The 57,671-nt window shown below is 33.7% G+C and carries 53 protein-coding genes and 2 other annotated features (1 of these 55 running past the window's edge); of the genes, 41 read left to right on the forward strand and 12 right to left on the reverse strand.

Features of this window, described 5'->3' with window-relative positions; translation table 11 throughout:
• Positions 1-293: 293 nt before the first annotated feature.
• Positions 294-617 carry a hypothetical protein gene (locus tag EP747_RS19830; protein ID WP_129691805.1) on the reverse strand — a complete coding sequence of 108 codons (324 nt, stop codon included), beginning with the start codon at positions 615-617 and terminating at the stop codon, positions 294-296.
• A 372-nt stretch (positions 618-989) separates the two neighbouring features.
• Here EP747_RS19830 and EP747_RS19835 point away from each other — a divergent pair, with 372 nt between their 5' ends.
• The 3 genes from EP747_RS19835 to EP747_RS19845 all read left to right on the forward strand — a co-directional run bounded on the left by EP747_RS19835 (position 990) and on the right by EP747_RS19845 (position 3,510).
• Complete coding sequence (locus tag EP747_RS19835; RefSeq protein ID WP_129691806.1) at positions 990-1,763, forward strand: SDR family oxidoreductase; 774 nt, start codon at positions 990-992, stop codon at positions 1,761-1,763.
• A 195-nt stretch (positions 1,764-1,958) separates the two neighbouring features.
• Entirely contained in the window at positions 1,959-3,092 is a 1,134-nt protein-coding gene (gene ald, locus EP747_RS19840) for an alanine dehydrogenase (RefSeq protein WP_129691807.1), read from the forward strand.
• Positions 3,093-3,282: 190 nt separating this feature from the next.
• Positions 3,283-3,510: a hypothetical protein gene (locus tag EP747_RS19845; protein WP_235832951.1), complete on the forward strand. Its 228-nt coding sequence runs from the start codon at positions 3,283-3,285 to the stop codon at positions 3,508-3,510.
• Positions 3,511-3,567: 57 nt separating this feature from the next.
• On the opposite strand, the gene EP747_RS19850 is transcribed toward EP747_RS19845, so the two are convergent.
• Positions 3,568-4,092 (reverse strand): GNAT family N-acetyltransferase, encoded by a 525-nt coding sequence (locus EP747_RS19850; protein ID WP_129691808.1) that lies wholly within the window; start codon positions 4,090-4,092, stop codon positions 3,568-3,570.
• Position 4,093: 1 nt separating this feature from the next.
• Positions 4,094-5,188 (reverse strand): M24 family metallopeptidase, encoded by a 1,095-nt coding sequence (locus tag EP747_RS19855; protein ID WP_098426562.1) that lies wholly within the window; start codon positions 5,186-5,188, stop codon positions 4,094-4,096.
• A gap of 189 nt (positions 5,189-5,377) precedes the next feature.
• Between EP747_RS19855 and EP747_RS19860 the strand changes: the two genes are divergently transcribed.
• Together EP747_RS19860 and EP747_RS19865 are read left to right on the forward strand one after the other, a co-directional pair.
• Positions 5,378-6,064 (forward strand): metal-dependent hydrolase, encoded by a 687-nt coding sequence (locus EP747_RS19860; protein WP_129691809.1) that lies wholly within the window; start codon positions 5,378-5,380, stop codon positions 6,062-6,064.
• A gap of 130 nt (positions 6,065-6,194) precedes the next feature.
• On the forward strand, positions 6,195-7,511 hold the full coding sequence (locus EP747_RS19865; RefSeq protein ID WP_129691810.1) for a DRTGG domain-containing protein: 1,317 nt from the start codon (positions 6,195-6,197) through the stop codon (positions 7,509-7,511).
• Between the two features lie 105 nt (positions 7,512-7,616).
• Here the strand turns inward: EP747_RS19865 and EP747_RS19870 are convergent, their stop codons facing one another.
• Positions 7,617-8,630, reverse strand: coding sequence for a hypothetical protein (locus tag EP747_RS19870; protein ID WP_129691811.1), 1,014 nt, complete (start codon positions 8,628-8,630; stop codon positions 7,617-7,619).
• A gap of 33 nt (positions 8,631-8,663) precedes the next feature.
• A complete protein-coding gene (locus EP747_RS19875; protein ID WP_129691812.1) occupies positions 8,664-8,954 on the reverse strand; it encodes a YtpI family protein in 291 nt (96 codons plus the stop codon).
• 93 nt (positions 8,955-9,047) lie between these two features.
• Here EP747_RS19875 and EP747_RS19880 point away from each other — a divergent pair, with 93 nt between their 5' ends.
• Positions 9,048-9,986: a DHH family phosphoesterase gene (locus tag EP747_RS19880; RefSeq protein WP_129691844.1), complete on the forward strand. Its 939-nt coding sequence runs from the start codon at positions 9,048-9,050 to the stop codon at positions 9,984-9,986.
• Between the two features lie 48 nt (positions 9,987-10,034).
• Here the strand turns inward: EP747_RS19880 and ytrI are convergent, their stop codons facing one another.
• The gene (ytrI, locus tag EP747_RS19885) at positions 10,035-10,538 is read right to left on the reverse strand and encodes a sporulation membrane protein YtrI (protein ID WP_129691813.1); all 504 of its coding nucleotides are present in this window, start codon (positions 10,536-10,538) and stop codon (positions 10,035-10,037) included.
• On the reverse strand, positions 10,538-10,834 hold the full coding sequence (locus EP747_RS19890) for a YtrH family sporulation protein (RefSeq protein WP_091023738.1): 297 nt from the start codon (positions 10,832-10,834) through the stop codon (positions 10,538-10,540). Before EP747_RS19890 ends, ytrI begins: the two co-directional genes overlap by 1 nt.
• Before the next feature lie 212 nt (positions 10,835-11,046).
• Between EP747_RS19890 and dnaE the strand changes: the two genes are divergently transcribed.
• The 7 genes from dnaE to EP747_RS19925 all read left to right on the forward strand — a co-directional run bounded on the left by dnaE (position 11,047) and on the right by EP747_RS19925 (position 21,418).
• A complete protein-coding gene (dnaE, locus tag EP747_RS19895) occupies positions 11,047-14,391 on the forward strand; it encodes a DNA polymerase III subunit alpha (RefSeq protein ID WP_129691814.1) in 3,345 nt (1,114 codons plus the stop codon).
• Positions 14,392-14,524: 133 nt separating this feature from the next.
• Positions 14,525-15,757: an NAD(P)-dependent malic enzyme gene (locus EP747_RS19900; protein WP_129691815.1), complete on the forward strand. Its 1,233-nt coding sequence runs from the start codon at positions 14,525-14,527 to the stop codon at positions 15,755-15,757.
• Between the two features lie 370 nt (positions 15,758-16,127).
• Positions 16,128-16,928, forward strand: a complete 801-nt coding sequence (gene accD, locus EP747_RS19905; protein ID WP_129691845.1) for an acetyl-CoA carboxylase, carboxyltransferase subunit beta — start codon at positions 16,128-16,130, stop codon at positions 16,926-16,928.
• On the forward strand, positions 16,928-17,884 hold the full coding sequence (accA, locus tag EP747_RS19910) for an acetyl-CoA carboxylase carboxyl transferase subunit alpha (RefSeq protein ID WP_419179331.1): 957 nt from the start codon (positions 16,928-16,930) through the stop codon (positions 17,882-17,884). Before accD ends, accA begins: the two co-directional genes overlap by 1 nt.
• Positions 17,885-18,128: 244 nt before the next feature.
• Complete coding sequence (gene pfkA / locus EP747_RS19915) at positions 18,129-19,088, forward strand: 6-phosphofructokinase (RefSeq protein ID WP_129691817.1); 960 nt, start codon at positions 18,129-18,131, stop codon at positions 19,086-19,088.
• A 79-nt stretch (positions 19,089-19,167) separates the two neighbouring features.
• Positions 19,168-20,922 carry a pyruvate kinase gene (gene pyk, locus EP747_RS19920; protein ID WP_129691818.1) on the forward strand — a complete coding sequence of 585 codons (1,755 nt, stop codon included), beginning with the start codon at positions 19,168-19,170 and terminating at the stop codon, positions 20,920-20,922.
• Between the two features lie 100 nt (positions 20,923-21,022).
• Entirely contained in the window at positions 21,023-21,418 is a 396-nt protein-coding gene (locus EP747_RS19925; RefSeq protein ID WP_129691819.1) for an FxsA family protein, read from the forward strand.
• Positions 21,419-21,519: 101 nt separating this feature from the next.
• On the opposite strand, the gene ytvI is transcribed toward EP747_RS19925, so the two are convergent.
• Positions 21,520-22,632 (reverse strand): sporulation integral membrane protein YtvI, encoded by a 1,113-nt coding sequence (ytvI, locus tag EP747_RS19930; RefSeq protein WP_129691820.1) that lies wholly within the window; start codon positions 22,630-22,632, stop codon positions 21,520-21,522.
• 123 nt (positions 22,633-22,755) lie between these two features.
• On the opposite strand from ytvI, the gene EP747_RS19935 reads away from it, so the two are divergent.
• From EP747_RS19935 to mdh, 4 genes are all read left to right on the forward strand, one after another.
• Complete coding sequence (locus tag EP747_RS19935) at positions 22,756-23,214, forward strand: DUF441 domain-containing protein (protein WP_129691821.1); 459 nt, start codon at positions 22,756-22,758, stop codon at positions 23,212-23,214.
• A gap of 175 nt (positions 23,215-23,389) precedes the next feature.
• Entirely contained in the window at positions 23,390-24,508 is a 1,119-nt protein-coding gene (citZ, locus tag EP747_RS19940) for a citrate synthase (RefSeq protein WP_129691822.1), read from the forward strand.
• A gap of 134 nt (positions 24,509-24,642) precedes the next feature.
• Positions 24,643-25,923 (forward strand): NADP-dependent isocitrate dehydrogenase, encoded by a 1,281-nt coding sequence (gene icd, locus EP747_RS19945; RefSeq protein WP_129691823.1) that lies wholly within the window; start codon positions 24,643-24,645, stop codon positions 25,921-25,923.
• Positions 25,924-25,959: 36 nt separating this feature from the next.
• Complete coding sequence (gene mdh / locus EP747_RS19950) at positions 25,960-26,898, forward strand: malate dehydrogenase (protein ID WP_088013431.1); 939 nt, start codon at positions 25,960-25,962, stop codon at positions 26,896-26,898.
• A gap of 60 nt (positions 26,899-26,958) precedes the next feature.
• On the opposite strand, the gene EP747_RS19955 is transcribed toward mdh, so the two are convergent.
• A complete protein-coding gene (locus EP747_RS19955) occupies positions 26,959-27,423 on the reverse strand; it encodes a phage tail protein (protein ID WP_114346828.1) in 465 nt (154 codons plus the stop codon).
• A gap of 357 nt (positions 27,424-27,780) precedes the next feature.
• Between EP747_RS19955 and EP747_RS19960 the strand changes: the two genes are divergently transcribed.
• From EP747_RS19960 to rplT, 17 genes are all read left to right on the forward strand, one after another.
• Positions 27,781-28,251 carry a MaoC/PaaZ C-terminal domain-containing protein gene (locus EP747_RS19960; protein WP_129691824.1) on the forward strand — a complete coding sequence of 157 codons (471 nt, stop codon included), beginning with the start codon at positions 27,781-27,783 and terminating at the stop codon, positions 28,249-28,251.
• A 186-nt stretch (positions 28,252-28,437) separates the two neighbouring features.
• Positions 28,438-29,154 carry a response regulator transcription factor gene (locus tag EP747_RS19965; RefSeq protein ID WP_129691825.1) on the forward strand — a complete coding sequence of 239 codons (717 nt, stop codon included), beginning with the start codon at positions 28,438-28,440 and terminating at the stop codon, positions 29,152-29,154.
• Entirely contained in the window at positions 29,147-30,913 is a 1,767-nt protein-coding gene (gene pnpS, locus EP747_RS19970) for a two-component system histidine kinase PnpS (protein ID WP_129691826.1), read from the forward strand. Before EP747_RS19965 ends, pnpS begins: the two co-directional genes overlap by 8 nt.
• Positions 30,914-31,261: 348 nt before the next feature.
• A complete protein-coding gene (locus tag EP747_RS19975; protein WP_129691827.1) occupies positions 31,262-31,474 on the forward strand; it encodes a DUF4177 domain-containing protein in 213 nt (70 codons plus the stop codon).
• Between the two features lie 244 nt (positions 31,475-31,718).
• A complete protein-coding gene (gene polA, locus EP747_RS19980) occupies positions 31,719-34,343 on the forward strand; it encodes a DNA polymerase I (RefSeq protein ID WP_129691828.1) in 2,625 nt (874 codons plus the stop codon).
• Positions 34,344-34,362: 19 nt separating this feature from the next.
• The gene (gene mutM / locus EP747_RS19985) at positions 34,363-35,196 is read left to right on the forward strand and encodes a DNA-formamidopyrimidine glycosylase (protein WP_129691829.1); all 834 of its coding nucleotides are present in this window, start codon (positions 34,363-34,365) and stop codon (positions 35,194-35,196) included.
• A 19-nt stretch (positions 35,197-35,215) separates the two neighbouring features.
• Positions 35,216-35,899, forward strand: coding sequence for a sporulation membrane protein YtaF (gene ytaF, locus EP747_RS19990; protein ID WP_268895677.1), 684 nt, complete (start codon positions 35,216-35,218; stop codon positions 35,897-35,899).
• A 76-nt stretch (positions 35,900-35,975) separates the two neighbouring features.
• Complete coding sequence (coaE, locus tag EP747_RS19995) at positions 35,976-36,569, forward strand: dephospho-CoA kinase (protein ID WP_129691831.1); 594 nt, start codon at positions 35,976-35,978, stop codon at positions 36,567-36,569.
• Positions 36,570-36,664: 95 nt separating this feature from the next.
• On the forward strand, positions 36,665-37,684 hold the full coding sequence (locus EP747_RS20000; RefSeq protein WP_129691832.1) for a glyceraldehyde-3-phosphate dehydrogenase: 1,020 nt from the start codon (positions 36,665-36,667) through the stop codon (positions 37,682-37,684).
• 573 nt (positions 37,685-38,257) lie between these two features.
• Positions 38,258-38,644, forward strand: a complete 387-nt coding sequence (gene speD, locus EP747_RS20005; RefSeq protein ID WP_088013420.1) for an adenosylmethionine decarboxylase — start codon at positions 38,258-38,260, stop codon at positions 38,642-38,644.
• A gap of 336 nt (positions 38,645-38,980) precedes the next feature.
• Positions 38,981-39,451, forward strand: a complete 471-nt coding sequence (gene nrdR / locus EP747_RS20010) for a transcriptional regulator NrdR (RefSeq protein WP_025568424.1) — start codon at positions 38,981-38,983, stop codon at positions 39,449-39,451.
• A 38-nt stretch (positions 39,452-39,489) separates the two neighbouring features.
• Positions 39,490-40,920 (forward strand): replication initiation and membrane attachment family protein, encoded by a 1,431-nt coding sequence (locus EP747_RS20015; protein ID WP_129691833.1) that lies wholly within the window; start codon positions 39,490-39,492, stop codon positions 40,918-40,920.
• 14 nt (positions 40,921-40,934) lie between these two features.
• On the forward strand, positions 40,935-41,870 hold the full coding sequence (gene dnaI / locus EP747_RS20020; RefSeq protein WP_129691834.1) for a primosomal protein DnaI: 936 nt from the start codon (positions 40,935-40,937) through the stop codon (positions 41,868-41,870).
• 114 nt (positions 41,871-41,984) lie between these two features.
• Positions 41,985-42,818 carry a sporulation protein YtxC gene (ytxC, locus tag EP747_RS20025; RefSeq protein ID WP_129691835.1) on the forward strand — a complete coding sequence of 278 codons (834 nt, stop codon included), beginning with the start codon at positions 41,985-41,987 and terminating at the stop codon, positions 42,816-42,818.
• Positions 42,819-42,950: 132 nt separating this feature from the next.
• Positions 42,951-43,077 (forward strand) — a sequence feature (ribosomal protein L20 leader region).
• A gap of 74 nt (positions 43,078-43,151) precedes the next feature.
• Complete coding sequence (gene infC / locus EP747_RS20030; RefSeq protein ID WP_069034593.1) at positions 43,152-43,655, forward strand: translation initiation factor IF-3; 504 nt, start codon at positions 43,152-43,154, stop codon at positions 43,653-43,655.
• A 23-nt stretch (positions 43,656-43,678) separates the two neighbouring features.
• Positions 43,679-43,879: a 50S ribosomal protein L35 gene (gene rpmI, locus EP747_RS20035; protein ID WP_025568429.1), complete on the forward strand. Its 201-nt coding sequence runs from the start codon at positions 43,679-43,681 to the stop codon at positions 43,877-43,879.
• Positions 43,880-43,921: 42 nt separating this feature from the next.
• Entirely contained in the window at positions 43,922-44,278 is a 357-nt protein-coding gene (gene rplT / locus EP747_RS20040) for a 50S ribosomal protein L20 (protein WP_025568430.1), read from the forward strand.
• Positions 44,279-44,328: 50 nt separating this feature from the next.
• On the opposite strand, the gene EP747_RS20045 is transcribed toward rplT, so the two are convergent.
• Positions 44,329-45,150 (reverse strand): MBL fold metallo-hydrolase, encoded by an 822-nt coding sequence (locus EP747_RS20045; protein WP_129691836.1) that lies wholly within the window; start codon positions 45,148-45,150, stop codon positions 44,329-44,331.
• Between the two features lie 126 nt (positions 45,151-45,276).
• Positions 45,277-46,347: a nitric oxide synthase oxygenase gene (locus tag EP747_RS20050; protein WP_129691837.1), complete on the reverse strand. Its 1,071-nt coding sequence runs from the start codon at positions 46,345-46,347 to the stop codon at positions 45,277-45,279.
• 202 nt (positions 46,348-46,549) lie between these two features.
• Between EP747_RS20050 and EP747_RS20055 the strand changes: the two genes are divergently transcribed.
• The 3 genes from EP747_RS20055 to EP747_RS25270 all read left to right on the forward strand — a co-directional run bounded on the left by EP747_RS20055 (position 46,550) and on the right by EP747_RS25270 (position 51,111).
• On the forward strand, positions 46,550-47,641 hold the full coding sequence (locus EP747_RS20055) for a M42 family metallopeptidase (RefSeq protein WP_419179332.1): 1,092 nt from the start codon (positions 46,550-46,552) through the stop codon (positions 47,639-47,641).
• 523 nt (positions 47,642-48,164) lie between these two features.
• Entirely contained in the window at positions 48,165-49,367 is a 1,203-nt protein-coding gene (locus tag EP747_RS20060) for a quaternary amine ABC transporter ATP-binding protein (RefSeq protein ID WP_129691839.1), read from the forward strand.
• A gap of 4 nt (positions 49,368-49,371) precedes the next feature.
• Positions 49,372-51,111 (forward strand): glycine betaine ABC transporter substrate-binding protein, encoded by a 1,740-nt coding sequence (locus tag EP747_RS25270; protein ID WP_129691840.1) that lies wholly within the window; start codon positions 49,372-49,374, stop codon positions 51,109-51,111.
• A gap of 70 nt (positions 51,112-51,181) precedes the next feature.
• Here the strand turns inward: EP747_RS25270 and sspI are convergent, their stop codons facing one another.
• The gene (gene sspI, locus EP747_RS20070) at positions 51,182-51,391 is read right to left on the reverse strand and encodes a small acid-soluble spore protein SspI (protein WP_025568436.1); all 210 of its coding nucleotides are present in this window, start codon (positions 51,389-51,391) and stop codon (positions 51,182-51,184) included.
• A 102-nt stretch (positions 51,392-51,493) separates the two neighbouring features.
• Between sspI and EP747_RS20075 the strand changes: the two genes are divergently transcribed.
• The 4 genes from EP747_RS20075 to EP747_RS20090 form a co-directional block, all read left to right on the forward strand.
• Positions 51,494-52,243, forward strand: a complete 750-nt coding sequence (locus EP747_RS20075; RefSeq protein ID WP_129691841.1) for a TrmH family RNA methyltransferase — start codon at positions 51,494-51,496, stop codon at positions 52,241-52,243.
• 136 nt (positions 52,244-52,379) lie between these two features.
• Positions 52,380-52,626 (forward strand) — a binding site (T-box leader).
• A 56-nt stretch (positions 52,627-52,682) separates the two neighbouring features.
• Positions 52,683-53,717 (forward strand): phenylalanine--tRNA ligase subunit alpha, encoded by a 1,035-nt coding sequence (pheS, locus tag EP747_RS20080; protein WP_129691842.1) that lies wholly within the window; start codon positions 52,683-52,685, stop codon positions 53,715-53,717.
• 18 nt (positions 53,718-53,735) lie between these two features.
• Positions 53,736-56,150: a phenylalanine--tRNA ligase subunit beta gene (gene pheT, locus EP747_RS20085; protein ID WP_129691843.1), complete on the forward strand. Its 2,415-nt coding sequence runs from the start codon at positions 53,736-53,738 to the stop codon at positions 56,148-56,150.
• Positions 56,151-56,437: 287 nt separating this feature from the next.
• Positions 56,438-57,671, forward strand: the 5' portion of a protein-coding gene (locus tag EP747_RS20090; RefSeq protein ID WP_213083854.1) for an exosporium glycoprotein BclB-related protein. 320 nt of this gene lie beyond the right edge of the window; only the first 1,234 of its 1,554 coding nucleotides appear in the window; the start codon lies at positions 56,438-56,440; its stop codon lies off the right edge, out of view.

A 57,671-nucleotide genomic window follows, 5' to 3' on the forward strand; every position in this document is an offset into this window, starting at 1 on the left:
GTAAAGGATAATTCATTATTTCAATTGACTAGTCTATTGTTTTTAAGATTATTATTTTTTTATAAAGAAACTTGATTGGAACGAAAGGGTGCTCGACTCCTATGGGAGAAGCGGGAAGGCTGAGACCCCACAGGCGGCGCCGAGGAGGCTCAGGTCTCGCCCCATGGAAAGCGAGCACCCTGTAGTGGAAATCAATATGACACAACTTACTTATCAATGAACAATCCAACAATTTAATTGACAAATTCTTTTTTGAACAGCATGAAAAAGCTAACAAATTTATTGTTAGCTTTTTAAGCATGTATTTTTGTATCATTGGACATTTGTTGGTTACTTCTAAACCAGATCCAAAGATCGTTAATAATTGATGCTAATTCTGCAATTTCAGAATTTAATTTACAGCTCAAAGCAAAATCTGATTCATGATTTAATTGTTCTTGTTTATGATTAATCGAAAACTCTAAACGCTTAATTTGATCAGGTATTTCACCACGAATATATTCCCATTCAGTAATAATCATTAGTTGTTGATCGCGAGAGTAATCTTCCCAATCCAGCTTTAGGCTAGGTAGAAAAATACCTAATCGTTCATCGTATGAAAAATAATCTTGTAACATTTTTTTACTCCCCCTCATGACTATATTATACATTGAAAAAATATGTGAAACATATTGATTTTTAAATTTCTAGATTTCTGAAATAAAAATTGTTTGTAAATAGCCTAAAATCTAAAAATAAAAATTATTAAAATAAAAGGAAAATAATTCATAATAATAGAAAACATAGTTATCTTTTAATAAAATAATCTTACTAAATTAAAGATATATGTATAAGATAATGACATAATTTTTAAAGGCTTGGCTATATGCTTAAATAACCTATTAAAAAAGTTAATGAAAATAGAGTTTATAAATACATACAATTGATTGATTTATCTAGATGATTTTCACAAATATATATAATTATTTAGACTTGAAAGGAAGAGTTTTATGAGGCATGCTGTCATTACGGCAGGATCGAAGGGGTTAGGGAAGAAAGTAACTGAATCATTTTTAAATGAAGGTTATTCAGTAACTGTTACGTACTTTTCTGATGAACAAGCTGTCAAAGAGCGAAAAGAAGAATGGAAGGATTATTTGGACCGTGTTCTTTTTGTAAAAGGTGATATTTGCGATAAACAATTTATTAATGAGATTGTCTCAAAAACGATGGAGAAATTCGGTAGGGTTGATTGTCTTATTAATAATGCTGGTCCGTATTTATTTAACCGTAAAAAACTGGCTGACTACACTGATGAAGAGTGGGAATACTTGTTGTATGGAAATTTGCACAGCGTATTTTATCTTTTAAAGCAAATTATTCCAATTATGAGAAAGCAGAAATATGGACGTATAATAAATTATGGATTTCAAGGTGCCAATGCAGCTTCGGGATGGATTTATCGTTCTGCATTCAGTGCAGCTAAAGTAGGTCTAGTTTCATTAACTAAAACAATAGCCTATGAGGAAGCTGAAAACGGTATAACCTCTAATATGATTTGTCCAGGAGATATTTTTGGTGATATGAAAGAAGCAAATCAAACTGAAGCAAGTAAGGATGGAAAAGGTCTTGCACCAGTTGGAAGATCTGGTACTGGAGAAGATATAGCAAGGATGGTGCAATTTTTGTGTAAGGAAGAGTCTGACTTCATAACAGGTGATATATTTGAAGTCACTGGTGGCTTGGATGTCATTAATAAATACAGACATATTTCATTATCATGAGAATTCATGGGACAATTCCATTTTTAAAGCATAATTTATAGTAAAAAAGATTCTGAATTAATATTTATTAAACGAAATTAAGCGTTTTCATTTTCTGCACTATATGTTTTGTGTTAATATAAAAATGTATTATTTTTTAATAAATAGAGCTCATCCTAAGAGGCACGAATTAAATATATTTCAGGGGGAAATAACATGCGTATTGGGGTACCAAAAGAAATAAAAAACAACGAAAATCGTGTAGCAATGACACCAGCTGGAGTAATGAACTTAGTTGGACATGGACATTCAGTTTACATTGAAACAAATGCTGGACTTGGTTCAGGATTTACTAATGAAGAATACGTAAATGCTGGCGCAACAATTGTTGAAACAGCTGAAGAGGCTTGGAATAATGAAATGGTTATGAAAGTTAAAGAACCAATTCCAAGCGAATATGGATATTTCCGTGAAGGATTAATTTTATTCACATACTTACATTTAGCTCCAGAGCCTGAATTAACTAAGGCTTTAATTGATAATAAAGTAATAGGAATTGCTTACGAAACTGTACAAGTTGGTAATACATTACCGTTATTAACTCCAATGAGTGAAGTAGCAGGACGTATGTCAGCTCAAATCGGTGCTCAATTCCTTGAGAAAAATAAAGGCGGAAAAGGTATTTTATTAGGTGGAGTACCAGGAGTACGTCGTGGAAAAGTTACAATCATTGGTGGAGGTGTAGCAGGAACAAATGCTGCTAAAGTAGCTGTTGGTCTTGGTGCTCATGTAACGATGATTGACTTAAATCCAGATCGTTTACGTCAATTAGATGATATTTTCGGTCATCAAATTACGACTTTAATGTCAAACCCTTACAATATTGCTGAAGCGGTTAAAGAATCTGATCTTGTAATCGGTGCAGTATTAATTCCAGGTGCAAAAGCGCCAAAACTTGTAACAACAGAAATGATCGAATCAATGGAACCAGGTTCAGTTGTAGTTGATATTGCAATTGACCAAGGTGGTATTTTCGAAACAACAGATCGTATTACAACTCATGATTTCCCAACATATGAGAAGCATGGAGTAGTACACTACGCTGTAGCAAACATGCCTGGTGCAGTACCTCGTACTTCTACTATGGCATTAACAAATGTTACAGTACCTTATGCAGTTCAAATTGCTAACAAAGGTTATCAAAAAGCTTGCTTAGATAACTCTGCATTATTCAAAGGTATTAACACACTTGATGGATATGTAACATACGAAGCAGTAGCGGAAGCTCACGGCTTAGAATACAAAGAAGCAACTACTTTATTACAAGGTACATCTGTTTCTACAAACTAATAAAAAGTAAAATCCCTTTATCGAAATCGGTAAAGGGATTTTATTTTATTCTCAATTCTAATAACATTCACTTTGATTTATAGTAAAATTATATTATAATTTCCATTTTATGTAAAAAGGAGTGGGGATATTGGAATTTATTTTTATACTTATTTTTCTGATTACAGGTATTTTGGGGTTTAACTGGCTAATGGGTTATCGTAATCAAAATATTACATTAGATTTAGATGAGCGTTATTTAAATCTAAATGAATATGCGAAGGCTGTGAAGGCTGAATTAGAAAGCCAAGGTAAAACAGTTGATTACAGAGGAAATAGACTTTTTATAATAAATGGTAAACAATATCATCTAATGAACGAAATGTATCAATGGGTGGTGTTCCATTACAACATACGATCCTTCAAAAGGTATAAATAAAAACCCCCTTCTCCATCTAATTGAAGAAAGGGGTTTTTATTTGGTATTTAAACCTCACTAAAAATTATATTCATCTTTCAAAATGCTATATTGATACATATCACGATGAGCGCCTTTAAAAAACTCATGTTTGCGCAATATACCATCTAAATGAAAGCCTAGTTTTGTAAGGAAATTTTGTGAAGCAATATTAAATTCGTATACTTCACCATATATTTTTATGAGTTTTAATTCATTAAAAGCATAATTAAGTAGATAGTTTAATGCAAATGAACCAATTCCTTTATTTTGCATTGAGTGATCTCCAATTACGATTCCAAAAGCGGCATGATTATTCTCTTGATCAAGATTTCCTAATTCAATTCTTCCAATACAAATACCATTGTATTCGATTGTGAACAAATGGAGATTAGGTTTAAGTCCATCAAAATATTTTTCATAGCCTTGTACCATTTCATCTAAAGAACGTGGTTTTTCTATTCCTACAAGTTTACCAATCTCATCATCACATTCCCATTTATGCATAATTGGGATATCTGAGGGAAGTACTTGTCGAATATTTATTAATTCGTCTTGATTCATATTATAGGATGATTAATTCTTTAGGGAACTTCGTTAATGTCATTGCACCAGTTTCTGTAATAACGATATCATCTTCAATACGAACTCCACCAACATTTGGTACATAGATTCCTGGTTCAATTGTATATGACATACCCGTTTTAATAATACCAGTATTTGAATCATTTACTGATGGGTAATCGTGGATACCAATACCTAAACCGTGACCAATACGGTGAACGAAATATTCGCCATATCCAGCGTCTGTGATGATTTGACGAGCAGCACGATCAACATTTCCCAATACTTCGCCTGGTTTACTCACTTCGATTGCAGCAAGTTGACCTTTTAAAACGGTTTCATAAATTTCTCGTTGTTGCTCATTTGGTTGACCAAACATTACTGTACGAGTAATATCTGAGCAATACCCATCAACGATAAATCCTAAGTCCATAAGTACAAAATCACCTTTTTTAATTGGGTTTGTACCTGGATTTCCATGTGGTAACGCCGAGTTTGCACCAGTTAAAATTAAAGTACTAAATGAAGTTTTAGAAATACCTTTTTTCTTCATTTCGTATTCCATTTCAGCAATTAAATCCATTTCTGTTTTGCCTTCAGCAATACGATCAACAATAATTTGGCAAGCCATGTCAGCCGCTTCAGCAGCAACTTGCATACGACGAATTTCTTCACTATCTTTAATTAAACGTAAGTCATGTAATTTTTCCTCAGCTGCAAGGAATTGTACACCAGGGAAAAGTTGTACTAATCTTTCATAGCGGCCAACAAGAAGATGTTCTTTTTCGATCGCCATACGATTTACTGTAATATTACGTTTTGCTAATGATTCTTGTATCATTGCCCAAGGATCTTGACTATCATTAAAGCCTATTACGTCATATTTCCAGCCGGCATTTTGTACATGTCCAACTTCCATTTGTGGACATACAAGAATTGGCTCATCATTTGGAAATACAAGACAAGCTAAAAGACGCTCATGTGGATTACAATGGAAATTAGTTAAATAAAATACGTTCTCAGTAGATGTAATAAATCCTAGTTGAATATCTTGCTCTTTTAACCAAGTTGATAGATTTTGTATACGGTGTTCCATTTGTAACATCCTTTCTTAAAAAACAAATTACTGCAATTAACAAAAAAGTCTTTACAGTTTATAACACTCTTATTTTATCATTTTTTATCGAATTTCGTAAAATAGTTAACTTATTTCTTATTTTTGTAATAGAAAATAATCTGTTAAAATGTGGTAGAGACCAATTTAATAATAAAGGAGCGACTTCATTTGAAAATTACATATTTTGGGCACAGTGTTATTTTAGTAGAACACGGTCAAGATTCAATTATTATTGACCCATTTATTAACGGCAATCCACATACAAATGTGAAAGTAGAAAATATTAAAGTGAATTATATTTATGTAACACATGGTCATGGCGATCATTTAGGTGACACAGTTGAACTAGCAAAACGAAATGATGCAACTGTTATTGCTCCTGTGGAATTAGCAACTTGGATCTCGTGGCAAGGTGTCAAAGTTGTCCCTATGCATATCGGGGGAGAAAAAGAGTTTTCATTTGGTAATTTAAAATTAGTAGAAGCAATCCATGGTTCAAGTATTGTTGATGAAGAAAATAAACAAATAATTAATGTAGGACCACCATCAGGCGTTTTATTAAAAATAGCTGATAAAACAATTTATCATGCTGGTGATACTGCATTATACAGAGGTATGAAAACATTAGGTGAGTATGAAAATATCGATATAGCATATTTACCAATTGGTAATCATTTTACAATGGGAATCGACGATGCAGTAATTGCTTCTGAATGGATTAATGCACAGCAAGTTATTCCGATGCATTATAATACATTTCCACCAATCCAAGTAGACCCAAATGAGTTCCTTGCAAAATTACCAAAGAAAAATGGTTTCATCCATGAGCCAAATACAACAATTTCTTTATTGTAGTATAGGCTATCGAAGAAAATAATAGTACAGTATTAGAAGCACGTAGAAACGTGCTTTTTTTCATGGTATGAATTGTTATATAATAGTTAATAAAAATATTAATACAACCATTGAAAGCTTGGTGAGGTAATTGACTACAAAGCACGATCAAATACTAGAACATATTGAACAACTACCGGTCGGTCACAAAATATCAGTAAGACAAATTGCAAAAGATTTAAGTGTAAGTGAAGGTACTGCATATAGAGCAATTAAAGATGCAGAAAACAAAGGATTTGTTAGTACCATTGAACGTGTAGGTACGATTCGAATTGAAACGAAAAGAAAAGAAAATATTGAAAAATTAACTTTTGCCGAAGTTGTTAATATTGTTGATGGACAAGTTTTAGGTGGTAAAGAAGGATTACATAAAACACTTAATAAGTTTGTTATTGGTGCAATGCAGCTTGATGCGATGATGAGATATATTAGTGCAAATAATTTATTAATCGTCGGAAACCGAGTGAAAGCACATGAATTAGCATTAAAAGAAGGGTCAGCGGTTTTAGTAACAGGTGGATTTGATACAGATGAAAGTGTAAAACGTCTTGCGGATGAAATGAAAATGCCGATTATTTCTTCTAGTTATGATACGTTTACTGTTGCGACGTTAATTAATAGAGCAATTTATGATCAGTTAATTAAGAAAGATATAGTACTAGTTGAGGATATTCTCATTCCAACTGAAAAAACAGCTACACTATCTCCATTTGATGAAGTTGAAAAGTGGTATGAACATAATAGAGACACAGGTCATGGAAGATATCCAGTAACAGATGATCGAGGTAAGCTAATAGGAATTGTAACTTCAAAGGATATCATACATGAACAACGTACTCAAAGAATTGATAAAGTTATGACTAGACAACCAATAAGTGTAAATGAAAAGATGTCGGTTGCGGCAGCTGCTAGAATGATGGTTTGGGAAGGCATAGAGTTGCTACCAGTTGTAAATACATCGAATAACTTAATCGGTATTATAAGTCGTCAAGATGTACTTGAAGCACTACAGCAATTGCAACGTCAACCTCAAGTGGGAGAAACAATAGATGACATAGTTACGAGTCAATTTCATAATAATAAAGATCAAAAAAATGATGACTTTACAATTAGATGTAATGTAACTCCGCAAATGACGAATGTAATTGGTACTCTTTCACATGGCGTATTTACGACGATTGTAACCGAGGCAGGTAAACGAGCAGTTCGTGACATGAAAAAAGGGGACTTAATCGTAGAAAATATTACAATTTACTTCGTACAGCCAGTTCAAATTGATGATGTAATTGAAATTAAACCAAAAGTTTTAGAATTAGGTCGTAAGTTTGGAAAAGTTGATGTTGAAGTATTTCAGCAAGGGATATTAGTAGGGAAAGCATTAATGATGATGCAGTTATTAGATCGATGAGATATGGAAGCCGTATTTTGGCTTCCATTATTTTTTTTAGTTACGTAAAAAAAAGCAGGAAACGATTCCCGCCTTTGAAGTTTATGAAAAGATCATCCCGTATTTTTAATTCGAAAGTAGTTTATTAACTCGATTAACAAATTCATTATTTTCGTTTCTAGTATCAAAATCTTTTGCTAAGTCATATACAATTTTCTCTAATTTCTCTAAGTCATAAATAAATTCATCTTCATTTATTTTCAATTTTTTCGCCATAAATAATGCTGCTAGCCAAAACTCGAATTTATATGATAGATTCGAAAGATTGTCACATAAATCAACATGTTTATAGAACAATTCAATTGCTCTGTCAGGATCACAAAAAGTTAAAAAAATCATTTGCTCACTTAGTTCAGGAATGTATTTTGTGCGATTATATGTTACAAAATAAGCTTTTTGTTGAATGATGAATGCTTCATCTATTTTGCTTTCTTCTAATAAAGGAAGAAGTAATTTTGAATAAGATTTGTGAATCGCTTCGTCACAATCAATTGAGCTATTCATGATTTTATTTTGCAAATTTAAGGCTTCTTGGAGGTGATCAGTTTTTAGTAAATAAATCATTTCACCATACATTTCACATTTTTCACAATTACTTAAATGATCCCTTGGAGATTTTTTAAATAGTTGATAGTTTTGTTTTGCGTAATCAATTTGATCTAAATATAAGTTCATTATAAAAAGAGCTTGAAAATAAGGTCTTAAAGAATAGTTAGCAATCACTAAACGATTCTTAAAATCCTCGAAATAATGGTGAATTTCTTCTAAAGAGAATCTGAGGGACTGAGGTATTATTTCTAACAACCACTTGTACAGCCATAGGATCTGCTCTTGCTCGATACGTTCTTCGTTTTGATCATATAAATCTACACACCACAAAAAGGTATCGATAAATAAGTCTATTTCACCAATAGAAAAAGCAGTTTCTGCTAATTCCATATTAACGTAATATAGATATCCCCATTCCTCTTGATTCTCTAATTCTTCTGCAAAAGTAAGTAGTTTTTGAAGTTTAATACTAGAATGTGATAATTCTACTAGTTCATCAAATTTTGATGAAAATAGATCTTCTGTCATCATGTAAGTTTTCTCACTTTCTAGATTACTATAAGATTAAACAGTTTGTTTATTTTCAATTGCTTTATAATGCTTATTCTGTAAGTATCCACGATATAGATTTGCCACACCAAATAGGATGAACACAATCCCAACACAAATTCTTATTAATTCAAGATCTATAACAATTTGATTTATACCGTAAAGCAATAAGAATAATCCAAAAGTTAATCTTGCACGTGATCCTGCAATTTTTTTTGTTAATAGTTCGCTTGTAAAGAAAAATTTGGTAACGTAAAATAAGAAGAATAGAAAAGATATAATTACGATTGTTGCAATGCTATTCACTTAGCTTCCACCTTTCAATGACTAATACATAATTCTATTTTACAGTCATAGAAACTATATTTCAAAAGTTTTCATATAAAGGAGAGTTTTATGTTGAAGGAACAAATTTTAAAAGATATACATTCATTTGATACGATAATCATTCATCGTCATGTTCGCCCAGATCCAGATGCAATTGGTTCACAGTGCGGTTTAGCAGAGATGATTAAAGCAAGTTATCCTGCAAAAAAAGTATATGTAGTAGGACATTTGCCACAATCTCTAGAGTATTTATATAAAATGGATGAAATTGAAGATGAAGTATATAATGATGCACTTGTCATTGTTTGTGACACTGCCAATACTGAACGAGTAGATGACGCTAGGTATTCAACTGGAAAGAAACTGATTAAAATTGACCATCATCCGAACGTAGATCCATACGGTGACATTATGCATGTTGATACTACTGCCAGTTCAACAAGTGAGTTAATTTTTGAACTAGCAGAGAGTAGTAATGAACAATTAGTCGTTACTGACGAAGCTGCGAGGCTAATTTATGCGGGGATTATTGGAGATACAGGAAGATTCCTATTTCCAAGTACAACAGAAAGAACTTTTCATGCAGCTAGTAATTTGATAAAAAAGAAGTTCTCTATTAATGAAATATATGACAATATGTACGAAACATCAATTGAGATGGCTCATTTAAATGGATATGTTCTTCAAAATTTTAAACTAACAGACGAGGGAGTCGGTCATATAAACATGACAAAGGCTCTAATGGATGAATACAATGTAAACTCTGAACAAGCTTCATTGGCTGTAAGTTCACTTGGACATATAAAAGGGGTAAAAGCTTGGGTTATCTTTTTAGAAGAAGATGATTTAATTCGAGTTCGTCTTCGTTCAAAAGGACCAGTTATAAATGGAGTAGCCGCTATGTTTAACGGTGGTGGGCATCCGCTTGCATCTGGAGCGAAAGTCTTCTCATGGGAAGAAGCAGAAAAAGTAGTGGAAGAATTAAAAAAGGTTTGTAGGGAAGAAAAATAAAGCTTAAAAATAAATTTGAGAGGCTAATCATAAATTCTAGCCTCTCATTTATTTTGTGCTTTTTATTTTTAATGTAATTTCTAATATGGTATCAAAGTAGATTGTATCTATTTCAAGTTTAAATCGCCGATCATCTTTAATATATACTTTGTTTTCGATTGCACGTCTTAATAATTCCCGATTTTGGGAAACGCTTTTTATATCTTGAGTAAGTAAATTACTAAGGTCATCCTTTACATCATTAACAAGTTGATGATTAGTAAATTCATTTAAATTGTATTGCTTGTAATTTAATATTGTCACTTTGATTTCTTGAACTGTTAAATTTCGTTTCTTTTCCTTGTTCATTCGCTCCATATTTTCAAAAAATATATTTTTATCTCTTAAATATGCTTTATTGAGCATTTTTAATTCAGATATTTGTTTTACTTGCTCTTCTTCTGTTACACCATAAAAATAAATAAAGACAAGCCAACTAATGATAAACCCGAAAAAAATGCCTACAAAAAATTTTGCCCAAGCGTGGGAGAGTTGTTCTGGAGGAGCTTTCATTAAACATGTTCTCCTGTAAACCATTGAATAATGATTGTACCTGTATGTGTTCCTCCCATGGCGGCTATAATCATGAAAATTTGCTTAATGAATTCGATTGTTTCTCCTTCAAATAAACCTTTTTCAAAACTATAAAAAGTATCAAATGTTCCGCCAATCGCCCCAACAATTGCCCAAATTCGTAACTTCATTGATAAATCATACATGCTGCTGAGTGGTGGCTGTCCAATGACGTAGTAACCGATTGAACCAATTATCGAACCACCTATTATGATTCCTAGTGAAATAAAATACATTGAAATTAATGCTGGTATAAATGGCAACTTAAGCTCCAATTGTCCTCACTCCCTCAATTAATATATATGGACAAAGTGTTATGTGTATGATGAGTATTAAAGTAAGTTGAAAATAAATGATTTGTTTTAATTTTCACGAACGAAAATAGAATGTAAGTTCGTATTTTGTGATAGAATAGATTATATTGAAAAGATGGTAAGGAGGAATGTAGATGAGTTTTGTTCATTTGCAAGTTCAAAGTTCTTATAGTTTATTGCAAAGCGCATGTAAAATAGATGAATTAATCAATGCTGCTGTTAGAGAAGGACATCCTGCGCTTGCTATTGCAGATGAAAATGTCATGTACGGGGTAATTCCTTTTTATCATGCGTGTAAAAAAGCAGGGATTAAGCCAATAATTGGGGTGAAACTCTCAATTTTAATGGATGAACAGCAGTCTTCTCCGATGATTTTACTAGCGAAAGATTTGACTGGTTATCAAAACCTTTTAAAACTTACAAGTATTATAGGGACAAAATCACCAGAAGGAATTCCTAAAAAGTGGTTATCTGCTTATAGTAACGGCTTGCTTGCAATTACACCAGGAATCGAGGGAGAAATTGAAAACTTACTATTGAATGGAGAAATCGAAAGAGCTATTGTTCATTTAAAAGAGTATCAATCAATTTTCGAACACTTTTTTGTCAGTATTCAAGATCACGGTTTACCTGAAGATCGTTCGCTATATCCATTAATTAAACAAGTACAAAAAGAAACAAACATCAGTTTAGTTGTTACAAATGACGTTCGATATATTGAAAAAGAGGATGCTCTTATTCAAGATGCATTATTTTCAGTTAAAAGTGGTACTAAGTTATCGGACGAATCAAGACCAAGATTACATTCGAACGAATATTATTATAAATCAAAAGCTGAATTATTGAAGCTGTTTTCTGATGAAGAAGAAGCATTTCAAAACACGATACATATTTCAGATATATGTAATGTAACGATTCCTTTTCATCAGCCGTTATTGCCTAAGTATCCAGTACCTGATGAATATTCAACATTGGAATATTTAAAAATGGTTTGCGAAAATGGCATGAACGAGCGGTACGGGGAAATAAATGATGAACTTAAACAAAGATTGGAATTTGAGTTAAATACAATCAATAAGATGGGATTTAATGATTACTTCCTCATTGTTTGGGACTTTATTAAATATGCACATGAACAAGGAATATTTGTTGGACCAGGACGAGGTTCCGCCGCGGGATCTTTAGTGGCTTACGTATTAAAAATTACGAATGTAGACCCAATACATTATAATTTACTATTTGAACGATTTTTAAATGAAGAAAGAATTACAATGCCAGATATTGATATTGACTTTCCAGATCATCGACGAGATGAAATGATTGATTATGTCGCTTCAAAATATGGTGATGTGCATGTTGCACAAATTATTACATTCGGAACATTAGGAGCAAAAGCAGCCATTCGAGATATTGCCAGGGTAATGGGGCTTACACCAACTGAAATAGATCGGTATTCGAAGCTAATTCCATCTTCACTAGGAATTTCATTAAAAGATGTCTATGATCAATCAAAACCATTTAAAAGTCATGTTGAACATTCTGGTATTCATAAAAGAATATTTGAGGTAGCTTGCCAAGTTGAAGGATTACCACGTCATACAAGCATCCATGCAGCAGGTGTTATTATATCTGAACTTCCGTTAACAAATGTTGTCCCGTTACAAGAGGGAAATCATGGAGTGTTTTTAACACAATATCCTGCAGAAATACTTGAAGAGCTTGGATTAGTAAAGATGGACTTCCTTGGCCTACGTAACTTAAGTTTATTGGAAGAGGTCTGTCGATTAATTTATGAAGCAAAAGGCGAAGTAATAAAGTTGGAAGAAATTCCGTTACAAGATCTAAAAACATTTGAAATTCTTAGTAAAGGAGATACTTCAGGTGTATTTCAGCTAGAATCATCAGGGATGAGAAGAGTACTACAGCAATTACAGCCAAATCAGTTTGAAGATATAGTGGCTGTAAACGCGTTATATCGTCCGGGTCCAATGGAGCAAATCCCTAGATTTATTCAATATAAGCATGGATTGGAGAAGGTTACGTATCCTCATCCAGTTTTAGAAAAAATATTAAAACCAACATATGGGGTAATTATATATCAAGAGCAAATCATGCAAATTGCTTCAACTCTTTCAGGGTTTACTCTAAGTGAAGCAGATTTACTTCGAAGAGCTGTAAGTAAAAAGAAGAAGGAAGTTTTAGACGAAGAAAGAATTCATTTTGTAGAAGGTGCAATATCTAAAGGTTATGATGAACAAGTTGCAAATGAAGTATACGATTTAATTGTCCAATTTGCTAACTATGGATTTAATAGGAGTCATGCTGTTGCGTATAGTATGATTGCGTATCAACTAGCATATTTAAAGGCAAATTTTCCTCTTGAATTTTATGCAGCACTTTTATCCAGTTTTATAGGAAGTGAAGAGAAAGTATCGAACTATATTGGTGAAGCAAAGTTGAAAGGGATCCCAATTTATCCACCTTCAATAAATAAAAGTCAATATGCATTTGTAGTTGAAGGAAATGGAATTCGATATAGTTTATTAGCTATTAAAAATATAGGATTGGCAACTGTAAGAGAAATTCTACAAAAGCGGCCATATAAAGATTTTTTTGAAGTGTGTATTAAAATATCACCAAAAGCATTAAACCGTAAAAGTATAGAAAATTTAATTTTTTCAGGATGCTTTGATGAGTTTGAGCTCGACCGTGCAACACTATTAGCAAATATTGATATGATTTTTGATTACGTGGATATAGTAAGACCTGAAAATGAAGATCAATTTGATTTATTTCTTGATGAAGATTTTGTGCCTAAACCAGAAATTATTAAAGTGGAGCCAATGAAAATTTCAATTAAGCTTGAACTTGAAAAACAGGCTTTAGGTACTTATTTATCAGGTCATCCAATTAGTCAATACGAGAAGTTGTTTAATGAAAGTGATGCTGGGGCTATTTCATCAATTATGATGAAGAAAGATACAGAGCATCTACTGTTTGTCTATATTAAGGATCTAAGGGTTACAAAAACAAAAAAACAACAGCATATGGCTTTTTTACAAGTTGAAGATTTAAGTACTTCGATCGATGCTGTCGTATTTCCGACTACTTTTGAAAAATACCGTCATAAATTAAAAGAAAAAGAAGTCGTCGTAGTTAAAGCAAAAGTTGATGAACGGGATGAAAGAAAACAATTAATTATAAATGAAGTTCTTACAATCGAAGAAATGGAAGAAATAAACGATCAAAAGAAGTATACTTTATTTATTAAAATAACGGGACATACTAATAAAAATATTTCCTACACAATACAGCAAGCAATCTCTAAGTTTAAAGGGCATGCGAAAGTCGTGCTTTACTATGAGGAAGATAAAAAAGCTGTTCAATTATCTGAACACTATTATGTGAATCCTTCTGTGAATTGTCTTTCGATGTTAAGAAATATTGTAGGAAATGCAAATGTTGTATTAAAGAAATAGACATTCTTCTCTAAACTATTTATTATTAACATGTGATATCATACAAAAAGAAAATTTTACCTTTTAAAGAGAAAATCACTAAGAAATATACAGTTGAAAAATCAACTCGTCAACATTAGGGAGAGTGAAAAGTTTGTCATTATTAAGTGAAGAAGCATTACATATGCATAGAGTACATCAAGGTAAATTAGAAACAGTTTCTAAGGTGCCAGTTACAAATGCTAAAGAACTAAGTTTAGCGTACTCGCCAGGTGTTGCCGAGCCGTGTAAAGAAATTTACGAAGAAAAAAGCAGAGTGTATGAATACACAATGAAAGGTAATATGGTTGGTGTAGTTTCGGATGGATCTGCCGTTCTTGGACTAGGTAATATTGGACCAGAGGCTGCATTACCTGTAATGGAAGGTAAAGCTGCGTTATTTAAAAGCTTTGCTGGTGTTGATGCATTTCCAATCTGCTTAAATACGCAAGATGTAGAGCAAATCATTCAAACAGTAAAATTGTTAGAGCCTACATTTGGTGGAATAAATCTAGAGGATATTGCAGCTCCAAACTGCTTTATAATAGAAGAACGCTTAAAGCGTGAAACAAATATACCAATTTTCCATGATGATCAACATGGAACGGCTATCGTTACACTTGCAGGTTTAGTAAATGCTTTAAAAATAGTGAATAAAAATATGGCTGATATTAAAGTAGTCCTAAATGGTGCAGGAGCTGCAGGTATTGCTATATTAAAATTATTGTATCGTTTTGGTGTTCGCCAAATTATTATGTGTGATACAAAAGGTGCGATTTACGAAGGTCGTCCAAATGGTATGAATAGCGTAAAAAGTGAAGTTGCAAAATACACTAATAAAGATAAAATACAAGGTAGCCTTAAAGAAGTACTTGAAGGGGCAGATGTATTTATTGGGGTTTCTGTAAAAGGAGCAGTAACTCAAGAAATGGTTCGTTCAATGAATGAAAATCCTATTATTTTTGCAATGGCTAATCCTGATCCAGAAATTATGCCTGAAGATGCAAAAGAAGCTGGGGCTTTAGTAATTGGTACTGGTCGAAGTGATTATCCTAACCAAGTAAATAACGTTCTTGCATTCCCTGGAATTTTCCGTGGAGCATTAGATGTTCGTGCTACACATATTAATGAAGAGATGAAAATTGCTGCAGTAAATGCAATTGCAAGCTTAGTAAGTGAAGCTGATTTATCACCAGATTTTATTATTCCAGCACCATTTGATCCTCGAGTGGCTCCAAAAGTAGCTGCTAGTGTGGCAAAAGCTGCAATGGAAACAGGTGTTGCGAGACTGAATGTTGACCCGAAAGAAATCGAAGAAAAAACAAAAAAACTAGCTTTAATTAAATAGTTTTATTACCAGATATCAATATTAAAGGGGATAGTATTACAATACTGAAATTAAGTAATGTAGTACTATCCTTTTTTATCTGATATAATACTTAGATGTGGTAAAAAAGCGCAGAGATTGTTGGAAAATAAAGGAATTTCATAAAAAATGTATAAATTAATTTTTTGAGATTTTCTACAAATTTCAAGTTGGTTAAATGGTTGAAATGACGAAATTTAGCTGAATTTTATCGACAAATGTTAACAAAAAGTGTATAACATTTATAGTATCCTATTAGTATTTAGTACTAAAAAAGTTAGGAGGAATTAGGTTGCAAATCAAAGACTTATTTTCCAAAAAGAAAAAATATGCATCTATACCTTCAGAAGTAATGAGACAAGATTTACCTGACGGTGTTATGACAAAATGTCCTAAATGTAAAAAAATTAGTATTACAAAAGAATTAATAAAAAACCTAAAAGTTTGTAATAATTGTGGATATCACCATCAAATGACAGCATTCGAAAGAATCGAAAGCTTAATTGATGAAGATACTTTTGAAGAGTTTGATCAAAATATGGTTTCTGCGAATCCTTTACACTTCCCTGATTACATAGAGAAGCTTGAAGGTGATCGTAAAAAAACAGAGCTTAACGAGGCAATTGTTACAGGAAAAGGAAAAATCGACGGAATTCCTGTTGTAATTGCAGTTATGGATGCGAGATTCCGAATGGGAAGCATGGGTTCTGTTGTCGGAGAGAAAATAACTCGTGCAGTTGAGCGAGCTTCATCTGACGGTTCACCATTTATTATTTTTACTGCATCTGGCGGAGCTCGTATGCAGGAAGGTATTTTAAGTTTAATGCAAATGGCAAAAACTAGTGCTGCGCTTAAAAAGCATAGCGAGCTAGGTTATTTAGCAATTTCAATTATGACAAATCCAACTACAGGTGGAGTATCTGCTAGTTTTGCGTCTTTAGGCGATTTTAACTTTGCTGAGCCTGGTGCTTTAATTGGTTTCGCTGGTAGACGTATTATTGAGCAAACAATCCGTGAAGAACTACCTGAAGACTTCCAGACTGCAGAATTCCTTTTGAATCATGGTCAGCTTGATGCAGTCATTTCACGATTAGAATTACGTTCAAAATTATTTACAATCCTTAACTTACATCAAGGGGGTGTCTTGCAATAGTGGTTATGTTAGAATTCGAAAAACCGATTCATGAACTAAAGACGAAAATAGACGAACTAAAGGTTTATACAAGTCAACATGATGTTGATTTTTCTGAAGAAATCAGACGTTTAGAAGAACGTTTAAAAACTTTAGAAAATGAAATATACGGTAACATGGGAGTTTGGGATCGTGTACAAGTTGCTAGACATCCAGAACGACCAACTACTTTAGATTATGTTAATAGATTATTTACGGATTTCTTTGAGTGTCATGGTGATCGATTATTTGGAGACGATGCCGCAATCGTATCAGGTATCGCATCTTACCGTGGATTACCGGTTACTGTAGTTGGACATCAACGTGGTAAAGATACAAAAGAAAATATTAGACGTAATTTCGGTATGCCACATCCAGAAGGGTACCGAAAAGCACTTCGTTTAATGAAACAAGCTGAGAAATTTAACAGACCGATTATTGCGTTTATCGATACAAAAGGTGCATATCCTGGTAAAGCAGCTGAAGAGCGTGGACAAAGTGAAGCAATTGCCCGAAATATTTTTGAAATGGCAGGCTTAAAAGTACCTACTATTTGTATTGTAATTGGCGAAGGTGGTAGTGGTGGAGCGTTAGCATTAGGAATTGGTAATAAGTTACTGATGTTAGAAAACTCAACTTACTCTGTTATTTCACCAGAAGGTGCAGCAGCATTATTATGGAAAGATTCTTCACAGGCACGTAGAGCAGCTGAAACAATGAAAATTACAGCTCCAGACTTATTAGAATTAGGTGTAGTTGACCAAATTATACCTGAAGTAAAAGGTGGAGCACAAAATGATGTTGAACAACAGGCGAAATATATCGACAAGTACTTATACGAAACATTAAAGTCACTGTTATCTATGGATAAAAAAGAGCTAGTTCAACAACGATATGAAAAACACGCAAAATTAGGGAAAATTTCTTTTGACCAATAATATTTAGTTTAACTTCTAGAGTGTGTGAAACAATATGTTAGCATGCTCTTTTTGTATTTTTTTTTTTAAAATAGTAAAAAATAGCAATATGCATAAAGATGTCGTCATACTTTTAAAAGTGTTTCTTTCATTAAAAAAAGTTTATGAAAAAGTTCACATTATTTCTATTGTTTAAATAGGCATTACATGGTACTTTATTTAAATGAATAAAAGCATAAGGTAAAATCATTGAGGTGAATACATAATGAAAAGAATTGGCGTATTAACTAGTGGAGGAGACTCTCCAGGAATGAACGCTGCTGTACGTGCAGTTGTAAGGAAAGCGATTTTCCATGGCCTAGAAGTTTATGGTGTATACCAAGGTTATTCTGGTCTTATTAATGGAAATATTGAGAAACTAGAGTTAGGTTCTGTTGGTGATATTATTCACCGTGGTGGGACGAAACTACTTAGTGCACGTTGTCCAGAATTTAAAACATTAGAAGGACAAATGAAAGGAATCGAACAGCTTAAAAAGTTTGGAATTGAAGGATTAGTTGTTATTGGTGGAGATGGATCATATCAGGGTGCAAAGAAGTTGACTGAACATGGTTATCCTTGCGTTGGTGTTCCAGGTACAATTGATAATGATATTCCAGGTACAGATTTTACAATTGGATTCGATACAGCATTAAATACTGTTATTGATGCGATTGATAAAATTCGTGATACAGCAACATCACATGAGCGTACATATGTAATCGAAGTAATGGGTCGTAATGCAGGTGATATTGCATTATGGGCAGGATTAGCTGATGGAGCAGAAACGATTTTAATACCTGAATGTGATTATGATATGGATGATATTATTAGTAAATTAAACCGCGGTAGTGAGCGTGGCAAAAAACATAGTATCATTGTCGTTGCAGAAGGCGTCGGAAGTGCAATTGAGATTGGTAAAATAATACAAGATAAAACTAACTTTGACACGCGTGTAACAGTTTTAGGACATGTTCAACGTGGTGGTTCACCAAGTGCTGCTGATCGAGTTTTAGCAAGTCGTCTAGGAGCGAGAGCGGTTGAACTACTTATGGAGGGCAAAGGTGGACGTTGTGTTGGAATCCAAAATAATAAGTTAGTTGATCATGATATTATCGAAGCGTTATCCCAAAAGCATGAACTTGATCGAGATATGTACCAATTATCTCAAGAACTTTCAATTTAATTAGGTAGATTTAATTGAGCAATCGATTTCATAAATTTCGTAATAGTTTTGAGTTTTATATAAATTTGGAGGGTAAAAAATGCGTAAAACAAAAATAGTTTGTACGATTGGTCCTGCTAGTGAATCGGTAGAAAAATTAGTAGAGTTAATTAATGCAGGAATGAACGTAGCACGTTTAAACTTCTCGCATGGTTCTCATGAAGAGCATGCTGCAAGAATTACAAGTATCCGCGAGGCTTCAAAAAAAACTGGTAGAACTGTAGCGATTCTTTTAGATACAAAAGGTCCTGAAATTCGTACTTTAGATTTTGAAGGTGGCCAAGCAGAATTAAAAACTGGAAATGAAGTTATTATTACTACTGAACCAGTAGTTGGTACAGCAGAAAAATTTGCAGTATCTTACGAAGGATTAATTGACGACGTGCATGTTGGTTCTAAAATTCTAATCGATGATGGATTAATCGGATTAGAAGTAATTGGTATTGAAGGAAATGATATTCGTACTAAAGTGTTAAACAGCGGTTTAGTAAAAAATAAAAAAGGTGTAAACGTACCAAATGTACGTGTAAATTTACCTGGTATTACAGAAAAAGATATAAGCGATATCGAATTTGGTATTGAGCAAAATGTTGATTTTATTGCTGCATCTTTCGTTCGTAAAGCTTCTGATGTATTAGAAATTCGTGAGCTTTTAGGTAAACATGGCGCTGAATATATTCAAATTATACCTAAAATCGAAAACCAAGAAGGGATCGATAATATCGATGAAATTCTTGAAGTTTCAGATGGTTTAATGGTTGCACGTGGTGATATGGGCGTAGAAATTCCACCAGAAGAGGTACCAATAGTTCAAAAACTATTAATTAAAAAATGTAATAATTTAGGTAAGCCAGTAATTACAGCTACTCAAATGTTAGATTCTATGCAACGTAATCCTCGACCTACACGAGCAGAGGCAAGTGACGTAGCAAATGCTATTCTTGATGGAACTGATGCAATTATGTTATCAGGAGAAACTGCTGCAGGTTCATATCCAATCGAATCTGTTTCAATGATGAACTCAATTGCGCTTCGAATTGAAAAAAGCTTACAATACGAAGAATTATTTAAAAAGCGTCAAAGAGAAAATAAAGGAACAATTACAGATGCAATTGGTCAATCGGTTGCAGCAACAGCTCTAAACTTAAAAGTAGCTGCAATTATTGCTCCTACAGAGAGTGGACATACTGCGAAAATGATTTCGAAATATCGTCCAAAAGCTCCAATTTTAGCTATTACATCTGATATTCGTATTTGTCGCCGCCTAACTTTAGTTTGGGGAGTTCAAACTGAATATAGAGAAAGAGCAAACTCAACTGATGAAATGTTACAACATGCTATGGAAGCGGCTCAAGACGCTAAATTTGTTTCAAATGGTGATACTGTCATCATTACTGCTGGATTACCAATCGGTGAAACAGGTATGACAAATATGATGAAAATCCATGTAGTAGGTGACGTGATCGCTCAAGGTCAAGGTATTGGTCGCAAAACTGCTGCAGGAAAAGTTATCATCGCAAAAACAGGTGAAGAAGCTGTATCGAAAGTTACACCAGGAAGTATTTTAGTAACAAATAGTACAGATAGAGATATGATGCCAGCGATTGAAAGAGCAGCAGCTATTATTACTGAAGAAGGTGGATTAACTAGCCATGCTGCAGTAGTAGGTGTTAGCTTAGGAATTCCCGTAATTGTTGGAGTGGAAAATGCAACGAACATCTTTGTAAACGGTCAAGCTGTTACAGTAGATGCTTCTAGAGGAATAGTTAGTACAGGACATAAAAGCATATTTTAAGATATAATAAAGAGAAGGACAAAGTTTCCTTCTCTTTATTTTTTGATATAAATAAGATTATTAAGAGATATTTTAATTCTAAGCAAGAGGTGAAACTACCATGAAAAAACTTGTTGGTTGGCTATTGTTAATCCCATTAATTGATTTAATCTGTTTAACATTACTTGGTAGAGTAATTGGTTCCTTATCAGTATTTCTTTGGCTAATCGGTACGCTTTTGATTGGTATATATATCATGAGAACCGTTTGGGTTACAGTTAAACAACAAGCCGGAGAACAGCTTCGGGCAGGCAAAATGCCAGATTTAATCATGATAGAGGGATTATCATTTTTTCTAATTGGCCTCCTATTTTTTATTCCGGGACCAATTACCGACTTATTGGCAATCGTGTTGCTAATTAAACCAATTAGAATCAAATTTGTTCAACAACTTATTTATTTTGTAATGAAAAAGCTAAAAGGTAATGTTGTTTGGACTGGATATATAAAGAAATGAACATTGAAAATGCAAAAGATTTTTTATAAGAGACAAAAAACGAGAAAGCAGTTAGCTTTCTCGTTTTTAATTTGCAAAGAAATAAAAATTTGATTTTCAGTTTAATTCGAACCTCTAATATAATACCAAAGTTCATGGAAGACTCTTGCTCGATACAAAGTTGATAAAATTACTAAAGTTACTGGACCGGCAATCAATCCTAGTAGACCAAAAAATTTAAAACCAACAAATAACGAGATTAAAGTAGGAAGTGGTTGTAGTCCAATATTTGAAGATAGAACTTTTGGCTCTGCAAGTTGACGTTGGACAATTACAACACCATATAAAATTGCAAGACCAATCGTTAATTTATAATCGCTAGACAGAAATGTATATAAGATCCATGGTACGAAAATTAAGCCAGTTCCTAAGTAAGGAAGTAAGTCAATGAAGCCGATTATAATTGCGATAGTGATTGCGAAAGGAATTCTTAATATTAATAATCCGATTAAGACTAGCACTGTCGTCATAGAAATAAGAGTGATATGTGCTTTAATAAAACCAAATAAAGCTTTTCGTAAATCAATAAAAATTGTTTTGCTGTAATGTTGAATTCGATCTGGAGTATATTTTGCGAATAAATTTTTTATTTTGTACCAATCTTTACTAATAAAGAATGTTGCTAATAAAGAAACGAATATTAATGTAGCAGTATTTGGTAATAAAGCGATTACTAATTTAATCCCTACAATAATTCCGTTTAATGCTTCTTTTCCTAGATTAATTGCAGAATCGCCAATTGATTGTATATTTGTGCGAATCGTTTGCTGTTGACCAGCACCGAGTTGACTATATTTACTCATAATTAAGTCATATAAAGGAATCACCTTATCAGTAACAATATTTTCAACGAAATAAATTAATCGTTCAAAGCTTTCTGGAACAACTTGAATTAAATAGGTTGAACCTGAAATGATTTCCGTAATTAGTAATGTAAATAATCCTGCTAGAACAGCTAATAGTAAAATAATTGATAAAAATGCTGCTATTCCTCTTGGTATTCTGGCTTTTTCGTTTAATAAATTTACTAGTGGATTTAAAAGGTATGCAATGATAAAAGCAATGATGAAAGGGTATGTAAGTTTTGAGATGAATAGTGCCACGTAAAGACCTAAAATAATACATGCGATCACAAATAAAAACCGGATGATCTGAAAAACTAAAGTTCTATTCAAACTTTTACCTCCTTCCAAAGTGAAATGAGTCCTCTTGTCTTATTTTATCAAGAAATATTTTTTTATAATAGTAAAGTTTGATAGTATTTATTAATAAATTATACATTAAGGGGATACTAACAAATGAGTGAATCGACAATATTTCTCTTAGTTTTATTATTAATTGGTGCAATCGCTAAAAATAACTCTTTAATTATTTCAATTATAGTATTGTTAGTACTAAAATATACTCCTCTAGGAGATCGAGTATTTCCGTATATGCAATCAAAAGGTATTAATTTAGGCGTAACGATTATTACGATTGCTGTATTAGTACCAATCGCGACTGGTGAAATCGGTTTTAAAAATTTAATTGATGCATTAAAAACGCCTGTTGCTTGGATCGCACTACTCTCTGGTATCGCCGTGGCTCTTCTGGCAAAAGGTGGAGTACAATTATTAGCTACTAGTCCACAAATAACAGCAGCATTAGTACTAGGTACTGTACTGTCTGTAGCAGTATTTAAAGGGGTTGCAGTAGGGCCTTTAATTGGAGCTGGAATCGCATATCTATTCATTTGGATAGTAGAATTAATTAAGTAATTGCATAATAATTATATTTTAGTAAATTGTTTTCATTCACAAAAGTCAGATTATTGTTTATAATAAATGATAGTAGGGTTCCTTTCTATGTATACTCGGTATTTTAAAAGAGTTATACCAGTATATGTATGTATTAAATACTAGGGAAATTTTTGCGTAAAGGAGAGAGGGGAATATGACAGTTAAAAGTGGTTTAGAGGGTGTTGTAGCAGCTACGACTTCTATAAGTTCTATTATTGATGATACATTAACGTATGTAGGTATCGGTATTGATGAATTAGCAGAATATGCAAGTTTTGAAGAAGTAGTATATTTATTATGGCATCGCAAGTTACCAAATAAGGATCAACTTAAAGAACTTACTTCTCAATTAGCAGATAATGCTGAGTTACCAGAAGAAGTTATTACTTACTTAAAATCAACTAACTTAAAAAATGTACATCCTATGACTGTATTACGTACAGTTATTTCAATGCTTGCATTGTATGACAAAAATGCTGAAGCAATGGACTCAGATTCAAATTATCTTAAAGCAATCCAACTTCAAGCTAAAATTTCAACATTTGTGGCAGCGTTTTCTCGAATTCGTCAGGGGCTTGAACCAGTCGCTCCTAATAAAGATTTATCATTCTCAGCTAACTTCTTATACATGCTAACAGGTGATAAACCTAATGAGATTGCAGAAGAAGCAATTAATAAAGCTTTAGTACTACATGCTGACCATGAATTAAATGCTTCAACATTTACTGCACGCGTTTGCGTAGCTACATTATCTGATATTTATTCAGGTATTACGGCTGCGATTGGAGCTTTAAAAGGTCCATTACACGGTGGCGCAAATGAAAGCGTTATGAAAATGTTAGCTGAAATCGGTGAAATTGAAAATGTTGAACCTTACATTCAAGAGAAAATGGATGCTAAAGCTAAAATTATGGGATTCGGACATCGCGTATACCGTGGTGGGGACCCACGTGCGAAACATTTAAAAGAAATGTCTCGTCAATTAGGTGCAATTACTGGAGAGTTAAAATGGTACACAATGTCTGAAAAAATTGAAGAGCTTGTTACAACTCAAAAGAATATTCCACCAAATGTTGATTTCTACTCTGCATCTGTTTATCACAGCTTAGGAATTGAACATGATTTATTTACTCCAATCTTTGCTATTAGCCGTATGTCTGGTTGGACTGCTCACATTTTAGAACAATATGAAAATAATCGTATTATTCGTCCGCGTGCAGATTATACAGGACCAGAGAAAAACTCTTACATTCCAATTGAAGAGCGTGCATAAAGAAGTAATTGAATACTTAAAATAGTATTTAATATTCGAATAATAGTGGTATAGTAAAGAGAGGAAGAGGAATCTTCCTCTCAAAAGCATGTATTTTAATGAATTTAATTTATTTATACAAGGGGGAGCATGTAATGCAAGCTGAAAAAATTACATTAGTAGACGGCCAATTAAACGTGCCAAACAATCCAATTATTCCTTTTATTGAAGGCGACGGTACAGGCCCAGATATTTGGGCAGCATCTTCACGTGTTTTAGATGCAGCTGTAGAAAAAGCATATAATGGTAATCGTAAAATTGAATGGAAAGAAGTTCTTGCTGGTGAAAAAGCATTTAATGCTACTGGTGAATGGTTACCTCAAGAAACTTTAAATTTAATTGAAGAGTACATGATCGCAATTAAAGGACCTTTAACAACTCCAGTTGGTGGTGGTATTCGTTCTTTAAACGTTGCACTACGTCAAGAATTAGATTTATTTGTGTGCTTACGTCCTGTACGTTACTTTGAAGGAGTACCTTCACCAGTTAAACGTCCAGAAGATACAGACATGGTAATTTTCCGTGAAAACACTGAAGATATCTATGCTGGTATCGAATATGAAAAAGGTTCTGAAGCAGTTCAAAAAGTTATTGAATTCTTACAAAAAGAAATGGGTGTTAATAAAATCCGTTTCCCAGAAACATCTGGTATCGGTATTAAACCAATTTCTGAAGAAGGTACAAAACGTCTTGTACGTGCAGCAATTAATTATGCAATTCAAGAAAACCGTAAATCTTTAACTTTAGTTCATAAAGGTAATATCATGAAATTTACTGAAGGTGCATTTAAGAACTGGGGTTATGAAGTTGCTGAGCAAGAGTTCGGTGATAAAGTATTTACATGGGCAGAATACGATCGCATTGTAGAAACAAGCGGTAAAGACGCTGCTAACAAAGCAATGGATGAAGCTGAAAAAGCTGGTAAAATCCTAGTAAAAGATAGCATTGCTGATATCTTCTTACAACAAATCTTAACTAGACCACGTGAGTTCGATGTAGTGGCTACAATGAACTTAAATGGTGACTATATTTCTGATGCGCTTGCTGCTCAAGTTGGTGGAATCGGTATCGCTCCTGGAGCAAATATCAATTACGAAACTGGACATGCTATTTTTGAAGCTACACATGGTACAGCACCTAAATACGCTGGATTAGATAAAGTAAACCCATCTTCAGTTATTCTTTCTGGAGTATTAATGCTTGAGCATATGGGCTGGAATGAAGCAGCTTCTATGATTCTTAAATCAATGGAAAAAACAATCGCTTCAAAAGTTGTTACTTATGACTTTGCTCGTCTAATGGATGGAGCTACTGAAGTAAAATGTTCTGAATTCGCAAACGAATTAATTTCAAATATGGAATCAGTTCTTGTATAATTAAATTGTGTTTGTAAACAAAAGGGAGGTATTTGTATGTCAATTCGTAGACGTAAAATTTCCGTAGTAGGTGCTGGATTTACTGGTGCTACAACAGCTTTCTTGCTTGCACAAAAAGAATTAGGGGATGTAGTAATAGTTGATATTCCACAACTAGAGAACCCTACTAAGGGCAAAGCCTTAGATATGCTTGAAGCAAGTCCAGTTCAAGGATTTGATGCTAACATTATTGGTACTAGTGATTATGCTGACACAGCTGATTCAGATGTAGTAGTAATCACAGCAGGTATCGCTCGTAAACCAGGTATGAGCCGTGATGATCTAGTATCAACTAACTCAAACATCATGAAAGCAGTTACTCGTGAAATCGTAAAATACTCTCCTAACTGTACAATTGTTGTTTTAACTAACCCAGTTGATGCAATGACTTATACAGTATACAAAGAAGCAGGTTTCCCTAAACACCGCGTTATTGGACAATCTGGAGTTCTTGACACAGCTCGTTTCAGAACGTTCGTAGCTCAAGAATTAAATTTATCCGTTAAAGATATTTCTGGATTTGTTTTAGGTGGTCACGGAGACGATATGGTACCATTAGTGCGTTATTCATATGCTGGTGGTATTCCATTAGAAAAATTAATTCCAAAAGATCGTTTAGATGCTATTGTTGAACGTACTCGTAAGGGTGGCGGAGAAATCGTTAATCTACTAGGGAACGGAAGTGCTTATTATGCACCTGCTGCATCTTTAGTAGAAATGGTTGAAGCTATACTTAAGGACCAACGTCGCGTGTTACCTACAATTGCTTATTTAGAAGGCGAATATGGTTACAGCGGTATTTACTTAGGAGTTCCTACAATTATTGGCGGAAACGGTATTGAACAAATTATCGAATTAGATTTGACTGCTGATGAAAAAACAGCATTAGATCGCTCAGTTGCAGCTGTCAAAAACGTTATGAACGTTTTAGCTTAAAAAGAAGACCCACAAGGTAGTTAGAATTTACCTTGTGGGTCTTTTCAGTTTTTTAAGCTTTTAATATTCACCTTTAATGACAAAATACGAGCCTCGAATCGTTCCAGCTAGTTTAGACTTCTGTCTAGCAAACTTAAATTTCTCTACTAACTCCATTGGTATTTCCATTCCGTCAGAAAGTTTAAACCCAACAGCTCGCTTCTTAGGATCATCAACCGTATACATAACGTTGACCGAAAGTCCATCCTCATAAAAGACGTAGGCAAATTTAATATTTTCCACTTGAAAACGAGAAGTTTCTAAAGGTTTAGCAGCGAATTCGATATCACGTTCTTCTTTCAAAATTCGGTGCACATAATCAAGTGTCTCCTGACTTTCACTAGCTGGTACAACCGTAAATTCATGTTTGTACTTGTTCATAAAATAACGAGCTTCATTTGCGCGTAAACCAGCAAGTGCATCTACTACAGGGGAAGACTCTAAACCAACCGTAGACACATTTTTAAAATCAACCGTATAGGACATTTCCATCTCTCCTTTTCACATAGCCGAATAATCTAAACATCTTATCTACTAAATTATACCAAAAACTTATGCTTCCGAAATGATGTTTCACGATATAAGTATGTACAAGTTCTTTATGCAACAAACCACTTGATTTTTATGTATGCTAAACGGATTTAAAAGTCAGTATGTATACGGAGTATTTAAATTACTTATTAAGGAGAAAGATAGAATTTTATCTTCCATAAGGGGGAAAATATGAATAGACGAAAATTAAAAATTTTTATAAGTTTTTTTATAAAAATTTTGCCGATTAAGAAGGAAATTTGCTGTTGTTTATCGAATTTTTAAAATATTAAGATAAACAGGGGGTTTAATATGTTAACTAAAAAAGCAAAAATCGGACGAAAACTTGAAGACATTTCAATTGGTGAAAAGTTAATTGTAACAGAACATATTGATGAAAAACATATTTACTTATACCTGGCTTTAACAGGCGATACAAACCCGTTATATACTCAATACAACTATGCTTCGCAAACAAAATATAATAAACCGATCGTTCCAAGTTTTATTATAAGCGGATTAGTCTCTGCAGCAGTAACAAAACATTTACCTGGCCCAGGAAGTCATATTATTAAAAAAGAACTTCAATTCGATCAACATATATATCACAATGAAACAATTTCAATTCATTTTGAAGTAGTCGAAATTAACTTAGAGCTAAATGAAGTATGTATTAATGTAAGCGTTTTAAATAAAACACAAACTGAAATTGCTAGTGGAAAACTGACAGTAATTCCACCAACGGTAAACCAATCGAATGCTCTACTATATGAAAATTTTTAACTTAAAGAATGTCAACTGACATTCTTTTTTGTTGTTTTACTTATGTATGAACTTTCCATCCATCTCCTAACTGCTTTTTACGTTTTACGTATGATAGAATTTTTAGTATGATTAAAAAGTAGATATAGATAAATAAAATAGGAAACAAATGGATGAGGGTTTAACACTGACCTGGAGGAATATGAAATGAACAATAAAATTCTTGTAGTAGACGATGAAGAGCATATCTTAACATTAATCAAATTTAACTTAGAACAGGCTGGCTTTCAAGTTGTTACAGCTACTGATGGTGAAGAAGGTTTACAAAAGGCTATAGAGGAAAAGCCAGAATTAATTGTTTTAGATTTAATGCTACCTAAAAAAGATGGTATGGAAGTATGTAAAGAATTAAGACTTCAAAGAAATACTACTCCAATTTTAATGGTTACAGCAAAAGATGATGAATTTGATAAAGTGTTAGGGCTTGAACTTGGTGCAGATGATTACATGACAAAACCATTTAGTCCAAGAGAAGTCGTAGCAAGAGTTAAAGCTATTTTAAGAAGATCTAAAATTACTGAGACTCCAGTACAAGCAAACGACGACGCTGACACTTTAATAATAGCTGATTTGAAAATCTTACCTGAGTACTATGAAGCATATTTCCAAGGTGAAAAACTAGAGTTAACTCCTAAGGAATTTGAGTTATTATTATATTTAACGAAAAATAAAGGTAGAGTATTAACTCGAGATCAATTATTAAGTGCCGTTTGGAATTATGATTTTGCTGGAGACACTCGAATTGTCGATGTTCATATTAGCCATTTAAGAGAAAAAATTGAACTAGACTCGAAAAAACCAATTTATATAAAAACAATTCGTGGATTAGGATATAAATTAGAGGAACCAAGAATAAATGAGTAATCTAAATCGAAAATTGCTCTATGGATTTTCTGCAATAATAATCGTTATTCTTGTAATATTAGGAATCGTTCTAGGGCAAATATTTAAATCCTTTTATCTGACAAACTATGATCAAAGAATTGAGAAAGAGACTAACTTAATTGCCTCGATCATGGAGTCAAATACACCATTAACTAAGAATATATCTAATCAAACGTTAAAAAAGATATCAAAGGATTTAAATATCGATATTATATTATTTGATGATCATTATAATCTAATCGCTAAATCTAGCAATGAGAATGTGGAATTGAATATATCATCAAAGAATTTAAAAGATTATTTAGAACGACTTGATAAAGTAGAGAGTGCAGCTAAATTTACCGAAAAAGATTCTGCAGCTAAATATTATGGCAAGAAAATAACAGATAAACATGGCAATAAACAATTTTTGATAGTTGATTATTCAACTAAGTCGATCAAAGAAGTTTACCGTAGTATTTGGATGTTATTATTTTCATTATTAGGTTTTGTTTTATTTGCCATCATAATTTTACTGATACGATACTCGCATCAATTTTCAAAACCAATTGAAGATATTACACAAGTTGCAATTGAATTATCCAAAGGGAATTATAAAGCTAGAACATTAACCGAAAGTAATGAATCTACAACAATGTTAAGTCAAGCAATGAATGTACTTGCAAAAAATCTACAAGAAATGACTAGTCAACAAGAAATGCAGCAAGATCGATTAAACACATTGATCCATAATATTGGTAGCGGGGTTGTTTTAATTAATAGTAGAGGTCATGTAAACCTAATTAATAAAACATATCGAGAAACGTTCAAAGTTGACTCGAGAAGTATATTGGGTGAGCTTTATTATGATGCATTTAAACATAAAGAAGTCATTGAAATTGTGGAAGAAATTTTTCTAAAAGAAATAAAAGTTCGAAAGCAAATCATTCTGCCATTATCAATTGAAAGAAAACATTTTGAAATATATGGTGCACCAATCATTGGGATAAATCACGAGTGGAAAGGAATCGTTCTTGTTTTCCATGACATAAGTGAATTAAAGAAATTAGAACAAGTCCGAAAAGACTTTTTTGCAAATGTATCTCACGAGCTTAAAACGCCAATTACATCTATTAAAGGTTTTACTGAAACTCTTCTAGATGGGGCAATGGAAAATGATGAGTTATGTAAAAACTTCTTATCGATTATTTTAACGGAAAGTGATCGTATGCAGACACTTATTCAAGATTTGTTAGACCTTTCAAAAATTGAGCAACAGAATTTTAAATTGGATCTTGCAGAAGTATCCGCAAAACAAGTTATTGAAGATGTACAGCAAATGCTTAATCAAAAAGCAGAAGAGAAAAATATAGACTTCAAACTATACTTGAATAGTCCTTTAGTTGTATATGCTGATGCGTTAAGATTAAAACAAGTAATTATTAATTTAGTGGATAACGCAATTCACTATACTCCAGCTGGTGGCAAAGTATTTATTACTGCCTCCGAAACAGATGACCATATTGTATTAAGGGTAAATGACACTGGAGTTGGAATTGGAAAAGAAGAAATATCTCGTATTTTCGAACGTTTTTACAGAGTAGATAAAGCAAGAAGTAGGAACTCTGGAGGGACAGGCCTAGGACTAGCGATCGTAAAGCATCTTGTCGAAGCTCATAAAGGAAAAATCGACGTTGAAAGTAAACTAGGACATGGGACATCATTCATTGTAACATTAAATAAAAATATTTCGATGTGACATTTACAATGATTTTACATTGTATTTATTAATAATTAATAAAAAATTGTTATAGTTATGATGAAAACCCCTTCATCCAAGGAGTTATCTTAAACCGGGAGTAGCTATACTTCCGGGATTTTTTATACTTAAAACTGTTTTATTTTTTCTTTAAGGTGTCCATACTAGTGGATACCTTTTTTTATTGCACTTTAAGAAAGTATAAATTGGCAGCGAGGAATCGTATTAGAAGTGATAGCCAATTTTAGGAATAAAGTATAAGTGCAACTACGCTTCTACCTAAAAGGCTAGTCAGTCGACGAGTTTTCTTTATTTGTTCTTATTACTTTTATAATTTTTGGGGAAATTATGAGTGTTGAATCATACATCGAAGGGTGGATACAGATGTACGAATACGAATTTGTAAAAGTTAACACTAAATCATCTAATCGTCATTATTATGATGTAGTTGGGAACTATGCTAAAAGTGGCTGGCGCCTTCATCAAGTAGTAAACAATCAGCAAGCAATAGAAGGTTCATGTGTTGAACTAATTTTTGAGCGAGAAATCGACTTGAATTAATTACAGAGGTAGTCTTACGATTCAATCTTAAAAGTCATAATTATTCAACTTTAATCTAAAAGTGAATAAAAACTTTTAATATGCCTGAATCAAGGACGACCTCTTTTTCTTTTATGAATAGTTCATGTTAAAATGTTAAGAGCAAGGAAATGAGGAAACGATTAATTTTTTGAAAAGTAAAAAGTATGAAATAAAAATTATACATAAAAAGATAGTGAGATTTGTAATAGGAAGGGGATCTATTTTGAAGAAGAAATTGGTTTTAATTGATGGGAATAGTATTGCCTATAGAGCTTTTTTTGCATTGCCACTTTTGAGTAATGATAAAGGTGTACATACGAATGCAATTTATGGATTTACAATGATGTTAATGAAAATTCTTGAAGACGAAAAACCGAGTCATATGCTTGTTGCATTTGATGCAGGGAAAACAACATTTAGACATAGTACATTTAAAGAATATAAAGGTGGAAGGCAAAAGACCCCACCAGAGTTAAGTGAACAGTTTCCACTTGTTCGTCAGCTATTAGATACGTACGGAATTGCACGTTATGAATTAGAGAATTATGAAGCGGATGACATTATTGGTACACTAGCTGGTCAAGCCTCTAAAGACGAATATGAAGTAAAGGTCATTTCAGGTGATCGAGATTTATTACAGCTAGTTGATGACCGTATTACAGTAAGTATGACCAAAAAGGGTATTACTGAAGTTGAAGAATTTACTCCTGCAGCGATTCATGAAAAGTATGAGATTACACCTGATCAAATTATTGATATGAAAGGATTAATGGGTGATAAATCTGATAATATTCCTGGTGTCCCAGGTATTGGGGAAAAGACTGCAATTAAACTTTTAAAACAGTTTCAAACTGTAGAAGGCCTTTATGAAAATATAGGGGAAGTAAGTGGAGCAAAGCTTCTTCAAAATTTAAGTGAAAATAAAGAACAAGCCTTAATGAGTAAACAATTAGCAACAATTAATAAAAACTCACCAATTGAATTAACTGTAAATGACACAACGCTTCCGGAAGCTGATACGAATAAAGTAGCGGAATTTTTTAAATCTCTTGGATTTACATCATTGTTAGCTAAATTGGACATCAAAGAATCGATTGAAGAGCTTGAAGAGATTAACTATGAAGTACTAGATTCAATTGAGGAGAAACATTTAGCTAATCATTCAAGCCTAATCGTTGAAATGATTGGAGAAAATTATCATACAGAAGAAATTCAAGGGTTTGGGCTTTCAAATGAAAAAGGTCATTTCTTTATTCCAACAGCTGTTGGGTTAGAGTCAGATCTATTTAAAAAATGGCTTGAGGATGAGCGTGTTAATAAGAATGTATATGATGCAAAAGGTGCTTATGTTGCACTGAAGTGGAGAGGAATTAATTTAAATGGTGTTAATTTCGATCCGTTACTTGCTTCATATATATATGACCCTGCCCAGTCTAATAAAGAATTTGCTGATATAGTAAATGGTAAAATAGATTTTTCAATTCAAACTGCCGAATCGATTTATGGTAAAGGTGCAAAGCAAACTAAACCATCAGATGAGGTTTTATCTGAATTTATTGTTCGTAAAACAATTGCAATTAGTAAACTAAAAGAAACATTAGAAGAATCATTGCGGAAAAATAGTCAATTTGAACTACTAACAGAATTAGAATTACCATTAACTTTTATTTTAGGTGATATGGAATTTGAAGGAGTAACAGTTAGAGAAGAGACTCTTCGTACGATGGGTTCAGAACTAGCTAATACGTTAAAAGAGCTTGAAGAGACTATTTATGAGTTAGCCGGTGAAAAATTCAATATTAATTCACCAAAGCAATTAGGTGTTATATTATTTGAAAAGTTAAATTTACCATCTGGTAAAAAAACAAAAACTGGTTACTCCACTTCTGCTGATGTCCTTGAAAAATTAGAGGCAGAACATGAAATCATTCGGTTAATTCTTCACTATCGTCAAGTTGGGAAATTAAATTCTACTTATGTAGAAGGTTTATTAAAAGTGATAAATGAATCAGATTCCAAGGTTCATACACGATTTAATCAAGTATTAGCACAAACTGGTCGCTTAAGCTCAATTGATCCTAACCTGCAAAACATTCCTATTCGTTTAGAAGAAGGTAGAAAAATTAGAAAAGCTTTTGTCGCATCTAAAAAAGACTGGCTGATCTTTGCTGCTGATTATTCTCAAATTGAATTAAGGGTATTGGCTCATATAGCACAAGATGATAATTTAATGGATGCATTTAAAAATGACTTTGATGTTCATACAAAGACTGCAATGGATGTTTTCCATGTACGTGCTGATGAAGTAACAAGTAATATGAGAAGACAAGCAAAAGCTGTTAACTTTGGGATTGTATATGGAATTAGTGATTATGGATTGTCACAAGGATTAGGTATTACAAGAAAAGAAGCGGCTATATTTATTGAAAAGTACTTTGCTAGTTTTCCAAAAGTAAAAGATTATATGTCAGATATTGTTCAAAAGGCTAAACTAGAAGGATTTGTAAGTACAATCTTAAATAGACGTCGTTATATTCCTGAAATTTCAAGCTCTAATTTTAATATTCGTGGATTTGCTGAAAGAACAGCGATGAATACCCCAATCCAAGGTAGTGCTGCGGATATTATTAAAAAGGCTATGATTTTACTAGATGAGCGTCTTAAATCAGAAAAACTTCAGGCAAAATTAATTTTACAAGTACATGATGAATTAATATTAGAAGCTCCAAAAGAAGAATTAGCAATTTTAGAAAAAATCGTACCAGAAGTAATGGAACATGCAGTCGAGCTAGTAGTGCCATTAAAGGTTGATTATAATTTTGGGGATTCTTGGTTTGAAGCAAAATAAATAGATAGGGTGACTTTATATGCCTGAATTACCAGAAGTTGAAACGGTCAGACGAACTTTACTGGATTTAATAGTTGGGAAAACAATCTCAACAGTAATCGTTTCATGGGGGAAAATAATAAAGAAACCTAATGAAGTAGATGAGTTTCAGATTTTACTAAAAGGTCAAACAGTAGAAAATATTAATCGTCGAGGTAAGTTTCTACTATTTCAATTAAGTGATTTTACACTTGTTTCGCATTTAAGAATGGAAGGGAAATTTCGCGTGTTCCCAGCGGAAGAACCTGTAGCACCTCATACTCATGTTCGATTCCTATTTGAAGATGGAACAGAACTTCGGTATCAAGATGTTCGTAAATTTGGCACAATGCATTTATTTAATAAAGGTGAGGAGAATGAGGGACCTCCACTTGCTAAATTAGGCCCAGAGCCATTTTCCGATGAGTTTACTGCTGATTATTTAAGAATAAAGCTTAAAAATACAAACCGAAAGATTAAAGTCGTTTTATTAGATCAGGAATTAGTAGTTGGTTTAGGCAATATTTATGTTGATGAAGTTTTGTTTAGAGCTAAGATTCATCCGGAAACACCTGCATCATCATTAAAGCCTAAACAAATAAAAATACTTGCCGAATCCATTACAGCAACTTTACAAGAGGCTGTGGATTTAGGTGGAAGCACAATTCGTTCTTATGTAAATTCACAAGGGCAAATAGGAACTTTTCAAGATATCATTAAAGTATATGGCAGAAAGGGTTTAGAGTGTCATAATTGCGGCAAACCAATAGAAAAAATAAAAGTTGGTGGCAGAGGTACTTCTTTTTGCCCGGTCTGTCAGCCTAAAAAAAATTAACATAAGGTTCCTTTCTTTCATACTATATCAAGAGTACGAAAGAGAGGAGCCTATTTTTATGGTAAATATGCTATCATTAATACTACTAGCATGCGCACTAAGTTTAGATAGTTGCAGTGTTGGATTTACTTATGGACTTCGAAAAGTAAAAATTCCTTTAAAATCAATCATTACAATTGCATCTTGTTCAGGGATCATATTAATGACATCCATGGGGATTGGGCATGCAATTACAGACTTTTTTTCACCAATAATCGCAAAAAGAATCGGGGGATTTGTACTTGTATGTATAGGATTATGGGTACTTTTTCAATTTTACCGATCAAATAAAGGATCAAATATAGAAGAAAAGAATGAGATAGAAGAAAAAGGGATTGACTGGGAATTTGAAATTCTAGGTGTAGTCGTAAAGATTTTAAAGAAGCCTACAACTGCTGATATAGATCGTTCAGGTAGTATTAATGGACTGGAAGCAATGTTACTTGGGTTTGCACTTTCACTTGATGCCTTTGGGGCTGGTATAGGTGCATCATTACTTGGATTTTCTCCACTATTGACGGCAATCGTAACATCTACTGCAAGTGCTTTATTCTTATTATTTGGTATGAAATTAGGAAATGTGTTATCGAAAACATTGTGGCTTCAAAAGTTAACCTTTTTACCAGGTGTTTTTTTAATATTAATTGGATTAATGAAGATGTAATAAAAATAATGAAAGAGTGTATCCGAATGGATTTATTCCATTTGGTCCTCTTTATCTAGTGTAAGGAGAATAAAAGATGGGTAAAATTTTTGGACTAACTGGTAGCATTGCAAGTGGAAAAAGTACGGTCTCAAATTTCTTAAAGGAATTAAATGTTCCAATTGTTGATGCAGACGTAATTGCAAAAGAAGTGGTTGAAATTGGACAACCTGCTTATAAAAAAATCGTTGAAGCTTTCGGAAGTGAGATTCTTTTAGATTCTGGTGAAATTAATCGACCATTTCTCGGAAGTATTATTTTTAATAATAAAGAAAAGCGCTTACAACTGAATGAAATAGTACATCCGGAAGTCAGACGTGAAATGAAAGAACAAGCTGATCGATACATAAAACAAGGTGAACCACTTGTTATTTTAGATATTCCTCTTTTATATGAGGGTAACTCAATTGAATTGGTGGAAAAAGTGATTGTAGTGACAGTGTCGGAAGAAAATCAACTAAAGCGTTTGATGAATCGTAATGGTTTAACGAAAGAGGATGCACTTTTACGTATTGCATCTCAAATACCTGTTAAAGAAAAAGCAGCACGAGCTGACTATGTAATAAATAACAATGGTGACTTTGAGGATACAAAAAGACAAGTTAAAGACCTATTAAATAAAATTATTTAATAAAATAATGTAAATAGTTTAACCAAAATCCAACTTATGTGTTATACTAATTGCAGGGAGATAATAAACAGTATAACTTAATTGGGGGTTTACTTATGGTAAATGTAGCAATAAATGGATTTGGTCGAATTGGACGCATGGTTTTCCGTCAAGCAATTAAAAATGGAGACTATAATATCGTTGCAATTAATGCAAGTTATCCTTCTGAAACTTTAGCGCACTTAATTAAATATGATACAGTTCATGGTAAGTTTGATGGTGAAGTAATTGCAAATGCAGATCATTTAATCGTTGATGGTAAGCGTGTGGAGTTAATTAGTGAAAGAAATCCTGAGTTACTTCCATGGAACGAGCTAAATGTTGATATAGTAATTGAAGCAACTGGAAAATTTAATGATGCTGAAAAAGCAAAAATGCACATTACTGCTGGAGCTCAAAAAGTAATTTTAACAGCACCTGGTAAAAATGAAGATATCACAGTAGTAATTGGTGTAAATGATGATAAATTAGACCTAGAAAATCATCATATTATTTCAAACGCATCTTGTACAACTAACTGTTTAGCGCCAGTTGTAAAAGTATTAGATGAGCAATTTGGTATTGTTAATGGATTAATGACAACTGTTCATTCATTTACAAATGATCAAAAAAATATTGATAATCCACATAAAGATTTACGTCGTGCACGTGCTTGTAGTCAATCAATTATTCCAACAACTACAGGTGCAGCAAAAGCATTATCTAAAGTACTTCCACATTTAAATGGCAAGTTACATGGTATGGCTTTACGTGTTCCAACTCCAAACGTATCACTTGTTGACTTAGTTGTTGACTTAAAGAGAGAAGTAACTGTAGAAGAAATTAATGAAGTGTTTGAAACGGCTTCTAAAGGTTCAATGCATGGAATTATCGAATATTGTAATGAGCCATTAGTATCAATTGATTTTAATACAAATACACACTCTGCAATTATCGATTCTCTTACTACAATGGTAATCGATGGTACAAAGGTTAAAGTATTAGCTTGGTATGATAATGAGTGGGGTTACTCAAGACGAGTAGTTGACTTAGTGTCAATTGTTGCATCTAAAATAAAAAAGCTTGAAACTGTTTAATCAATAAAATATTGTACTTATAAAAAATTGTAAACGAATACAAAAGGCTAACTAGTTAATCTGGTTAGCCTTTTTGAAGTTGTATGACATATTAAGAGAAAATGTGAATTTATGACTATTAAGAGGGAATGTGTGTGACTTATTATCTAAGAATGAAGAACGTTGATTTACACTACATATGCTCGCATTCCAAGAGGTGTGATACTTGAGCTCTCCTTCTCGATCGCTTTCTGAAGGGGCTTAAGGATTCCCAGATTTCCAATCGGAGTCGAGAATCTTTCGTTAATTTCAAATAAATCCCCTAAAAAGCATGTACCCTTTGTTTCCTTGCTATACATGCATTTATCGCACTTCCAGACTTATTTTCTTCACAATTAATTCAGTAAATAACAAAAAAATAAAATTTATCTTGCAATTCAAATTTAAAAAAAGTATACTAACTTTCGTGAACTTCTAAAAGTATAACTAATTACTTAAAGGGTTAGGACCTCTTTGGACTAACTTTCCCCCGTGGTAGTTGATCATACTTTCGCAATAGAGGTCATGACAAATTATTTTAAGGGGGAAATGAATATGGATACTATGGGTCGTCACGTCATTTCAGAACTATGGGGTTGCAATACAGAAAAATTAAATGATATGAAATTTATTGAGGAGACTTTTGTTGATGCTGCGTTACGCTCTGGTGCAGAAGTTCGTGAAGTTGCTTTTCACAAGTTCGCTCCTCATGGCGTTAGTGGTGTCGTAATCATTTCAGAATCACACTTAACTATTCACAGTTTTCCTGAGCATGGTTATGCAAGTATTGATGTTTACACTTGCGGTGATAGAATTGATCCGAATGTAGCTGCAAACTTTATCGCTGAGGCTTTAGAAGCTGATACTCGCGAAAACGTTGAGTTACCAAGAGGAATGGGTCCCATTCAAGTTGATAATGTAAAAGTTGTAAATGGTAACTAAAAAGAATTGAGAGAGGTGATTTTTCATCTCTCTTTTTTGTTTTTGCTAAATTGATTTAAAGAGTTTGCAAAATGCATATAATGCCTATTTATGTTGTATATATCGGAATCAGATTATTTAAACAATCTAGTTTTCAATACTCTTTTTGGAGAATGAACTAGCTTTACATAGTAAAAAATATTTGCATTAAAATAAAATAATGAAATTTCGTTCGTCAAGACGAAAATAGGCTTTGTGACTTTTAAGAAATAAACTTTAGTTTATTTTGAATTTGTTATAGTATAGAGTTATAATAATACGTTTAAACAATTAAGTGTTTGGAGTTGAACTATAACGATGAGATGTCCAACGTGTAACTTTAATGGGACAAGAGTACTTGATAGTAGACCAGTTGATGAAGGTCGTTCAATTAGAAGAAGACGTGAATGTGAAGAATGTCAGCATCGTTTTACAACTTTTGAGCGAGTTGAAGATAATCCTATTTTAGTTGTAAAAAAAGAGGGAGCTCGTGAAGAATTTAGTAAAGATAAGATGTTAAGGGGACTGATCAAAGCGTGTGAAAAACGCCCTGTCTCTTTATCTCAGCTAGAAGACATTATTCATAGCATAGAAAAAGAACTGAAAAATAGTGGTACATCAGAAGTTCCGAGTGAAGTTCTAGGTGAAATGGTCATGGAGCATTTATCTAAAGTTGATGAAGTTGCATACGTACGATTTGCGTCAGTTTATCGTCAATTTAAAGATATTAATGTATTTATTGATGAATTAAAAGATTTAATTAACAAAGAGCGAGGTAAAGACGAATAATACTTCGCTCTTTTGATACAAGAAAGGAATGTGTTTGAATGTCTATTGATAAGCAACATTGGATGGATGTTCTACCTGCGGATCCTTATACTGTAATGGCAGCTGGGTATTTACATAATTTTCATAGGCAAGTATTGACGATGTTGTATCAACCTATAATTGGTAGTCAAGCTTTAAGTTTATATATGACACTTTGGAGTGAATGTGAACAAACGGACCTTAATCCAAATACGTTAACACATCATTCTTTAATGCTTGGAATGAAAAGTAATTTAAAATCAATTTATGAACAAAGATTAATCCTTGAAGGAATCGGCTTACTTAAAGTTTATGAAGGATTTGAAAATAGTACAAAAAAGCTTCTATATGAGCTTCAATCTCCGCTAGATCCTCATTCTTTTTTCGAAGATCCTATCCTAAATATCTTTCTGTTTAAAACAATTGGAAAAACTCAATATCAACGTACTAAAACCTTTTTTAGTAGACAAGCATTTTCGAAAGAAGGGTTTCGTGAGATTTCACGTTCATTTGATTCGGTATTCCAAGCAATTACAGTTGAGCAATTAAATGAAATTCAACAAAGTAACAATCTTTCTACGTCAAATGATCGTAGAATTTTACAAGATAATCAACCAATTAAAATATCTGTCAAAATGGAAGAGTTTGACTATGCATTATTTTTAGATGGACTTTCTGATTCGTTTGTTCCAAAAAGAGCTTTTACTACAGAAGTAAAAGAAACAATTTTAAAACTTGCATTTTTATATGGAATAAATCCAATTCAAATGAAAACGATTGTTATGCGCTCATTAAATGAAGATAATAAAATCAATATTGAGACTATTCGACTTGAAGCAAGAGACTGGTATCAATTCCAACATCATGAAGCTCTGCCTACGATTGTGGAAAAGGTTCAACCCATTCAGCATAGACAAATGGTCAATGAGCAGCCATCAACTCAAGAAGAAAAATTAATTCATTGCTTCGAAACAATTTCTCCTCGTCAATACCTTAAGGAGATATCGGGTGGAGCTGAACCAAGTGAAGCTGATTTGAAAATTATCGAAGAGATTATGATTGATCAAAAGCTTCTTCCTGGAGTTGCAAATGTGTTAATTGACTATGTAATGATCCGTTTAGATAAAAAGCTTTCTAGAAATTACGTAATTAAGATAGCAAGTCATTGGGCGAGAAAAGGTGTAACAACAGTTAAACAGGCTATGGACCTTGCCCGTAAAGAGTTTGAGGAAACTAAACAGAGTGCAACTACTGCTAAAGCTCGCTCAAGTAATAGACGAAATAAAACAATTCGAACTGAGATTGTACCTGACTGGCTTCAATCAAATGAGTCGAATGATTCACAGAGTGCACCGGCAACAATCAATAACCAAAATGATTCTTCGATAGATGAAGAACGAAAACGATTAGAAAAAGAACTAGAAATGTTTAAAAATAAAAAGAAACGTTAAATGGGAGGACGCTAATGGAACCTATTCAAAACGCATTTAGCGCATTAATGAAAAATAAACAATTCCAGGACACATTTCAAAAAATGCGACAAGAAGTCCGTAGTCACCCAAAAATCATTTCATTTTTAGCTGAGCATAAAAATGAAATTACGGATCAAATGATTGATAGTAGCCTAGTTAAGCTATATGAGTATATTGGACAAAGTGTAAATTGTGAAGATTGCCCATCTTTTAATGAGTGTAAAAATATGGTGCATGGTTATCACCCTCATTTGATTATTCAAGGAAAACGCATCGATGTTCAATATGATCGTTGTCCAAATGGTGTGAAAAATGATAAACGCAAAAAACATGAATCATTAATAAAATGCATGTACTTACCAAAGGATGTTCTTCAAGCTTCTATGTCAAACTTGTCTTTAGAAGACCCTGGCCGTTTTGAAGCAATTTCTGCTGCTAGACAGTTTATTATGAACTATGAAAAAGGAAAAATGGCTCAAGGTTTATATTTACATGGTCCATTTGGGGTTGGAAAAACGTTTATTCTTGGGGCTATAGCAAATGAACTAGCAGAGGAAGAAATAACTTCGATGCTCGTTTATTTACCAGAATTTTTACGCGAACTAAAAAGCTCTATTAGTGAAGGCACATTAGAGGAAAAAATTGAAGCTGTAAAAAAAGTGGAAGTTCTTATGTTAGATGATATTGGAGCAGAGCAAATGTCTAGTTGGGCAAGAGATGAAATATTAGGTACAATTCTTCAATACCGTATGTTAGAAAAATTGCCTACCTTCTTTACATCTAATGCCGATTTAAATCAATTAGAGCATCACTTAACGTATTCTCAACGTGGAGAAGAAGAAAGGGTTAAAGCAGCACGTATTGTAGATCGTGTTAAATTTTTAGCCAAACCAGTTAAAATTTCAGGTTCAAATTTAAGACATTCATAAAAAAAAAAACAAAAAATGGCGTAAAATCACAAATTACTAAGTGATTTTGCGTCATTTTTTAATTATTTCTTTAATATATATAGGACTAGGTGGTGCTAGAAAGGGGGGAACAGGGTGATTGAAATTTTTTTCAATGAACCCATTGACGCAGCTTATGTCTACGAACGATTACAAAAACGCTTAAAAAAGCAATCGAGACCATACATTTTAAGAAGACACAAAATCAATACAATTTTAATCACATTTCCTCAAAACACTGAAGATTTAATAAAAAGTATTTTAGTTCCGACACTAGTACAATTTATTTTACTTCAAAAAGAAGATAAATGGATTCAATCCATTTTACATACATCTTTTTTCTATGAGGAAGACGAGCAAAGTCAAATCATACCTATTGCACAATCATTATTAAGAGGAACTAGAAGAAGCATACCAAACCAGAAAAAAATTCGTAGAAGTAAGAATTTAGTTTCATATGCACTTTCTGAGTATTTAAAAGATGGAGTAAATTTTAGCTTTGATTCATTTATTACATTTCGTTTGAAGGAATATTATAAGCAGTTAGCTTATGTTTGTGAGATTGCAATAGATGAGTACAAATTAGAAAACGAATACCAGAATCTTATTGAGAGTCTAAGACAGCAGGTACTTAAAACGGATGCGCTTATTCCTCATGTGCATATAGTGTTTGACGGGAAGTTTAGCGTATATGATCATCTGTTTTTACCACTTACTAAAGATGTATTAAAAGAGTATGGTAAACAAGTGGAAAATAGAGAATATATTGATAACGAATTAATTTTGCCCTTAACGGCAATTGCACCTAAAAGCATTCATTTATACACTTCATCAGTCGATATTTCATTAATCATTACACTTCAAAATATCTTTCAAGAACGAGTCCTAATACATACATTACAAGAGTTTTCACAGGAAAAATTGAAATGAAAATTTATAATTTAAAAAAGCATTGTCATAAATAAGTTTCTTTGATATAATAAATTTCGTTGCGAACAAAGCATACGAATATTGACAACATCATGTCGCTATGTTATAGTAACGAAAGAAAAGAATACTTATTTGTTGAAGAAGAAGCACCCGCTTCTCACCTGGATGACGCTACAAGCTGTTATCAGGTAACAGAATCATTAATTACTTTGATACTGTCAGTGTGGGTGTATTTATATACCCACACTTTTTTGTTGGGTTATGATTGCTTCAACGATACAAATTAAGATCATTCTTACAATACCTTGGAGGTGTTTTACTATTAGCAAAGACATGATGGTAAACGATGGAATTCGTGCTCGTGAAGTTCGATTAATTGGTCCTAACGGAGATCAACTTGGAATCAAGACAAAACAAGAGGCTCTTGAGTTAGCTTCGAATGTTAATCTTGATCTAGTGATGGTAGCACCAACGGCAAAACCACCTGTATGTCGTATTATGGACTACGGAAAATTCCGTTTCGAGCAACAAAAGAAAGACAAAGAGAGCCGTAAAAACCAAAAAATTATTAGCATGAAAGAAGTTCGTTTAAGTCCTACAATTGATGAACATGACTTTAACACAAAGCTTCGTAATGCAATTAAGTTCTTAGAAAAAGGCGATAAAGTTAAAGCGTCTATTCGCTTCAAAGGACGCGCTATTACGCATAAGGAAATTGGACAACGAGTACTTGATCGTTTCTCAACTGCTTGTGCAGAAGTTGCAACTGTTGAGTCACATCCGAAAATGGACGGTCGTAGTATGTTCTTAGTCTTAGCACCTAAAAACGAAAAGTAATTTATTTGAGGAGGAAACACGATATGCCTAAAATGAAAACTCACCGTGGTTCAGCAAAACGTTTTAAAAAGACTGGATCTGGTAAATTAAAACGTGGTCGTGCTTACACAAGCCACTTATTCGCTAACAAATCTACAAAAGCAAAACGTAAATTACGTAAAGCTTCATTAGTAAGCAAAGGCGATTTCAAACGTATCCGCTTTATGCTTACAAACATGAAATAAGAACGATAAACGTATTAGATAGATATCTAGGAGGGAAACAATATGCCAAGAGTTAAAGGCGGTACAGTTACACGCGCTCGTCGTAAAAAGGTTATTAAATTAGCAAAAGGTTATTACGGTTCTAAACATACATTATTCAAAGTTGCAAACCAACAAGTTATGAAATCATTAATGTATGCTTACCGTGACCGTCGTCAAAAGAAACGTGATTTCCGTAAATTATGGATCACTCGTATCAACGCGGCTGCTCGTATGAACGGACTTTCTTACAGCCGTTTAATGCACGGATTAAAATTAGCAGGTATCGAAGTTAACCGTAAAATGTTAGCTGACCTAGCTGTTGCTGACGAAAAAGCATTTGCTGAATTAGCAAACGCTGCAAAAGCTAACTTAAAATAAGTTCGTTTAAAAAATCCTTAACATTTGTTAAGGATTTTTTTGTTTGTTTTTTAAACGAAACTAAATTCTTTTTTCATGTTATTAACATTTGATTCATGACAATATTTTGTGAAACCAGATGGAAATGAAAACTCTTTTTCTAATAAATTTATTTCTGCCTCATTATTATTCTGTACAGCTCTTTGAAGTCTTTTTAAGTAACTTCTACCTAGCTCAATTCGAGTAGCGATCTCTTCTTTATTTGATGAAACTCGACCGTGGCCTGGAACTAACAATGAGAATTCAAACTTACTAATCAGTTCTTCCGCCTTATCTAAAGTATTGTAATAACTTTTTACACTATCAAATACAATCGGAAGTTCAAAATCAGATAAATGATCACCTGTAATCCATATTCCTAAATTTTCAATATAGAGGAATAAACCATCTTTAGTATGCCCATGAGAATGATAAAATCTTAATGTTGTCTGGCCTATTTTAATTTCCTGACCATCTTCACTAATAATTAAATCAATTTTTGGAAATTGTATTTGCTCAATATGATTAATATAATTATCATTGTAAAATTGACGGATTTTTGCTACTTTATTATCTTTTTCAGGATGGTTATGTAAATTTTCGCTACCAATAGTCTTTGCGTTAGGAAATGCATAATAACCAATAATGTGATCAAAATCTCCATGTGTAAAGTATAAATAAACTGGTCGATCATTTTTTATTGATTCAACAAATTCCTTTATCTCATTTATTTCATGAGGTAACCAAGTTGGATCCACAATAATGATACAATCGTCGGTTGCTACAACGGTTGAGTTTGTTTGAAATAATGCACTTTGAAATACTGTAATATTGTCATTTTGAAATAAAATCATTGAATTACTCCTTTTATAATTTTTAGAAAATTATGCTGATATTTAATATTGTAACAAATATTAGAAAAAACCTTAATGAAATAACTACAAATGTCAGTTCATTAAGGTTTTTATTATATTCAATGATTATCTTGGAAAGAAATTTGGTTTAAGCGTAGTATCATCATATCGTTTATGAAATACATGAGTTGTAGCAGGTGACATAGGAGGAATTAACCACTTCCAATTACCAGTTAACTCACGGCCGCATGATTCTTCTTGTTTTTCAAATTGGAGAAATTGCTGTGCAGCAGAATGATGATCAACAATACTAACACCATTTTTTTTATATGAATATAAAACGGCAATATTTAATTCAACTAGTGCACGATCTTTCCAAAGTGTACTGTTTCTTTTTGTATCTAGGCCGATAATTTTTGCTACTTTAGGCAACAGATTAAAACGAAACTCATCAGCAAAATTACGAGCACCGATTTCAGTTCCCATATACCATCCATTAAATGGGGCTGCACTATAAGATATACCACCAATCTCTAGAGTCATATCTGATATCATCGGAACAGCATACCATTTAGTATTAAGAGGGGAAAAATCATATTCAGGATGTTCGATTGGTACTTCGAGTACGATATCATTTGGAATCGTAAAATAGTTTGGTTCATGGTTGTCTAAGGAATAAACAATAGGCAAAATATCGAAGTTAGTACCATTTCCTTTCCAACCAAGACTCTCACATTCCTTTGTAAACTCGATCGATTTTGGGTCTCCAATTATTCCATTTTCTGTTTCATAGCCAGCATATCGTATAAGCTGGTGATTATGAAGTTTAAGAGAATTATTTGTTCCAAGATTTTGTTTGAAAATTGTAATTGTAGGTAGAATCTTACCTGAATTTGTAGCATATTTTATATGATGCAATATTTCATGCTCTATACTTTTATCATCGTTAATATGGCGAGCATCTAAAACATGAAGCTTATCCCAAAATAATCTACCGATACAGCGGTTACTATTGCGCCACGCCATTTTCGCACCGTGCTCTAATTCCTCATAAGTATGAGTGTAAAAACCAGTATCTCGAATCTCGGCTTCGATACTTTTTAATCGTTTTTCTATTTGATCAGATTTATCGAGTTCCTTATAGCATTGTGATATAAATGAAAATGCTTCTTTATATAAAGCGGAAGTTGTTATCATATTAATCTCCAGATGGTTAATTTAAAAATCTAGTAATATTTTGTAAGCTTCATTATTATACCCCACAAACAATTTGGAGAAAATTAATATAAAATTTATATGTTTTAATACGATGGTTGAAGAAATATCTAAAAATTTTGTCAAAAAGAATCCCAAATTGTATAATGTTATATGTACATAATCTTAATTAAAAAAAGGATGGATGAGTTTGTCTACTTTAGATGCAAAGTTACAAATGTTAAAAGAACTAACTGATGCAAACGGCGTAGCTGGATTTGAACATGAACCACGTGAAGTAATGAGAAAATATATTACCCCACTTGCTGATGAGGTTGTAACTGATAATTTAGGAAGCTTAATAGCAGTTAAAACCGGAGACCCAAATGGTCCAAGAATTGAAGTTGCTGGACATCTTGATGAAGTTGGATTTATGGTTACACAAATTGATGATAAAGGATTTTTACGTTTTCAAACAATTGGTGGATGGTGGTCGCAAGTAATGCTTGCTCAGCGTGTTACCATTTCCACAAAAGAAGGTAATATTACAGGTATTATTGGTTCGAAGCCGCCTCATATTATGAGTGCAGAAGCAAGAAGAAAAGTAGTAGACATTAAGGATATGTTTATTGATATCGGTGCTTCAAGTAAAGAAGAGGCATTAGAATTTGGTGTTCGTCCTGGGGACCAAGTTGTTCCGTATTTTGAATTCCAGACGATGAAAAACGAAAAATTATTATTAGCAAAAGCATGGGATAATCGTATCGGTTGTGCTATTGCAATTGACGTTTTAGAACAATTACAAGGTCAAGCACATCCAAATATTGTATTTGGAGTTGGAACGGTACAAGAAGAAGTAGGACTTCGTGGTGCAAAAACATCTACATATAAAATTGAACCAGATATCGGTTTTGCATTAGATGTAGGTGTTGCAGGTGACATGCCAGGTGTATCTGAAAGAGAAGCACAAGGTAAATTAGGCAAAGGCCCTCAAATCGTTTTATATGATGCATCAATGGTGTCTCATAAAGATTTACGTGAATTTGTAGTAAATGTAGCAGATGAAATTGGAATTCCATATCAATATGAATCCATGCCTGGCGGTGGAACTGACGCTGGTTCAATGCATATTACAATGAAAGGTGTTCCAGCATTAGCAATCACAATTCCAACGAGATATATTCATTCTCATTCTGGTATCCTTCATCGTGATGACTATGAAAATACAGTTAAATTAATCGTAGAAGTAATTAAACGATTAGATCGCGATACAGTAGAACGCTTAACATATAACTAAGAAAAAATCCCTCATTTATTGAGGGATTTTTTCTTAGTGTTGAAATATATTGTAGTCAATATTGAAAAATACAAACATTAAATGAATCAACTTGCTTTTTTACATGATCATGATTCTTACTTGAGTAAGTAATTTTCATATCTCTGAAAAAACCTCATTTATTAAGGCTTTTTTGCTACTTCTACTTACCTGCACAACCTAATTTTCCCACTTTTTCCGTCTTCAACGTTATCGAACTGAAACAAATTGTATTATTCCTATAACTAGTTTGAAATAGTTTTGTCATATCTTATTGTTATCATGAATGCACGCTTTTCAAATAAGGATACTCGGAAATAGAATTTGAAAAATGGTTTCTTAGGGAATTTTTAAAGCTAATAAATAAAATTTAGACTCCAATTTTGTAAATGGAGTTTCTTAAGGAGCCAAGACTTAATTAGTACTTGGCTGATTTTTTTTATAAGGAGAAACCTTATTTAAAATATGGAAAAGCAAAATAAATATAAAGTTTTGAGGTGAGTTAATGAAAGCAAAAGTTAAAGTGAAAAACGTAACAAAGGTTTTCGGTAAGTCTCCAAAGAACGCCATAAAGTTACTAGAAAAGGGATATACAAAAAAGCAAATATTAGAGCAGACAAACTCAACAATCGGGGTAAATAATGCAAGCTTTGAAATATTCCCAGGTGAAATTTTTGTTGTAATGGGACTGTCAGGTAGTGGTAAATCGACCTTGATTCGAATGCTCAATCGATTAATTGAACCAACAACAGGACAAATCTTGATTGACGATGAAGACATTGTAAAAATGAATCCTCAGCAGTTAAGAAATGTACGTCGTAAAAAAATTAGTATGGTTTTTCAAAATTTTGCTCTGTTCCCGCACAAGACAATTCTTGAAAATACAGAATATGGTTTAGAAATACAAAATATTTCACAGGAAGAAAGAGCAGAAAAAGCTCTGAAGTCATTAGAAATAGTGGGCTTAAAAGGATATGAGCATCAATTCCCATCACAATTAAGTGGTGGTATGCAACAACGTGTTGGCCTTGCAAGGGCACTAACAAGTGACACGGATATTTTATTAATGGATGAAGCATTTAGCGCGCTCGATCCATTAATTCGTAAAGATATGCAAGACGAATTATTAGAACTGCAAGAGACGATGAAAAAAACGATTATTTTTATTACACATGACCTTGATGAGGCCCTGCGAATTGGAGACAGAATTGCTCTTATGAAAGATGGTAATATAATGCAAATTGGTTCTCCCGAAGAGATCATGGTAAATCCAGCCAATGAATATGTTGAACGATTTGTAGAAGATGTAGATCTATCAAAAGTATTAACGGCGGCTCATGTGCAGAAGCGTGCTGAAAGAATTACGCCTGACCGTGGACCACGCGTAGCTTTACAAGTAATGAGAGACCAAGGATATTCAAGTATATTTGTGGTTGATCGTAGACAAAAGCTACTTGGAGCAATTACTGCTGATGATGCTTCAAACGCTCTTATAAAAAATAAATCAGTAGAGGAAGCTATGCAGAAGGAAATTGTGTCTGTTTATGAAGATACTTTATTAACTGATGTAATTGGTGCACTTGCAACTTCTGTACTACCATTAGCAGTTATAGATAAAAATGAACGATTAAAAGGTGTCATTATCCGTGGAGCAGTTATCGGTGCATTAGCGGGTAAAACAGACGATTTAAATATAAAGGGAGGTTAAACATATGGGTATTCCAAAAATTCCGTTAGCAGAATGGATTGATAAAATTGTCGATTTAATTATTAAAACTTTCCATCCTCTATTTGGCGCAATAACCAACATCACAGAAACCCTTTTAAATAACCTTGTTAAAGTTTTAGGACTTGGCCCATCAATTATTCTAATAATATTAATTTCATTACTTGCTTTTTATACAAGTAGGTGGACAGTTGGTCTGTTTACGTTACTTGGTTTGTTATTAATCGATAATCTTGGACTTTGGGATGCTACAGTTGATTCGTTAGCATTGATCTTATCATCAATCGTTATTACGGTTGTAATTGGAATTCCTTTAGGGATTTGGACGTCGCAAAACGATCGAGTGAAACAAGTGATTACACCAATACTCGACTTTATGCAAACAATGCCAGCATTTGTCTATTTAATTCCAGCAATTCTCTTTTTCGGAATTGGTGTAGTTCCTGGTATATTAGCTTCTGTCATTTTTGCAATTCCACCAACAATACGATTAACGAATTTAGGTATACATGAAGTTCCAAATGATTTAATAGAGGCATCTAATGCTTTTGGATCAACAACGTGGCAAAGACTCTTTAAAGTACAGCTACCTTTAGCAGCACCTACAATTTTAGCCGGTATAAATCAAAGTATTATGCTTGCATTATCGATGGTAGTTATTTCATCACTAGTAGGTGCTCCAGGATTAGGTGCAGAGGTTTATCGTGCTGTAACGCAGATTAAGGTAGGGGAAGGATTCGAGGCAGGAATATCAATTGTTATCGTTGCAATTATTCTTGATCGAATTTCTCAAAACCTTCGTCAACCTGCTTATGGGAAAAAATTTGCTAAAAAATATGTTTATGGGTTAATTGCATTAATCTTTTGTATTTCTGCTATTTCAGTTGCATTTACAGGTAGTAAAAATCAAAAAACATCTTCAAATAAAATAGGTTCTCAAGTAAATTATGAGATTACCGGAATTGATCCAGGGGCTGGGTTAATGAAAGCAACTGAAAAAGCAATGAAGGATTACGACTTAAAGGATTGGACATTAAAAGAGGGTTCTTCTGCAGCGATGACAGCTGAATTGAAAAAAGCATATGAAAATAAAGAACCAATTATCGTTACTGGATGGACGCCACACTGGATGTTTTCGAAATATAAGTTAAAGTATTTAGAAGATCCAAAAGGGGCATTTGGTAAGGATGAATCAATTCATACAGTAGTTAGAAAAGGATTAAAAGAAGACATTCCTGGTGCGTATACGATATTAGATAACTTTTCTTGGAAACCATCTGATATGGAAGAAGTGATGAGTGATATTCAAGATGGTATGAAACCAGATAAAGCAGCAGAGAAATGGATCAAAAAGCATCAAAATCAAGTAAATAATTGGGCGAAAGATTCTTCAAAAGGACATGATGAAAAAATTAGTTTAGTTTATGTTTCATGGGAATCTGAAGTTGCCAGCACAAATGTCATTGGAAAAGTGCTAGAAAATCAAGGATATGACGTTACATTAAAACAAATTGAGGCAGGACCGATGTTTGCAGGTATTGCAGATGGAAGTGCAGATGCAATGGTCGCAGCTTGGCTTCCGACAACTCACAAAGATTATATGAATGAATATAAGAAAAAATTAATCGATCTTGGACCAAATTTAAAAGGGACAAAGTTAGGCTTAGTCGTACCAGAATATATGAAGATTAATTCGATCGATGATTTAAAAGATAAAACGAAATAGCCAAAATAAAGGGACTAACGAAAAGTTAATAACTTAAGTTAGTCCTTTTCTATGTTTTTAACTGATTAGATTACTGACTTACTCCATTTTCTAATACTGTAAGTAGTTCATGCTTTTGATTTTCAGAAGCGTGATTCCAAAAAACTTCGAGAAGTACACCTAAACCTGGTAATACTTTTTCTTCGCCACTTTGAATAGCATCTACAATTGTTGCTTCTAATTGATCACTTTTATTGCCTGAAATATTGTGAAGAACTGCTCCGCGAATATTAAAATTCATTTGGATTCTCCTTTCATAATAAGCTTTATGTAGTATTTGTAAACGGAAACGATTTTATGTATGATAAACGATATGATATACGATGAAAGGTAAAGGAAACTTATGAAACAAATTGATTCCATACAAAATAATTCTGTAAAGGCTTGGAAAAAACTACATACAAAAAAAGGAAGAGATAAAGCTAAACAATTTATCGTAGAAGGTTTTCATTTAGTCGAGGAGGCAATTAAGCATGATGCACCGATTCTTCATTTATTAATCAGTGAAGATATTGACTTACCTTCTAATTTTTCAACAGGGTCATTTGATATTACGTATATATCTAAAGAGGTTAGCAAGGAATTAAGCGAAACAGAAACATCGCAAGGTATTTTTGCAATTATTGAATTTTCTTTTGTAAGAATTGATTTTGAGAAAGTGTCAAAATTATTATTAATTGATGAAGTTCAAGATCCTGGGAATGTTGGAACAATGATTCGAACTGCAGATGCTGCTGGTTTTGATGGGGTTATTTTAGGCTCGGGTACAAGTGACCTATATAATGCTAAAACAATTCGATCTACACAAGGATCTTTATTCCATTTACCAATATTACGCGGTGATTTAGTTGAAGCAATATCTAATTTAAAAGATAAAGGAATAACTGTTTATGGAACATCTCTTCAAAATGCAAAACCTTTTAATGAAGTGAACGTTACAAATCGTTTTGCCATAATTGTAGGAAATGAAGGTAAAGGTGTGAATTCAACATTACTTTCATTAACTGATGAAAATCTATATATACCGATTTATGGTAAAGCTGAATCATTAAACGTTGGTATTGCAGCAGGGATTCTAATGTATAGCCTATGAGGCATGGAAATAATAGCAGCCTCATCTGAGCTTTCTAGATCAGTAAAAATGATTCAAATCATTTAGTAAATAATTATGTTGAGCAGTTGCATTAATTGAAAAAAATCAATATAATTAATTAAGAAAATTTAATACATAAAAAGCTTTGACAGAGAATAGTAAATTTGAATCTCTATTTTAGGGAAAAGGTGCCGTAGACTGTAAGCACTTTTATAGTAGACCAAATTGAATTCACCTCTTGAGCTAGCGCCGGGACCATTTTTTAATGTAAAGGCGACTCGGTCTATCTAAGTAGATCGTTATATGAATGAAGTGAGCAGTTAGTTTTTGTAAAATAATAACTGTTAATTAGGGTGGTACCGCGATCAATCCTCGTCCCTTTTTTGGGAGCGAGGTTTTTTTATGTTTAAATTTATGAATTTGAATAGGAGGATTATTCATGCAAGAGCGTTTAGTTTCTTTACAAGCAGAAGCGATTAAGCAAATAGAAGAAGCAAAAGATTTAAAAGCATTAAATGAAATAAGAATTGCCTATCTAGGAAAAAAAGGTCCGATTACTGAGGCAATGAAAGCAATGAAGGATTTATCTCCTGAAGAGCGCCCAAAAATGGGAGCTGTTGCTAATGAAGTACGTGCTGCAATCCAAGAAAAACTTGAAGCAAAGCAAGTTGTATTAGAACAAAATGCAATTAATGAAAAATTAGAAAGTGAATCAATTGACGTAACACTTCCAGGAAGACCAGTTCATGCAGGTGGAGCTCATCCATTAAGAGCGGTTATTCAAGAAATTGAAGATTTATTTATTGGAATGGGATATGAAATTGCAGAAGGTCCAGAAGTAGAAAAGGACTATTATAATTTCGAAGCATTAAATTTACCAAAAGGTCATCCAGCTCGTGATATGCAGGATTCATTCTATATTTCTGAAGAAACTCTAATGAGAACTCATACTTCACCTGTTCAAGCTAGAACAATGGAAGCAAACGTGGAAAAAGGACCAATTAAAATAATTTGTCCAGGTAAAGTTTATCGCCGTGATGACGATGATGCTACACATTCTCATCAATTTATGCAAATCGAAGGTCTTGTAATTGGTGAAAACATTTCAATGAGTGACTTAAAAGGTACTTTACAACTTTTTGCGAAAAAAATGTTCGGTGAAGATCGTGAAATTCGCTTACGCCCAAGCTTCTTCCCATTCACTGAGCCTTCAGTAGAAATGGATATTTCTTGTATGAAATGTGGAGGAAAAGGCTGTAACATGTGTAAGCACACTGGATGGATTGAAATTTTAGGTGCAGGAATGGTACATCCGAACGTACTTGAGATGGCTGGATATAATCCAAAAGAAGTTCAAGGATTTGCTTTCGGTATGGGTCCTGAACGTATTGCATTATTAAAATATGGTATTGATGATATTCGTCATTTCTATACGAACGATATAAGATTCTTAAAGCAATTCCAACAAATGTAAGGTAGGAGGGGACTAAACATGTTTGTATCAACAAAATGGTTACAAGAATACGTTGATTTAAGTGGTGTTACACCAGACGAACTTGCAAAATTAATAACAAAAGCAGGTATTGAAGTTGAAGGTGTTAATCATCTTTCAGAAGGAATTAAAAATGTTGTTGTTGGTTATGTAATGGAACGTGAACAACATCCAGAGGCAGATAAATTATCAAAATGTACTGTTGATGTTGGAGAAGAGCAACCAGTACAAATTATTTGTGGCGCACCGAATGTTGCTAAAGGTCAAAAAGTGATCGTGGCAAAGGTAGGCGCTGTATTACCGGGTAATTTCAAAATTAAAAAAGCAAAATTACGTGGTGAAGTTTCTGAAGGAATGATTTGCTCTCTTCAAGAATTAGGAATAGAAGGCAAAGTAGTGGCAAAAGAATTCTCAAATGGAATTTTTGTTTTACCAAGTGATGCTGAAGTAGGAGCAGATGTATTAGACGTATTATATCGTGATGATGCAGTATTAGAACTTGGATTAACACCAAACCGTGCTGATTGCTTAAATATGATTGGTGTTGCCTATGAGGTAGCTGCAATTTTAGATCGTGACGTGAAACTTCCAGCAATTAGCGCTCAATCAGCTACAACTGCTGATTATGTTTCAGTTTCAATTGAATCAAAAGAAGATGCACCATATTATAGTGCTAAATTAGTTAAAGGTGTAAAAATTGGTCCTTCTCCATTATGGATGCAAGTTCGTTTAATGAGTGCTGGTATTCGTCCGATTAATAATGTGGTTGATATTACGAACTATATTTTAATTGAATATGGTCAACCATTACATGCGTTTGATTTTAATAAATTAAATAGTAATCAAATTATCGTTCGTCATGCGAAAGAAAACGAAAAGATCGTTACGCTTGATGGTGAAGAGCGCACATTACAGCCACATAATTTAGTAATCGCAACAGAGAAAGAAGCGGTAGCAGTTGCAGGTGTAATGGGTGGTCAAAGTACTGAGGTTGATGTGGAAACTGTAGACGTTTTAATTGAATCAGCTGTTTTCAGAGGTCAAAGTGTTCGCCAAACTTCAAAAGACCTAGGCTTACGTAGCGATTCAAGTGCTCGTTTTGAAAAAGGTATTGATGCTTCTCGTACATTCCCTGCTTCAGAACGTGCTGCTCAGTTAATGGCTGAACTAGCTGGTGGAACAATTGTAGAAGGTACTGTAATTGCAGACAATTTAGTTGAAGATGCTAAAAAAGTTTCAGTTTCTGTAAGTAAGATTAATGGTGTTCTTGGTACATCGATTGATGCTGAGACAGTAAAAGATATTTTCCGCCGCTTAAGATTAGAAGCTACGGGGGATGGTGAAGTATTTACAGTTACTGTTCCAAGTCGTCGTGGTGATCTTTCAATAGAAGAAGATTTAGTTGAAGAAGTAGGAAGACTATATGGCTATGATCATATTCCTGCTACTTTACCAACAGGTGTTGCTAGTCGTGGACAATTAACACCTTATCAAGCAAAACGTAGAAAAATTCGTCAGTATTTACAGCATGCAGGTCTTTACGAAGCTGTTACGTATTCTTTAACAAGCAATAATAAAGTAAAACGCTTTGCACTAGAAACAGTAGATGCAGAACCTGTTCGTTTAGCATTACCTATGAGTGAAGAACGCAGTGAGCTACGTTTCAGTTTAGTACCACATTTATTAGATGCTATTGCATATAATGTTGCACGTAAAGAAGAAAATGTTCAACTATTTGAAACAGGCTCTGTATTCTTAACAAAGGAAAAGAACGAGCTTCCTCATGAAGAAGAATATTTAGCAGGAGCGTTAACTGGATTATGGTTGCATCATGCTTGGCAAGGCGAGAAAAAAGCTGTTGATTTCTATGTTGTAAAAGGTATTTTAGACGGTTTATTCAATGAATTAGGTTTATCAAATAAAATAACTTATCTTGCTGCTAAGAAAGAAGAATTACACCCAGGACGTACTGCAAGTATTTTATTAAACGGAGAAGAAATTGGTTTTATCGGTCAAGTTCATCCTGTTACTCAAAAAGAGTGGGATCTGAAAGAAACATATGTATTCCAATTATCTCTTGAAAAGTTATTAAATACTGAATTTGATGATATTTTATACAATGCAATTCCTCGTTTCCCATCAATGAACCGAGATATGGCATTAGTAGTGGATTCGAAAGTATTTGCTGGTGATATTCTAGCTACAATTCGTTCAACTGGTGGAAGACTTCTAAAGGATGCTACAATCTTTGATTTATACGAAGGTGATAAGATGGAAGCTGGTAAAAAATCAGTTGCCTTCTCATTAACATATTTCGATCCAGAACGTACTTTAACGGATGAAGAAGTAACAAAAGCACATTCAAAAGTATTAAAAGCAGTAGAAGAAACACATAATGCTCAACTAAGAGGTTAATTTAGATTACTCTAGTCTATTGAAGATATAGTATTTAAATCTAGGTGTAACTTACAAATAGAAAGCAATGTTTTAGGACTAAAACAAAGCATACTCAATTAATAATAAACGTTAGAAACCGGAAATCCTAGATTTCCGGTTTTTTTAATAGGTGAATATTCTATTAGATATTTTTAATAGAGTATTCACCTATTTTTTGACTCATTTTTATGGTGTGAATGAACCAATTTGTCCTTTTTTTATACAATAAATTGTACAATTAAAATTTTTATGAGAGGTGTATTTTTTTGCCACTACCACCATTACCACCAAGATTTCCACAACCATCAGAACAACCAGAAGAACCAGAAATGTCACTAAATACAGATCCTTCAGATTCGCCTGTAACAAATTCTCCTTACTCACCTAGTTATTCATTTGGTTCAAATGAATCAAATGGTTTAATTGGACCAATAGGACCTATGGGCCCTACAGGCCCAACAGGTGCAACAGGTCCACGAGGAGAAAGAGGTAAGCGAGGTAAAGAAGGTGAAGATGGAGACAGAGGTCCAAGAGGTTATATTGGACCTATGGGACCTATGGGGCCAGCAGGAACACCGGGAACACCGGGTATTGCTGGAGCAACTGGAGCAACAGGTCCAGCGGGAGCAACAGGTCCTTCAGGAGGCCCAGCAGGTCCAGCGGGAGCAACAGGTGCAGCAGGAGCAACAGGTCCAGCGGGAGCAACAGGTCCAGCAGGAACACCAGGTGCACCTGGAGCAACAGGTCCACAAGGGATCCCAGGTCCAGCAGGAGCAACAGGCTCAGCAGGCCCAGCAGGAATTCCAGGCCCAACAGGTCCAGCAGGTCCACAAGGATCACCGGGTGTGCAAGGTCCGACGGGTCCAGCGGGAACACCAGGAACACCGGGAACACCAGGAACACCGGGGGCACCAGGAGCAACAGGCCCAGCGGGAGCAACAGGCCCAGCGGGAACACCAGGAACACCGGGAACACCAGGAACACCGGGGGCACCAGGAGCAACAGGCCCAGCGGGAGCAACAGGCCCAGCGGGAACACCAGGAACACCGGGAGCAACAGGCCCAGCAGGAGCAACAGGGGCAGCGGGAGCAACAGGTGCAGCAGGAGCACCAGGAGCAACAGGCCCAGCAGGAGCAACAGGGGCAGCGGGAGCAACAGGTGCAGCAGGAGCACCAGGAGCAACAGGCCCAGCAGGAGCAACAGGTGCAGCAGGAGCAACAGGTGCAGCGGGAGCAACAGGAGCAGACGGAGCGACAGGCCCAGCAGGAGCAACAGGTATACCAGGAACAGGTGCAATCATTCCGTTTGCATCAGGTGCACCAATTGAAATGACTTCAGTAAACCTTCTTGGAGTCAGTGTAGCTAATACAGCAGGTCTTGTAGGGTTTGGGAGTTCACTTCCGAATGTAGGATTACTAGCGGGACCAGCGATTAATTTAACTGGAACAGGATTACTAACTGAAGTTCTTGATTTTGCATTCTCAATGCCTAGAGCTGGTA

The sequence above is a fragment of the Gottfriedia acidiceleris genome, from assembly GCF_004138285.1.
Lineage (GTDB): Bacteria > Bacillota > Bacilli > Bacillales > Bacillaceae_G > Gottfriedia > Gottfriedia acidiceleris_A.

Coding starts and splice junctions, on each gene's coding strand:
- EP747_RS19830 (WP_129691805.1), bottom strand. CDS start 617: ATGTTACAAGATTATTTTTCATACGATGAACGATTAGGTATTTTTCTA.
- EP747_RS19835 (WP_129691806.1), top strand. CDS start 990: ATGAGGCATGCTGTCATTACGGCAGGATCGAAGGGGTTAGGGAAGAAA.
- ald (WP_129691807.1), top strand. CDS start 1,959: ATGCGTATTGGGGTACCAAAAGAAATAAAAAACAACGAAAATCGTGTA.
- EP747_RS19845 (WP_235832951.1), top strand. CDS start 3,283: ATGGGTTATCGTAATCAAAATATTACATTAGATTTAGATGAGCGTTAT.
- EP747_RS19850 (WP_129691808.1), bottom strand. CDS start 4,092: ATGAATCAAGACGAATTAATAAATATTCGACAAGTACTTCCCTCAGAT.
- EP747_RS19855 (WP_098426562.1), bottom strand. CDS start 5,188: ATGGAACACCGTATACAAAATCTATCAACTTGGTTAAAAGAGCAAGAT.
- EP747_RS19870 (WP_129691811.1), bottom strand. CDS start 8,630: ATGATGACAGAAGATCTATTTTCATCAAAATTTGATGAACTAGTAGAA.
- ytrI (WP_129691813.1), bottom strand. CDS start 10,538: ATGAAAGCTCCTCCAGAACAACTCTCCCACGCTTGGGCAAAATTTTTT.
- EP747_RS19890 (WP_091023738.1), bottom strand. CDS start 10,834: ATGTATTTTATTTCACTAGGAATCATAATAGGTGGTTCGATAATTGGT.
- dnaE (WP_129691814.1), top strand. CDS start 11,047: ATGAGTTTTGTTCATTTGCAAGTTCAAAGTTCTTATAGTTTATTGCAA.
- accD (WP_129691845.1), top strand. CDS start 16,128: ATGAGACAAGATTTACCTGACGGTGTTATGACAAAATGTCCTAAATGT.
- pfkA (WP_129691817.1), top strand. CDS start 18,129: ATGAAAAGAATTGGCGTATTAACTAGTGGAGGAGACTCTCCAGGAATG.
- pyk (WP_129691818.1), top strand. CDS start 19,168: ATGCGTAAAACAAAAATAGTTTGTACGATTGGTCCTGCTAGTGAATCG.
- EP747_RS19925 (WP_129691819.1), top strand. CDS start 21,023: ATGAAAAAACTTGTTGGTTGGCTATTGTTAATCCCATTAATTGATTTA.
- EP747_RS19935 (WP_129691821.1), top strand. CDS start 22,756: ATGAGTGAATCGACAATATTTCTCTTAGTTTTATTATTAATTGGTGCA.
- citZ (WP_129691822.1), top strand. CDS start 23,390: ATGACAGTTAAAAGTGGTTTAGAGGGTGTTGTAGCAGCTACGACTTCT.
- icd (WP_129691823.1), top strand. CDS start 24,643: ATGCAAGCTGAAAAAATTACATTAGTAGACGGCCAATTAAACGTGCCA.
- mdh (WP_088013431.1), top strand. CDS start 25,960: ATGTCAATTCGTAGACGTAAAATTTCCGTAGTAGGTGCTGGATTTACT.
- EP747_RS19955 (WP_114346828.1), bottom strand. CDS start 27,423: ATGTCCTATACGGTTGATTTTAAAAATGTGTCTACGGTTGGTTTAGAG.
- EP747_RS19960 (WP_129691824.1), top strand. CDS start 27,781: ATGTTAACTAAAAAAGCAAAAATCGGACGAAAACTTGAAGACATTTCA.
- EP747_RS19965 (WP_129691825.1), top strand. CDS start 28,438: ATGAACAATAAAATTCTTGTAGTAGACGATGAAGAGCATATCTTAACA.
- pnpS (WP_129691826.1), top strand. CDS start 29,147: ATGAGTAATCTAAATCGAAAATTGCTCTATGGATTTTCTGCAATAATA.
- EP747_RS19975 (WP_129691827.1), top strand. CDS start 31,262: ATGAGTGTTGAATCATACATCGAAGGGTGGATACAGATGTACGAATAC.
- mutM (WP_129691829.1), top strand. CDS start 34,363: ATGCCTGAATTACCAGAAGTTGAAACGGTCAGACGAACTTTACTGGAT.
- coaE (WP_129691831.1), top strand. CDS start 35,976: ATGGGTAAAATTTTTGGACTAACTGGTAGCATTGCAAGTGGAAAAAGT.
- EP747_RS20000 (WP_129691832.1), top strand. CDS start 36,665: ATGGTAAATGTAGCAATAAATGGATTTGGTCGAATTGGACGCATGGTT.
- speD (WP_088013420.1), top strand. CDS start 38,258: ATGGATACTATGGGTCGTCACGTCATTTCAGAACTATGGGGTTGCAAT.
- nrdR (WP_025568424.1), top strand. CDS start 38,981: ATGAGATGTCCAACGTGTAACTTTAATGGGACAAGAGTACTTGATAGT.
- EP747_RS20015 (WP_129691833.1), top strand. CDS start 39,490: ATGTCTATTGATAAGCAACATTGGATGGATGTTCTACCTGCGGATCCT.
- dnaI (WP_129691834.1), top strand. CDS start 40,935: ATGGAACCTATTCAAAACGCATTTAGCGCATTAATGAAAAATAAACAA.
- infC (WP_069034593.1), top strand. CDS start 43,152: ATGATGGTAAACGATGGAATTCGTGCTCGTGAAGTTCGATTAATTGGT.
- rpmI (WP_025568429.1), top strand. CDS start 43,679: ATGCCTAAAATGAAAACTCACCGTGGTTCAGCAAAACGTTTTAAAAAG.
- rplT (WP_025568430.1), top strand. CDS start 43,922: ATGCCAAGAGTTAAAGGCGGTACAGTTACACGCGCTCGTCGTAAAAAG.
- EP747_RS20045 (WP_129691836.1), bottom strand. CDS start 45,150: ATGATTTTATTTCAAAATGACAATATTACAGTATTTCAAAGTGCATTA.
- EP747_RS20050 (WP_129691837.1), bottom strand. CDS start 46,347: ATGATAACAACTTCCGCTTTATATAAAGAAGCATTTTCATTTATATCA.
- EP747_RS20055 (WP_419179332.1), top strand. CDS start 46,550: ATGAGTTTGTCTACTTTAGATGCAAAGTTACAAATGTTAAAAGAACTA.
- EP747_RS20060 (WP_129691839.1), top strand. CDS start 48,165: ATGAAAGCAAAAGTTAAAGTGAAAAACGTAACAAAGGTTTTCGGTAAG.
- EP747_RS25270 (WP_129691840.1), top strand. CDS start 49,372: ATGGGTATTCCAAAAATTCCGTTAGCAGAATGGATTGATAAAATTGTC.
- sspI (WP_025568436.1), bottom strand. CDS start 51,391: ATGAATTTTAATATTCGCGGAGCAGTTCTTCACAATATTTCAGGCAAT.
- EP747_RS20075 (WP_129691841.1), top strand. CDS start 51,494: ATGAAACAAATTGATTCCATACAAAATAATTCTGTAAAGGCTTGGAAA.
- pheS (WP_129691842.1), top strand. CDS start 52,683: ATGCAAGAGCGTTTAGTTTCTTTACAAGCAGAAGCGATTAAGCAAATA.
- pheT (WP_129691843.1), top strand. CDS start 53,736: ATGTTTGTATCAACAAAATGGTTACAAGAATACGTTGATTTAAGTGGT.